This is a genomic window from Streptomyces sp. MCA2, assembly GCF_023544705.1.
Taxonomy (GTDB): Bacteria; Actinomycetota; Actinomycetes; order Streptomycetales; family Streptomycetaceae; genus Streptomyces; species Streptomyces decoyicus.
Genome location: NZ_JAMJFM010000061.1, coordinates 1 through 54,484 on the forward strand (window position 1 = coordinate 1; position 54,484 = coordinate 54,484).

Here is a 54,484-nt window from a genome sequence, read left to right on the forward strand (position 1 = left end):
GCCCCGGACCCGTCTCAAGCACCGGCATACGTCTGAACGCCCCGGCCCCGGGCTGGTCCATCGAGGCGGACGTCGTCGTCGTGGGCTCCGGGGTGGCCGGACTGACCGCCGCGCTGCGCTGCGCCGCGGCCGGCCGCCGCACCGTCGTCGTCACCAAGGCCCGCCTGGACGACGGCTCCACGCGCTGGGCGCAGGGCGGTATCGCGGCGGCTCTCGGCGACGGCGACACCCCCGAGCAGCATCTGGCCGACACCCTCGTGGCCGGCGCCGGACTGTGCGACGAGACGGCCGTACGGGCCCTGGTCACCGAAGGCCCGGCCGCCGTCCACCGGCTGATCAGCACCGGCGCCCGCTTCGACACCGCCCCGGGCAGCGACGAAATAGCGCTCACCCGTGAAGGCGGCCACCACCGCCGCCGTATCGCGCACGCAGGCGGCGACGCCACCGGGGCCGAGATCTCCCGCGCGCTCGTCGAGGCGGTCCGCGCGGCCGGGCTGCGCACCATCGAGAACGCCCTCGTCCTCGACCTGCTCACGGACGCCGACGGCCATACATCCGGCGTCACCCTGCACGTCATGGGGGAGGGCCAGCACGACGGCGTCGGGGCCGTACACGCCCCGGCCGTGGTGCTCGCCACCGGGGGCATGGGGCAGGTCTTCTCCGCGACCACCAACCCGGCGGTCTCCACCGGCGACGGGGTGGCCCTGGCACTCCGCGCCGGCGCGGAGGTCTCCGACCTGGAATTCGTCCAATTCCACCCCACCGTCCTGTATTTGGGCCCGGAAGCGGAGGGCCAGCAGCCGCTGATCTCCGAGGCCGTACGGGGCGAGGGCGCCCACCTCGTCGACGCCGACGGCACCCGCTTCATGGTCGGCCAGCATGAACTCGCCGAACTGGCGCCCCGTGACATCGTCGCCAAGGCGATCATGCGCCAGACCCACGAACAGGGCGTCGAGCACATGTATTTGGACGGCCGGCACTTCGGCGCCCAGATGTGGGAGACCCGTTTCCCGACCATCCTCGCCGCCTGCCGCAGCCACGGCATCGACCCGGTCACCGCGCCGATACCGGTCGCCCCCGCCGCGCACTACGCCTCCGGCGGCGTACGCACCGATCTGCGCGGGCGCACCACCGTCCCCGGCCTCTACGCCTGCGGCGAGGTCGCCTGCACCGGCGTCCACGGCGCCAACCGGCTCGCCTCCAACTCCCTCCTGGAAGGCCTGGTCTTCGCGGAGCGGATCGCGTCGGACATCGCCTCGGACATCGCGTCGGACATCGCCTCGGAAACCGCCGTGAGCGGCGCCGCGGCCCACCGCACCGGCCCGGCCCCGGCTTCCGAGCCGTCCACCCCGTCCGCCCCCCGCACCATCCTTCCGCTCCTCGCCCCCGAGGACCGGATCACCGTGCAGCGGATCATGACCGCCGGTGCCGGCGTGCTGCGCAGCGCCGAGAGCCTCGCCCGCGCCGCCGCCGAACTGGACCGCATCCACCGCGAGGCGGTCGGAAGGAACGGCACACCGGGCACCCGCGATCCCGCCGACGGGCCCCTCTCCGGGAGCACCGGGAGCACCACGAGCACCGGAAACGCCGCCGATGCCGCCGACGCCGCCCCCGCCGACCGCAAGGCCCCCGAGCCCGGTGTGGAAGCCTGGGAGGCGACCAACCTCCTGTGCGTCGCCCGGGTGCTGGTCGCCGCGGCGCAGCGCCGTGCGGAGACCCGCGGCTGCCATTGGCGCGAGGACCACCCGGACCGTGACGATGCCTCCTGGCGCCGGCACTTCCGCATCACCCTGGATGCGGACCGCGCGTTGACCCTCCATACGACGGCGACCGCCGATTTCCCGCCGACCACGGCCCCCTGACCACGGCCCCTGACCACAGCCCCACCCACCCCACCGGTCACGACCCTCGACCCACCGCCCGCCAAGACAGCCCACACCGCCTCTCTCCCCGAATACGGAGCCCAGCCCGTGAGCAGCACCCCCGACGACCTCCCCCTCCTCCAGATCGGCGGACCCACCGGCGGCGCCTCCGCCTGGGGGTCCCCCCAGACAGCGTCCGGGGGAGGCTGCGGCGACGCCTGCGGCTGCGGCGGCGACGAGGGCGCGTACGAGCTCGACCCGCTGACCTGCGGCCTCGACCCCGACCTGGCCGCGCTCCTGGTGGCCGCCGGGCTCGACCCCGTACAGGTCGAGGACATCGCCCACCTCGCCGTTGAAGAGGACCTCGACCAGGGTGTGGACGTCACGACCGTGGCGACCGTCCCCGAGGACGCGGTCGCCACCGGCGACTTCACGGCCCGTGAGGCCGGTACGGTCGCCGGGCTGCGGATCGCCGAGGCGGTGCTGTCCCTCGTGTGCACCGACGAGTTCGCGGTCGAGCGTCACGTCGAGGACGGCGACCGTGTCGAGGCCGGCACCACGCTGCTGAGCGTCACCACCCGCACCCGCGACCTGCTCACCGGCGAGCGCAGCGCACTGAACATCCTGTGCCGCCTGTCGGGCATCGCGACCGCGACCCGGGCCTGGGCGGATGTGCTCGAAGGGACGAAGGCCAAGGTCCGTGACACCCGTAAGACGACGCCGGGGCTGCGTGCCCTGGAGAAGTTCGCGGTGCGCTGCGGTGGCGGCGTCAACCACCGGATGTCGCTGTCGGACGCGGCCCTGATCAAGGACAACCACGTGGTCGCGGCGGGCGGCATCGCCGAGGCGTTCACGGCCGTACGGGCCGAGTTCCCCGGTGTGCCGATCGAGGTGGAGGTCGACCGGATCGACCAGATCCCGCCGATCCTCGCCGAGGGCGCCGATCTGATCCTGCTGGACAACTTCACCCCGGAGCAGACCCGGGAGGCGGTGGAACTGGTCGCCGGCCGCGCCATCCTGGAGTCGTCGGGCCGCCTCACTCTGGACAACGCCCGTGCCTACGCGGACACCGGTGTCGACTTCCTCGCGGTGGGCGCGCTCACGCACTCCTCCCCGATCCTCGACATCGGCCTCGACCTGCGCGAGGACGACGGGCAGGACCCCCAGGGCACGGACGACGCCGCGCGTGAGGACCGCTGACCGCCATGCTGCTGACCATCGACGTAGGCAACACCCACACGGTCCTCGGCCTCTTCGACGGCGAGGAGATCGTCGAGCACTGGCGGATCTCCACCGACGCCCGGCGCACCGCCGACGAGCTCGCCGTCCTCCTCCAGGGCCTGATGGGCATGCACCCGCTGCTCGGCGACGACCTGGGCGACGGCATCGAGGGCATCTCCATCTGCTCCACGGTGCCCTCCGTCCTGCACGAGCTGCGTGAGGTGACCCGCCGCTACTACGGCGATGTGCCCGCCGTCCTGGTGGAGCCGGGCGTCAAGACGGGCGTGCCGATCCTCATGGACAACCCGAAGGAGGTCGGCGCCGACCGGATCATCAACGCCCTGGCGGCCGTCGAGCTCTACGGCGGCCCCGCGGTGGTCGTCGACTTCGGTACGGCCACCACCTTCGACGCGGTCAGTGCGCGCGGCGAGTACGTCGGCGGCGTGATCGCACCGGGCATCGAGATCTCCGTGGACGCGCTGGGCGTCAAGGGCGCCCAGCTCCGCAAGATCGAACTGGCCCGGCCGCGCAGCGTCATCGGCAAGAACACCGTAGAGGCCATGCAGTCCGGCATCCTCTACGGCTTCACGGGCCAGGTCGACGGTGTGGTGCAGCGGATGGCGCGGGAGCTGGCCGAGGACCCGGACGAGGTGACCGTGATCGCCACCGGCGGGCTGGCGCCGATGGTGCTCGGCGAGTCGTCGGTGATCGACGCCCACGAGCCGTGGCTCACCCTCATCGGCCTGCGGCTGGTCTACGAGCGGAACATCGCCCGGTCGTAGAGAAGGACCCCGGCCGGTCGTGGGGAACACCGCCCCGGCCGGAGCGGGCCGAGCGTCCCGGAGCGGGCCGGAGTGCGCGGCGCCGCCCGGGGCAGGACGGAACACCGCCCTGCCCTCCGAGCCTTCCGCGCCGCGCCAGGGCACCGGTGGTGCGGCTCGCTGCCGCGCCACCGTTCACGAATTAAGCGGCTTTTGTCGGAAACGGTCGTAAAGTCGCCACATGCCAATGCCAAACGGAACCCGCGGCGGCATGGCGTTCAGCGCCGATGAGTTGCGTGTGCTCCGTCGCGCCCTCGCCCATGCCCTGCAAACGACGTCCCACCCCGCCCCGCTCGGCGTCCTCCGCCCCGAGTGGTCGCAGGACATCCAGGAATATCTCCGGCTGGCCGAGGCCGTGGACGAGGCGGTCCGCGAAGGCGGCCGGCTGCGCGCCTTCCTGCTCGCCGACCTCGCCCGATACCGCGAAGCCCTGCCCGGCTCGGCCACCGGCTACCTCGCGCAGCTGACCGAGGCGCTGGCGGCCGGCCATGTCCCCGGCCCCGACGATCTCGCCGCCCTGCGGTCCCTGGGCGAGCGGCCCGGCACAGCCGCCGAGCGCGAACGCCGCAGCGCCCTGCTGCGCCACTGCGAGCAGCTGGCCGAACAATCCGTACGAACCCGGCTCCGCGCGCTGCCAGGCGGCCGCTCAGCCGCCCGCAACGGGCGGGAACCGGAGCCCGCACAGGAGCCGAAACCGGAACGCAAACCGGAGCCCGCGCCGTCGCCGCGGCCGAAGACTCCGCAGCGGGACCGGCCGATCCCCACGCCGGGCGAGGTCTTCCCGCCCCGCCGCAAGCCCGCCCCGCCCCCCGAGAGCCGCACCGCCTGACCGCTGCGTACCCTGACTGCGTACTCTCGAAGGCTCAGCCCTATGAGGAGGCCACACGCCATGGATTACGTCGCAGCGCTGCTCCCGCCCGTAGTGATGGCCGTGGCCTTCACCGCTCTGATCGTGACGATCATCAAGAGCCAGGGCGGAGCGAACAAGGCCAAGGAGGACGCGGCCGTGGACGCCGCGCTGGCCCGCGCCGAATCCGCCGGCCAGGAGCCCGCGGCGCACCGCGTCTGAGCCGCCCGCCGCCCTTTCGGCGGCCCGCACGCACCGTACGGCCCGGGATTGAATCATCCCGGGCCGTACCTCCTTTTTCCGGCACAAACGCCACGAGATCAACGGGCATTCGCGACATCTCCCACTATTGTTCTTGTGTGCCGAGACGCTTGGGTGATCTGGAAGACGCGGTCATGACGCGGGTCTGGGAGTGGAACCGCCCGGTCACCGTTCGCGAAGTCCTGGAAGATCTTCAGAAGGAACGGTCGATCGCCTACACCACGGTCATGACCGTATTGGACAACCTCCATCAGAAGGGCTGGGTGCGCCGCGAAGCAGAAGGCCGCGCCTATCGATATGAGGCGGTCTCCACTCGCGCCGCCTACGCGGCCGCACTGATGAACGAAGCATGGTCCGCCAGCGACAACCCCGCGGCCGCTCTTGTGGCCTTCTTCGGCATGATGTCGCCGGAACAGCGGCACGCCCTGCGCGATGCCGTACGGATGGTGCAAGTCGATGAACCCGCGGAAGGCGCGGAACAACAGGCACCGGCGCCCGAAGAGGCCGCGCCCGCGGAAGTGGACGAAGCACAAGCGGCACCGGAAGGCGCCGGTGAAGCCGGATCGGCCGAAGGGGATGAACCCGGGGCGAGTGCCGCCGGCAACGGGCGATAGCGTCCCGGCATGCCTCCGCATTCAAAAGGGCTCACCGTCCGCCGTGCCAGGACCGCCGATGTGCCGGCCGTGCGCCGTCTCATCGACGCCTACTCACGCAACGGGATCCTGCTCGACAAAGCCACCGTCACGCTTTACGAGGACATCCAGGAGTTCTGGGTCGCCGAGCGGGACGAAGACGCCGAGGTCGTCGGCTGCGGAGCACTCCACGTCATGTGGGAAGACCTCGCCGAGGTCCGCACCCTGGCCGTGGATCCCCGGCTGAAGGGATCCGGCGTCGGCCACCAAGTCCTCGAGAAGCTGGTGCGCACTGCGAGCTGGCTCGGAGTACGGCGCATTTTCTGTCTCACCTTCGAAGTCGACTTCTTCACCAAGCACGGCTTCGTGGAGATCGGCGAAGCCCCGGTAGACGGTGATGTCTACAGTGAGCTGCTGCGTTCCTATGACGAGGGCGTTGCGGAGTTCCTGGGCCTCGAACGAGTGAAGCCCAACACCCTGGGTAACAGCCGGATGCTTCTGCACCTGTGATGAGTGTTCTATGTCCGAATCGCTCCCCTATCTCATGGCTACGGAAGCATGCGTTCCCCGGTCTGCGGGCAAGTGAACCCTACCCAAGGGTTTGTGTTTTTCCCGGAAAAGCGGTTTGCTTTCCGTCGTAATCCGCATTCGATGAAAGGGAAACCGGTGGCACAGAAGGTTCAGGTTCTTCTTGTCGACGACCTCAACGGTGGCGAGGCGGACGAGACGGTGACGTTCGCTCTCGACGGCAAGTCCTACGAGATCGACCTCTCCGACAGCAACGCGCAGAAGCTGCGCGACTCGCTTGCCGACTTCGTGAAGGCCGGCCGGCGTACCGGTGGCCGCGCTTCTTCGGGCCGCGGCAAGGCGCGTGCCGCTGCTTCTGGCGGCAGCCAGGACACCGCGAAGATCCGTGCCTGGGCGAAGGAGAACGGCTACAACGTCAATGACCGTGGCCGCGTCCCCGCCGACATTCGTGAGGCATTCGAGAAGGCCAACGGCTGATCGCCCCTCGCGCGGTCCGATTGGCTATTACGAGCACGCGACAACCGGGCACGGTGGCACTCCGTTGCTGCCGCGCTCACGAGCCGCACGAGGTCGGGGGCGCCTCCAACGTCCCCGAATCCTGCCCCGAACCCCGTGGTGGGCAGGGAATTCTCCGCCTCGTGCCCGGTCCGGGGAGGCCGCACCCACCCCGCGGCCTCCCGCGAGCCGAATCCGTATGACAGTGCTGTGCCGGCGGAGAACGCCGGCGCGGGCATCCGGTCTCCCGTCCCACGCGTCGTGAGATCCGCTGCGAGTGCGCCCCACTCCAGCCATTCCAGGATTCCCGGGAGTTCTTCGGCGCCGCCGGCCGCGATGAGCATGAGCAATTTCGGCCGATCACCCGCGTGTTTCCCGTCGCATCCGGCCCGAAGGAGCGCCACCGGGCCGGTGCGCGGCAGTCGCCGCAATACGGCGCTTCCCGCATCGGCCGGCATCTCCAGGACATCGAAGCGCAGCCCCGTCAGCAGCTCCACCGGCTCCGTTCCGGTGGTCGGCCAGCCCAGCTCCTCCTCGTACCAGCGGCGGACCGTGACGAGGGCGGGGGCGAGGGGACTGCGGGGGCGCGGAAGCACGCGGGCCATGCCCGGTGCAACTCCCGAAAACCCGGGAAGTTACGCTGGGTGGAGACATGGATACGCACCGTACCCACGCAAGAGGGCGTGCGGGGGTATCCGGTGGCGTGCGGATGTTCGCCCGTAGCGGATGGAAGGGCCCTGCGCCGCATGGAGTGTCAGTCCCTGCGGGTAAGACAGTCTCAGTGGGAAGAGACGGTGTGACCGGCGCCCGAGGCGCTTCTCCCCGGCTGACGGCCGGCGGCGGACGGCGTGTCGGTACAGGGCGCGTTCGCCACGGGCGTAGTGGCAGTGGGCGTATATGCCTGGCCTGCGGGAACATCGTCTCGCACCATCGAGTTGGAGCAGATGTCAGCTGTTCGGCAGTAAATTTCCCCGCCGGAGCGGGGGTGATCCGGACGGGTGTCGGCAGTTGGAATGAGCTGTCCCGCCCCGCGGGACTAGCATGCGGAAGGACAGGGAGGGGACCGACCCCTAACTGCCTGACCGCTCTGAGGAGCGATTAACGATGTTCGAGAGGTTCACCGACCGTGCGCGGCGGGTTGTCGTCCTGGCTCAGGAAGAAGCCCGGATGCTCAACCACAACTACATCGGCACCGAGCACATCCTCCTGGGCCTGATCCATGAGGGTGAGGGTGTCGCCGCTAAGGCCCTGGAGAGCCTCGGGATTTCGCTCGAGGCGGTCCGCCAGCAGGTGGAGGAGATCATCGGGCAGGGCCAGCAGGCTCCGTCCGGGCACATTCCCTTCACCCCCCGTGCCAAGAAGGTCCTGGAGCTCTCGCTCCGCGAGGCCCTCCAGCTCGGCCACAACTACATCGGTACGGAGCACATCCTGCTCGGCCTGATCCGCGAGGGCGAGGGCGTCGCCGCCCAGGTCCTGGTGAAGCTGGGCGCCGATCTGAACCGGGTGCGGCAGCAGGTCATCCAGCTGCTCTCCGGCTACCAGGGCAAGGAAGCCGCCACCGCCGGCGGCCCCGCCGAGGGCACGCCCTCGACGTCCCTCGTCCTGGACCAGTTCGGCCGCAACCTGACGCAGGCCGCTCGCGAGACCAAGCTCGACCCGGTCATCGGGCGCGAGAAGGAAATCGAGCGGGTCATGCAGGTGCTGTCCCGCCGTACCAAGAACAACCCGGTCCTCATCGGCGAGCCCGGCGTCGGCAAGACGGCGGTCGTCGAGGGCCTGGCGCAGGCCATCGTCAAGGGCGAGGTGCCCGAGACCCTCAAGGACAAGCACCTCTACACCCTCGACCTCGGTGCCCTGGTCGCCGGCTCCCGCTACCGCGGTGACTTCGAGGAGCGCCTGAAGAAGGTCCTCAAGGAGATCCGCACCCGCGGCGACATCATCCTGTTCATCGACGAGCTCCACACCCTGGTGGGTGCGGGCGCCGCCGAGGGCGCGATCGACGCCGCGAGCATCCTCAAGCCCATGCTGGCGCGAGGCGAGCTCCAGACCATCGGTGCCACCACGCTCGACGAGTACCGCAAGCACCTGGAGAAGGACGCGGCCCTCGAGCGCCGCTTCCAGCCGATCCAGGTCGCGGAGCCGTCGCTCCCGCACACCATCGAGATCCTCAAGGGCCTGCGGGACCGCTACGAAGCGCACCACCGCGTCTCCATCACGGACTCCGCGCTGGTCGCCGCGGCCACCCTCGCCGACCGCTACATCTCCGACCGCTTCCTGCCGGACAAGGCGATCGACCTGATCGACGAGGCCGGCTCCCGGATGCGGATCCGCCGCATGACCGCACCGCCGGACCTGCGCGAATTCGACGAGAAGATCGCCGATGTGCGCCGGGAGAAGGAGTCCGCGATCGACTCGCAGGACTTCGAGATGGCCGCGGGCCTGCGCGACAAGGAGAAGCAGCTCCTGGCCGCGAAGGCGAAGCGGGAGAAGGAGTGGAAGGCCGGCGACATGGACGTCGTCGCCGAGGTGGACGAGGAGCTGATCGCCGAGGTTCTGGCGACGGCCACCGGCATCCCGGTCTTCAAGCTCACCGAGGAGGAGTCCTCGCGGCTGCTGCGGATGGAAGACGAGCTGCACAAGCGCGTCATCGGCCAGAAGGACGCCATCAAGGCGCTCTCCCAGGCCATCCGCCGTACGCGTGCCGGCCTGAAGGACCCCAAGCGTCCCGGCGGCTCGTTCATCTTCGCCGGTCCGTCCGGTGTCGGTAAGACCGAGCTGTCCAAGACGCTGGCGGAGTTCCTGTTCGGCGACGAGGACGCGCTGATCTCCCTCGACATGTCGGAGTTCAGCGAGAAGCACACGGTCTCGCGGCTGTTCGGTTCGCCTCCCGGCTACGTCGGCTACGAAGAGGGCGGCCAGCTCACCGAGAAGGTGCGCCGCAAGCCGTTCTCCGTCGTGCTCTTCGACGAGGTCGAGAAGGCCCACCCGGACATCTTCAACTCGCTGCTCCAGATCCTGGAGGACGGTCGCCTGACCGACTCCCAGGGCCGGGTCGTGGACTTCAAGAACACGGTCATCATCATGACGACCAACCTCGGCACCCGGGACATCTCCAAGGGCTTCAACCTCGGCTTCGCGGCCCAGGGCGACACCAAGTCCAGCTACGAGCGGATGAAGAACAAGGTCAACGAAGAGCTCAAGCAGCACTTCCGCCCCGAGTTCCTCAACCGTGTCGACGACACGGTCGTCTTCCACCAGCTGACCGAGGAAGACATCATCCAGATCGTCGACCTCATGATCAACAAGGTGGACGAGCGGCTCAAGGACCGCGACATGGGCATCGAGCTCAGCAGCGAGGCCAAGTCGCTGCTGGCCAAGCGCGGGTACGACCCGGTGCTCGGCGCCCGTCCGCTGCGCCGCACGATCCAGCGCGAGATCGAGGACGCACTCTCGGAGAAGATCCTCTTCAGCGAGCTGCGTCCGGGCCACATCGTGGTCGTCGATGTCGAGGGTGAGGGTGAAACCGCCAAGTTCACCTTCCGCGGCGAGGAGAAGTCGGCACTGCCCGACGCCCCGCCGATCGAGTCCACGGCCGGCGGTTCGGGTCCGAACCTGAGCAAGGACGCCTGACCGGCACCGCGGATATCTCGCATACGGCACTGCCCCGGAATCGTTTCTCACGGTTCCGGGGCAGTTCTGTATGCGGCAGAGAAATACAGCGCCGTAATTGCTAGGTCATTTTCGGCCGTTTCTGGACAACGTTCCCGGCGCCCGTCCGCTACATCTGAACGACACCAATCCCTTCGGGAACACCCCGCACCGGCGGAATACGACGGCCGATGCGAAGCGTGTCCAGTTTCGGAAAGGCGGACAGCCACTCCATGGAAACGCCCAGATCGTAGGCGAGCCACAACCGGGTCAGGCCCTCGGCCGGAACAATGCCCTCGATGAGCTGGTCGGGCGTGAAAGGCCCGGCGATCCGCAGATGCGGGCGCCCGCCCAGCCGGCGCAGCGCATGCAGCTCCTCCAGGTCGGAGACCGGAAAGTACAGCTCGGCCGGTTCCAGGTGGGCGATGATCTCGCGGGCGTAGCGGGCGGTGTCATGGCGCCGCCAGGCCCCGGCGAGCTGCGCCCGTACCTCGTGATGGGCCCGGTCGCGCAGGCCCGTGAGGTAGTCGATCGCCATGTCGTCGGCGATCGAGGTGGCGGTGATCGCCAGGAGGTAGGCCTCGCGGTCGGAGACATGGGCGGGGTCCGGGAGCATCTCCAGCACGATCGGCCCTATCCAGCCCAGCGCGCGGGCCCCGGACGGTGTGCTGGGCCGCACCATGTCGCGGGTGAAGCGCTGCACCCGCGCCCGTACCGCCGGGTCCAGCTCGGTGGCGTGCTCCAGACAGGCCGCCGCGAGCAGCTTGCGGTGCCGGGCCTCGGCGGCGCGTGCGCCGGGGTGCGGGGCGAGCAGGCCGTCCAGGAGGGCCGCGCACTCATCGGGCCGGGCCAGGGCCACGGCCATCCGGATGACGTCCTCCCAGTTGTCGTGGTGGGCATGGTCGAGGAGCAGCTCGAAATCGTGCCGCTGCACCGTCGCCCGGGCGGCGAGATAGTCCTGGAAGGTGCGGTGCACGAAGTCGACGGTGCCGGGGGTGGGCTCGCGCAGCAGCCCGGTGCGGTTGAGCAGATGCCGGTAGACGTCCTCGGGGCCGCCCTGGCGGGCCGCGTCCGGGATCGCGGGCAGATGCCGGGCGAGGGTGTCGACCGCCGTCACCCGGTCCATCTCCGAGCGGCCGTTGACCAGCATCCAGTGGGCGAGCTTCTGGAGCAGCTGGATCTTGGGCTGCCGGGTCAGCTCGACGCCGTCGGTGGCCGCCATCGCCCGCTCCCGGTCCCGGCGCTCCAGCAGCATCGACAGCGCCGCGTCGTAGAGCTCCTTGCGGCCGTTGGGCAGATAGCCGCGGCGGTCGCGGTGCAGGGCGCACAGCAGCCCGCACATCAGCGGGTTGGTCGCCAGCCGCCCCAGATCGCGGGTGATCCGTACGGCATTGAGCAGGGTCCGCTCGTAATGGCCGAGCCGGTCGAGGTCGGCCGGGCTCTGCTGGGCCGCGGCACGGTGCCAGCGCTGGATGAACGCGGCGACGTCCTCGCGGCTCATCGGGGCCAGCGACACCTCGCAGAAGCCCTCGTCGGCGAGCCAGTTGCCGGGGACGGCGGACGGCCGGGACGTGACGATCCAGACGTTGCCCGGATAGCGCACGGTCCACTCGCCGAGCTTGCGGCGCACCTGCTCACGGTCGCTCTCGGGGGCCTCGTCGATCCCGTCGATCAGCAGCAGCGCGCGGCCCGCAGCCAGGACGCGCTCCGTCCAGCCGGCCGGTGCCTCCGCGGCCTCCCCGTAGCCGACGGCGCTCAGGAAGGTGGCGGGGGAGGGGAGGCCCTCGCGGGCGAAGCGGCGTACGGGCAGCAGGAACGGGACCCGGCCGCGCAGCCCCGCGAGCACCTCGGGCAGCTCGTCGCGGGCGGTGGCGACGGTCAGCCACTGGAGCAGCGTCGTCTTGCCCGACCCGGCCACCCCGCGGACCAGCACCTGCCCGCGGCCCGACAGCGCCTGCTCGGCGGGGAGCGGCGGGTCGTCCTGCCCGGCGGTGTCCGGCGCGGAAGCGGCGTCCTGCGGCGCGTCGGCGTCCGTGGGGCCGGGCTCGCACTGGAGTCCCAGGTAGGCGGCGTCGAGCGGCCAGCTGTCGGGGGAGTGCGCGAGATCGATACCGAAGATCGTGAGGTGGTTGTGGAGGGCGGCGGTGTCGTGGGCGTAGCGGGCCTCGAAGGCGGCGTCCCGGAGGGAGGGGTCGTGAACGGTGGTGTCGTGAACGGTGCTGTCGTGGGGGGAGGGGGCCTTTGGGGCGGTGTACGGGGCGGCGGTGTCCTCGCGGCCGGGGCTCACCGGGGCGGCGTACCGGGAGGCGGTGTCCTCGGCGGCCGGAAGCGGGAGCCGGAGCCCGGCCGCGCCCTGGCCGTCGACCAGTGTGGCGAGGGTCCGGGTCTGCTCGACGAGGGTGCGGGCCACGTACCCCGACCGCCGGGTGAAGAAGTACAGGATGTGCAGCGCGACGGCATCCAGCAGCAGGCTGTGCAGCCGGGCGCCGTCGGCGGTCAGCTGCCGGGTGACACCGGGCACCGTCTCGCACAGCCGACGGGCGAATTCGGCGGGCAGGAGCCGGGCGGCGTCGAGATCGTCCATCTCGATGTCGGCGAGGGCACGGAGGGTACGGGCCAGGGCGGTCGTGACGGCCCGGCCCTCGTTGCCGCACGTCCCGTCCAGCGCCTGCTCGACGAGGACCGCGGCGAGACCGTGCAGCTCCCGCTCCGTCAGGTCCGGCTTCTCACCGGTGAAGGAGAGCAGCGCGGAGATGCGTACGGGCCGGTCGACCGGCCCGGCGACCGGCCCCTCGGTGACGAAGAGCTTGCGGACCAGCGGATCGAGGGTGTGGGGGGTGAGGCGGGCGACGATGTTCGTGGGATCCATGGGTTCCCCGTAACTGCGGTACTGGGTAGGGGGGTTGAGGGGGTTGAGGACTTCTCTGGTGGCCAGCTTAGGTGCGGGGGCGGGGGTAGATGGTGAGCTTGGTGTGGGGAGGGAGGGTGGGGGCGGGCTCAGGGCGGAGGTAGGAGAGGTAGACCTCCTGGAGGGCCGGTGGGGCTACCAGGGGGGAGAGGTCGATGGGTGCGTCGAGCACGCCGTAAAGCTGGAGTTTCTGAAGACCGGGGAAGGCTGGGAGCGCGGCTCCCAGCAGGTGGCTCATGTCCGATGCGGGGCGGCGCGCCGGGTTGAGAATGCTGAGGGTCTTCACTTGGGGCAGTTGAAGACCGGGCGGAATCCGCAGGACGGACTGTTCCTCCGACAGCCCGAAGGCAAAGTGCTTCAGCTCGGGGAGGCGGGTGAGCGCACGCCATTGGTCCTCAGCGAAATCGTCTGTGATGCGGTGCAATTGGATGTGCCGTAGGTGGGGCCAGGATGCCACCCGGGCGAAGCTGGAGCCGACGGGCTGCCCGAGCGTCAGGCTGTTCAGCGGAGCTCCTGCCGGCAGGGTCGCCATTCCGTCGGACGGGAGGCCGGTGAGGACTGCCAAGGTACGCAGGTCACACAGGCTGTCGAGTCCGCGTGTGGGAACGACGCTGCCGTCCGGCCCGGAGAGGATCAGTGCGCGGATCGGCATGCCCTCCAGTGGAGCGAGGCTCTCGGCCGAGGGGCAGCCCTGGAGAATGAGCGACTCGAGCGCCGGGAATTCCCGGAGGAACTCCAGAGACCTGATCTCCGTGTTGTCGGCGAGCGAGAGATGTGTGATCTGGTGGGTGTGCAATCCGCCGAGAAGCTCACGGTCGGTGAAAGGGCCGCGTACCTCGATGCGCGGCCGACCGCCCAGGGCTTTCAGGGCACTCAGCTCAGCGACGCTGCTGACGGTGACAGATACCTCGGCGTCGAGTTGCCGGATGACCTCCTGCGCGTAGCGGTCGGTATCGAAAGAGTGCCAGCTATAGGCGAGTTGATAGTTGGCGCCGACCGAGGTGTGGCTCCGGAAGCGCTTCATCACCTCCAGCGCCGCGTCCGACCCGATCAGCGCGGCCGTCGCCACCACCTCCTGCGCCTCGTCGTCCTCCAGCCCCTCCGGGCCGGGCAGCAGTTCCAGGACGAAGGGGCCCACCTCGGCGAGCAGCTTGGACTCCTCGCGGGTGCGCGGCGGCAGGATCGCCCCCGCACGCTCATGCACCTCGTCCCGCACCCGCGGATCGAGCTCCGTCGCATGCTCCAGGCACGCCATGGCCAGCAGGTGGACGCGCAAACGGGCCCGGCGGTCCTCGATGCCGTCGCCGCGGGCGATCAGCCCCCGTAAGATCTCCGCGCGTTCGCGCGGTCGCGCATGTGCGACCGCCATCCGGATCACGTCCTCCCACTGGGAGTCCTCCGCGTGGGACACCAGCAGCCCGAAATCCCCGTCCTCCACGGCCGCCTTGGCGCCGAGGTAGTCCTGGAACGTCCGGTGGACGAAGTCGACCGAACCGGGGGCCGGTTCGCGGAGCAGCCCGCTGCGCAGCAGCAGATGGCGGAAAACAGCCGTCGCGGTGCCTTGTTCCGCGGCGGCGGGCACGGACGGCAGGGCCTCGCCGAGGATGCGCTCCGCCCGCTCGCGGTCGAGTTCCGTACGGCCGTTGCGGATGAGCCAGTAGGCGAGCCGCTGGAGGAGCTGGATCTGCGGCTCGTCGCTCAGCTCGATGCCCGTGGGGGCTGCCATGTCGCGTTCGCGGTCGCGGCGGGAGAGCAGCATGCCCAGGGCGGCGTCGTAGAGCTCCTTGCGGCCGGTGGGCAGATAGCCGCGGCGGTCCCGGTGCAGTGCGCAGATCAGGCCGCACATGAGGGGGTTGGTGGCGAGCCGGGCGAGGTCCTGTTTGGTGTGTACGGCGGCCAGCAGGGACTGCTCGTAGGCGTCGAGCCTGCCGGGGTCCTCGGCGTCGCAGCGGGCGGCGCCGTGCCAGCGGCCGATGAACGCGGCGACCTCGGTGCGGCTCATGGCGGAGAGCGTCAGCTCGCCGAAGCCGTCGGCGGCGAGCCAGTCGTCACGTACGGCGGAGGGGCGGGAGGTCACCATCCACAGGTTGTCCGGGAAGGCGTCGATCAGATCGCGCAGCCAGCGGCGGGTGAGCTCGCGCTCGCGCTCGGGGATCTCGTCCAGGCCGTCGACCAGGAGGAGCGCCCGTCCGGATGCCAGTACGCGGTCGGCCCAGCCGCCGGGCTGCGCGCCGGATACGGGGCAGCCGACGGCCGCGAGGAAGCGGTCGGGGGTGGGCAGCGGGGCGCCGTCCCGGGTGAGGGTGCGCAGCGGGAGGACGAAGGGGATCCGGCCGTAGAGGTGGGTCAGGGCCGTCTCTCCGGGGGCCTTGGTGCAGGAGACGGCGAGCCACTGGACGAGGGTGCTCTTGCCGGAGCCGGCGACACCGCGCAGCAGCACCCGGTCGCGGCCGGCCAGGGCCTGGTCGGCGGGGACGGGAGCGGGGGTGGGCGGTTCGGACCGGGGGGCGCCCTCCGCGGTGAAGGGGCTGATGCCGGGCAGCTCACAGCCGGCCGGGGCCGTCGCCTCCAGGCTCATATAGGCCGCATCCAGCGGCCACCGGTCCGGGGAGTGGGCGAGGTCGATGCCGTAGATGGTCAGCCGGCCGTGCTTGCGGGCGAGGTAGGCGAGGTAGCTGCGCTCGAAGGCGGCGTCGGCGGCCCGTGGGGACGGATGCCGCTCGATGAAGGCGTCGATGACGCCGATGAGGCTGTCCAGGGTGCGGCTCTGCTGGACGAGGGTGCGGGCCACGAAGGCCGAGCGCCGGGTGAAGAAGTGGACGATGTGCAGGCAGGCGGTGCCGAGCAGGGCGTCGTGCAGCAGCTCGGCGTCCCGGGAGAGGCCGCGGGTGGCGGGTGGGCGGGCCGCTTGCAGACGGGCGGCGAGGGCGGCGGCGCCCAGGTGGACGGCCTGGACGTCGTCCATGTCGAGCTCGCCGAGACCCCGCAGTGTGGCGCCCAGGGCGTCGGCCACGGCCGGCTCCTCGTCCGCGGGGAGCGGGCGCTCGCCGGGGCCGCAGGCCCGTACGGCCCGGTCCACCAGCTCCGTCGCGAGCTTGTGCAGGTCCTTGTCGGAGAGGGTCCGCTTCTCGCCCTTGAAGGTGACCAGGCCGGATAGCCGTACCGGCGCCGCTACCAGGCCGGCGCCCGGCCCCTCCTTGACGAAGAGCTTCCTGACCAGCGGTGCGACCACGCCGGAGGCGAGCCGGACACCCACTGCTGACGGGTCCATGGTGCGGTCCGCCCTCCCCCGTGGCCGGTGCTGTCGTCCGGCCAGGCTAGGGCGGCCGCGCGGGCGCCGGGCGGGGATCGGCCAGGTTCACGCGGAGGGTGGACGGCGCGGGGAGGGTGTGGTCCAGGCCACGGATATCGACCCCCCCATTCCCGGCGAATACGGACATTTGGCGGCCCTGAGTTACCGGGGTCACAAAGGACGGGTTACCGGCGTCACAAAGGCCGGGTAACCCGGGTCACAAATACCCGAGTAACCCCCGTCACAGCACTTCTGGGCCCCGAATCGGGCGTCCGAATGGCCGCCGAAAGGGATTGGATCTTGTTTATCGGTGACATGGCGCACAGCCGATTTGGGGCCTACTAAAGAATTTAGGGGTAGTGGGCTGCGGGGTCGCCCGGGATTTCGGGGGTGAGGGCGGGGGGCTCGGGGGGCGGAGGTTCGGGGGGATCGGGCTCCCAAGCGACATCTGAAGAAAGCGCCTGTTCAAGGGGTGCGTGGCGGATCCGCCAGGTGTTCTAGATGTCCGGATTTGGGGGTTTCGCGCAAGTCTCCGGAGAGGGCGCAAGGGCCCAGTTCACTCGGCTCCACGTACGGGCCGGGTTAGTAGAAAGGCGCCTTGGCGGGGCGGCGAATGCGGGTTACCAAGGAATGGCAATCCCGGACCGCAGCCGGGAAAACCAATCAAAGCTCTGGAGGAAACCCGCATGTCGAAGTTCGCCGCTCTCCGCAATTCGAAGAAGACCGCTCTGCGCAATCGCGTCGCCATAGTGGCCGCCGGTGTCGGCGTTACCGCCGCGCTCGGCGCCGGTGTCGCCACCGCCGCCGACGGTGGTCTGCCGAACCTCACCTCGGGTGTCGGTTCGACCGTCACCGCGCAGGCCGACGCACAGGCCAAGTCCGTCGCCGACGCCAAGGCCGCCGCGGCCAAGGCCAAGAAGGACGCGGCCAAGAAGGCCAACGCCTGGGTGACGCCGGTCGACAAGTACACCCTGGGCTCGACCTTCGGTCTGGCCGGCAACATGTGGTCGCACAGCCACAGTGGCCAGGACTTCGTCGTGCCCAGCGGCACCCACGTCAAGGCCGCGCACTCCGGCACCGTCGTCAAGGCCGGCCCCAACGGTGGCGGCGACGGCCCGGCCTACGGCAACGCCATCGTGATCAAGCACGCCCCCGGCGTGTACACCCAGTACGCGCACCTGTCATCGATCCAGGTCCAGGTCGGCCAGCAGGTCGGCACCGACCAGCAGATCGGCCTGTCCGGCAGCACCGGCAACTCCTCCGGTCCCCACCTGCACTTCGAGGTCCGCACCGGCCCCAACTACGGGTCGGGCATCGAGCCGACCGGATTCCTGCGGGCTCACGGCGACGCCGTCTGAGCTGAGTCCGGCCGGGCTGGCCGGCGGTGCGGCGGGTTTGCCGCCGTGACCAGTTCCGTGGCGACCTCGAGGATGGCCTTGCGCTTCTCCTCGGGGTCGCCCTCCACGTTCTGCATCGCGAACATGCCCGCATGCATGGAGAACAGCGCCGTGATGCAGCGCACCTGATCCGTCAGCTCCGATTCGGGCTCCTTGAGCAGGCCGAAGAGCGTCAGCATGCGTGACTTGAAGGTCTCGCCGATGCTCAGATCGCGCACCGCCGCCTGGTTCTCCTGCATGAAGCGGAAGAGGGGCTCGGCCGAGCGCAGCGACTCGCTGTAGCGGCGGATCAGCTCCTGCTTGGTCTCCAGGGTGCGCGGCTGCTCCTCGGCCCAGGCGATCAGCTCGTCGATGGGCCTGGCCAGGTCCTGGAACAGGCTGATGACGATGTCTTCCTTGGTCTTGAAGTGGTAGTAGAGGGCCGCCTTGGTGACCTCGAGCTGCTCGGCGATCTCGCGCAGCGAGGTCTTGTCATAGCCCTGCTCGGAGAACAGCTCCAGCGCTACGTCCTGGATGCGCTGCCGGGTGTTTCCCCTGCGCGCCTGTGCGCTCATGGCGTTCTCCTGCGTTGTCGGTACTGGTCAGAGAGCTGCCCAGCCGGGCACCAGAGAAACTTACTTGACGCCCGGCTAGTTGGCGCCTACCTTCATCACTGTACTGAACTAGCCGGGCGGCAAGTAAGTGGGAGTGAGCAATGGGGAAGTCGCAACACGCGACCCCGACGGGGGACGGACGGATACCGGCGACGAAGGGGAAACCGGGCGCGGCACAGGACCCGGGCTCGGCCAAGCAGCCGCCCGGTGTACGGGTGGTGCTCTTCGCGCTGATGATCGCGATGCTCCTCGCGATGCTGGACAACATGATCGTCGGTACCGCGATGCCGACGATCGTCGGTGAACTGGGCGGGATGGACCATCTGTCCTGGGTCGTCACGGCCTACACCCTCGCCACCGCAGCCTCGACGCCGATCTGGGGCAAGCTCGGCGACATGTACGGACGCAAGGGCGTCTTCCTGTCGTCCATCGTGCTCTTCCTGATCGGCTCCGCGCTGTCCGGCATGGCACAGGACATGGGACAGCTGATCGGCTTCCGCGCCGTACAGGGCCTCGGCGCGGGCGGTCTGATGGTCGGCGTCATGGCGATCATCGGCGATCTGATTCCGCCGCGGGAGCGCGGCAAGTATCAGGGCATGATGGCCGGTGTCATGGCCGTCGCCATGATCGGCGGACCGCTGGTCGGCGGCAGCATCACCGACCACCTCGGCTGGCGCTGGAGCTTCTACATCAACCTGCCGCTCGGCGCGATCGCGCTGGTCATGGTGACCGCAGTGCTCCACCTGCCGAAGAAGCGGTCGCAGACCCGGATCGACTACGTCGGCGCCGCGCTGCTCACCCTCGGCATCACCTCGCTGGTACTGATCACCACCTGGGGCGGCACCGAGTACGACTGGCTGTCCGGCCAGATCATCGGCCTCGGAATACTCGGCGTGGTCGCGCTCGTCCTCTTCGTGCTCGTGGAGCGCAAGGTCAGCGAGCCGGTGCTGCCGCTGCACATCTTCCGCAACGGCAACTTCTCGCTGGTCACGCTCATCGGCTTCCTGGTCGGCTTCGTGATGTTCGGGTCGATGACGTTCCTGCCGCTGTTCCAGCAGACCGTGCAGGGCGCCTCGGCCACCAACTCCGGCCTGCTGCTCCTGCCGATGCTGCTCGCGATGATGGCCGTGTCGCTGTTCGCCGGCCGGGTCACCACCCAGTCCGGCAAGTACAAGATCTTCGTCGTGGTCGGCGGCGGGCTGATCACCGCGGGCCTGGCGCTGCTGTCCCTGATGGACACCGACACCACACGCTTCACCTCGGGCGTCTACATGGCGGTGCTCGGCGCCGGTATGGGCTTCCTGATGCAGACCACGATGCTGATCGCGCAGAACAGCGTCGAGATGAAGGACATGGGCGTCGGCTCGTCCTCGGCCACCCTCTTCCGTACGATCGGCGGCTCCTTCGGCGTCGCGATCTTCGGTGCGATCTTCACCCACCAGGTGCAGTCCACGATGGCCGAGCGGATCGGCAAGGCCGGCGAGAAGATGACCAGCGGCGGGGCCCAGATGGACCCGAAGGGCCTGGCCAAGCTCCCGCCGATGATCAAGGATGCCTACGCGCACGCGGTCGCCACCGGCACCCACCACGTCTTCCTGTGGGGCGCCGCGATCAGCATCGTCGGCTTCGCCGCGGCCTGGTTCCTCAAGGAGGTGCCGCTGCGCGGCGGCCCGGCCAAGCCCGCCGAGAGCCCGGAGGCCGGAGACGCCCCGGCGGACCGGGTGGCGGTGCCGGAGGCCGTCTGACCGGCCCTCCGACCGGCCGTCTGACCGGCCCTCAGCTATCGGTCCCGTAGCGGCCCCCGGCTTCCCGCCGGGGGCCGCTCGCCGTGTACGGGGGACTGCTGTGTACGGGAGGACTGCTGTGTACGGGGCGACCCGGTCACCCGGCTACCCGCCCGGTCACCCGGGCCGGCCACCCGGGCCACCGGCTCAGCGGTCCGGAAGATGGAGAACCGGGAAGCTGCCCGTATTGGTCGGCGCGTTCTCCGGCAGCCAGAGGACCGAGACGGCCCCGGTCGAGCCGTCGGTGAGTTCATCCGCGTTGCGGAAGGTGAGGCGGGCACCCAGTACGCGGGCCTGGCCCGCCGCGATGGTCAGCCCCAGCCCGTGGCCACGGCCCGCCCGGTCGCTGCTGCCCGTACGGAAGCGGCTGGGGCCCTCGCGCAGCAGCGCCTCGGGGAAACCCGTGCCGTGGTCGCGGACCCGCAGGACCCGCCCCTCGACGGTGACCTCGATCGGCGGCTTGCCGTGCCGGGCGGCGTTGGCGATCAGATTGCCGAGGATCCGCTCCAGCCGGCGCGGGTCCGTGGTGACCTCGGCGTCCCGTACGACATCGATGGCGATGCCCGGGTCGAGGGCGCGCACCCGCCGGGTGACGAACTCGCCGAGCGCGACGTCCTGAAGCTCGGCGCGCTCCGCATGGCCGTCGAGCCGGGCCACTTCCAACACGTCCTCGACGAGGGTGCGCAGCGCCTGCGCACGGTCGCGTACGAGCTCCGAGGGGCGGCCGGGCGGCAGCAGTTCGGCGGCGGTCAGCAGACCGGTCACCGGGGTGCGCAGCTCGTGGGCGATATCGGCGGTGACCCGCCGCTCCGCCTCGATGCGCTCCTGGAGGGCGTCCGACATGGCGTCCACGGCAAAGGCCAGATCGTCGGTCTCGTCGCGTACCCGCCCGCTGCCGACCTCGTCGCGGATCCGCACCGCGGTGTCGCCGTCGGCCAGCTTGCCGGCGGCCGCGGCCGCCTTGCGCAGCCGCTTGGACAGCCGCCCGCCGACCAGCACCCCCAGCGCGCAGCCGCCGACCACCACCGCGGTCGAGCCGATGACCAGCGCCTGGTCGAGATCGTCGAGGACGGCGAAGCGGTCGGGGAAACGGTCGTGGACGGACAGCACCCGGCCGTTGCTGAGCGGCGAGGCCGCCCACACGTCGGGCGCGGTCTGCCCGGTGTCCTGGAGGTAGGTGGCGCGCTTGTTCTTGGCCACCTCGTCACGCAGCGCCTCCGGCAGCGCCGGGTCGTCGATCTTCGCGCCGAACTGGAGCCGGTTGGTGGAAACGAAGATCTTCTGCGTGAAGGTGAGCCGCTCGATCTGCACATCCCGGCTGTTGTCGAGCATGGAGTGCCGGGCGGCGTTGTGCACGACAAGGCTCAGCGCGATCGCGACCAGCGCTCCGACGAGTGCGATCGCGGCACTGAGCTTCCATCTCAGCCCCGTCCGCAGGGCCAGCCTGACCACCAGAGGTGTCAGCCTCTCAACTTGTATCCGAAGCCGCGGACCGTCTCGATCCGGTCCTGGCCGATCTTGCCGCGCAACCGCTGGACATGGACGTCCACCACCCGGGTGTCACCACCCCAGCCGTAGTCCCAGACCCGCTCCAGCAGCCGGTCGCGCGAGAGGACCGTACCCGGCGCGTTGGAGAACTCCAGCAGCAACCGCATCTCGGTAGGCGTCAGCGCGACGTTCTCGCCGCCCTTGCGCACCTCCATGCCCTCGGTGTCGACCTCCAGATCGCCGAAGCGCAGCACCGCCTCGGCGGCATCGGCCGGATCCGCCGCGGCGGCACCGGCCCGGTCCGGGCCACTGGCGTGGCCGAAGCGGCGCAGCACGGCGCGGATCCGGGCGACCAGCACCGCGCCGTCGAACGGCTTGGTGACATAGTCGTCCGCGCCGGCCTCCAGGCCGAGCACCACATCGATCGAGTCGGCACGCGCCGACAGCATGATCACGGGAACCGTCGACTCGTCACGGATCCGCCGGCACAGGCTGACACCGTCGAGTCCCGGCACCATCACATCGAGCAGCGCGATGTCGGGGCGGTCGGCACGGAACGCCTCCAGGCCCGCGAGCCCGTCGGGCATCGCGGTGACCGTGAATCCGTCACGTTCCAGGGCGAGCTGGGTGGCCTCGCGGATGACGTCGTCGTCCTCGACGAAGAGCACATGGGTCTCGGCCATGCGGTTGTCTCAACCCTCCGTTCCCGTGCCGTCGTCCGGCGGGCTGCCGTCGGCGGTGGTCTTGCTGTAGTCGGTGTGATACGGGCGGCCGTGCTCCTTGAAGCGGCCGTCCGCCCAGCGGTAGCTCATCACGTCCTCGCCGGAGGGGCAGCACACCTTGTCGCCCGTGGCATAGGTCTGCTTGGAGACCTCCAGGTCACCCTTGTTGACCCCGGCGTAGACCGACGGCTGTTCGTTGACGTACACGGTGTCATACCCGTCCGGGGCGCCCTCGTGCCTGCGGAAGACATACGCGCCGATGCCGACGGAGTCCGCGCAGGTCATGACGTTCACGATGACATCGGGGGCCTTGGCGCCGGTCAGCGACGCATACGTCACCTCGACCGGGTACTCGTCCGCGGCGCACGGCTTGGCCAGCGACCTCTTCACATCCGGGCCGACCTTCGGCGCGTCCTTGAGCAGCTTGACGGCATCGACCTTCTTGTAGCGGGCGGTCGCGGCCGGGCTGGGGGTGTGCACCGCGCCCTTGGGCGCGGGGGTGGTGCCGGCCGTCCCCTCGCTGCGCACGCCCTCGCCCCCCGGATTGCACCCGGCCAGCAAAAGGCCGACGGCGGCCACACCTGCCGTGGCCGCGCCGCCTTTGGTCAACCCGCTCCTGGTCAACCTGTTCCTGGTCAATCCGCTCCTGCTCACCGTGCTGCTCGCACAGCCGCCGAACCCGCTGCTGTTCCTGAGGTGATTGTCGCGCGTCGAGCTGTGAGCCGTAAGGCGCCTGGCGTTGTGTCCGTTTTCATCGGCAAAGACGCGTTTCGTGTGATGCGTGGTGGGGTGTCGGTTGTGGTGCTGCCTGGCGTGCTGCCGCGCGCCGTGCGCCGCGGGTCAGGCCGCGCACCGCTCCCGGCCCTGCTCGCCACGCTCCAGCATCCGCGCATCGATGTCCCGCATCTGAAGCTCCTGCCGCAGCCGGGCCAGCGCACGGTGCAGCGTGCTCTTGACCGTTCCCGTGGACATGCCCAGCGCCGCCGCGGTCTCCTCCGTGCTCATCTGCTCCCAGTGTCGCAGCACCACGACGCTGCGCTGCTTGGGAGCCAGCACCCCGAGGATGTCCATCAGCAGGGCGCGGTCGGCACGCTGCTCGGTGCCGTCGTCCACGCTCGCGTCCGGGAGCTGCTCGGTGGGCACCTCTTCGAGCTTGCGCGCCCGCCACCACTCCGTCCGCGTGTTGATCATGACGCGGCGGAGGTAGGCGTCGGCCAGCGACTTGTCCGCGATGCCGTCCCAGCGCCCGTAGGTGCGCACCAGCGCCGTCTGGAGCAGATCCTGCGCGTCGACCGGATCGGGCACCAGGCGCCGGGCGCTCCGCAGCAGGGCCTCCTGCCGCGTACGAACGTACTCTTCGAAGTCCAGTACCTTGCCGCCGCTGGTCGCCATTCCGACGCCTCCGATCCGCTTACGTTTCCCCACGTTGACCGTGCTGGCGGTCATCTCCAGCACGAGGAAGACGCTACGGAGGGGGTGTTGCGGCGTAATGTGCGTCGGCCCCACAGCGAGTGCACGGAAAACCCTCGGTTGTGTAACAGCCCGCCAGGGGTCATACCTCGGACGGACGGCGGCCCCGTTCGGGTCATCCTCCGGGGGGAGAAGCACCCCCGCCGGAAGGCCTATCGGCTGTGACGCGGCGGCCATCGCACAGGCGGAAGGTCTTCTTCCGGTCGTATCCGGTGCACTTTCCGGTCAAGTGACGCGAAAGGTGACACGGAGTCAGGCAACGGCGGAGGACGCCGAAGGGCGCGGCCGCCGAAGTGACCGCGCCCTCTTCCGCTCCTACAGGCCTACAGGTAATTCCCTGCGGCTGACGGCCGCACTACGTGAGCGGCAACCGATAGCGGCCACCGCCCAGCGGCTCCACCAAACCGTCCGAGACCAGCCCGTCCAGCGCCCGGGCCCGCTGCACCGGCTCGTCCCACACCGCGTCCAGCGCCTGCTGCGGCACCGGCGACACCGCCTCACGCAGAACGGCGAGCAGCTTGCCGCGCACCTGCCGGTCGGTACCGGCATACGTCTGGGTACGGCGCGGCGGACCGTCGTGCGCCGGCGACCCGGCCTGCCGCCAGGCGCACTGCGCGGCGATCGGGCAGCGCCCGCACTCCGGTGCACGCGCCGTGCACAGCAGCGCACCCAGCTCCATCGTGGCCGCCGCCCAGCGCGCCGCCAGCTCCTCGTCCTCGGGCAGCAACTGGCGGGCGAGTTTGCGCTCCGCCGCGGTGGTGGCGTTCGGCGGGAACTGACGGCCGGCCACCGCGCGGGCGAACACCCGGCGCACATTGGTGTCCAGCACCGCGTGCCGCTGCCCGTACGCGAAGGACGCGACCGCGGCGGCGGTGTACTCGCCGACGCCGGGCAGCGCCAGCAACTGGCCGTGCTCGCGCGGTACGTCGCCGCCGTGCCGCTCCTGTATGGCGGAGGCGGCGGCATGCAGCCGCAGGGCGCGGCGCGGATAGCCGAGCCGGCCCCAGGCCCGTACCGCCTCGCCCGGCGCCTCGGCGGCCAGGTCGGCGGGGCGCGGCCAGCGGGCCAGCCACTGCTCGTAGACCGGCAGCACTCTGCTGACCGGGGTCTGCTGCAACATGAACTCGCTCACCATCACACCCCAGGCGCCCGCCTCGGGGCGGCGCCAGGGCAGATCGCGGGCGTGCTCGTCGAACCAGTCGGTGACCGGGCGGTGCAGCGCGGTCCCGTCGGCGGCTCCCGCGGCCGCGTCGGCGGCAGAAGCGGTCTCGGCGGCGGCGGTCGTGGCAGTGGTGGTGACAGGCGTCGAAGTCATGGCACTGCCGATCCTGGCACGTCCAAGGTCGCCCAGGAAACGTACTGGGCCCGCCCCGCCGCGCGCCCACCCGCACGCAGGACGGCCGGTTGCGCACGGTTGGCGGCTACCGGCGGTACGCGGCGGCCGGGTGCCGGCTTCGGACGAGCGGTACGCGGCGGCCGGGCGGCAACCCGGGACAAGCGGCGCGCGGCGGCCGGGCGGCAACCCTGAGCAAGCGGCAAGCGGCAAGCGGCAAGCGGCGGCCGGGCACTCCGACACGATCCGGCGGGAACTGATTACTCTCCGTAATCGTTGCTGGAATAATGGAGGCGCCGCAAGCGAGGATGCGGGCATGGCGGAGATGAACGGTGCGGAGGGTACGGACGGCGGCGCGGCGGGGCCGGGTGGTGCGGCGGGGCTGGACGGCGGGCCGGGGCCGGACGGTGCGCCCTGCCCGGAGGCGATCCGGGGGGCGCTGGCCGCCCATACGACGATGACGCTGGCGTACGCAGACGAGGACGGGCCGCAGGCGTGCGCGGTGCTGTACGCGACCGACGCGAGTGTCGTGGCCGGCGCGACTTACATGACTGAATCGGCGGGCACGGCGGGCACGGCGGGCGCGGTGGGCGGCGAGGCGGCGGGCGATGGGCCCGCGCTGTACTTCGTCACGGCGACCACGACGCGGCACGGCCGGGCCCTCGCGGAGCCCGGCGCACGGGTCGCGTTCACGGCGCAGCGGGATGGTCAGGAGTGGAGCGCCCTGACCGGGCTTCAGGGCCGGGGCCGCTGCCGCGTCCTGGCCGGTGCCGAGCGGGCGGCCGGCTGGCGGATCTATCTGGAGCGCTTCCCCTTCGTGGCGGCGAGCGACCGGCTGCGCGCCGCCCTGGAGCGGACCGAGCTGTGGGAGCTGCGCCCCGACTGGCTGCGGCTGATCGACAACGGGCAGGGCTTCGGCCACAAGGAAGAGTGGTCGAGCTCGTGAGGCTGTGAGCCCGTGGGGCCGTCGGGCCGGGGTGGCTGAGGTCGTGAGGTGGGGGTGGCGGGGTCCGTGAGGTGGGTGCCTGGCGTCGTGGGGCCGGTGTTGTGAGGCGTGAGTGTCGGGTTCTGTGAGGGTGGAGCGTCCCGTAGGGGCTCGCGCTTCTTCTTCGCTTTGTTGGGCGCCAAGTGTGGTGTATCTGGTGAAAGTGAGGCCGGAGTGGAGCAGAAGGTGACGTAAGGGGGTATCAGGCCCGTTAGGGCCGGAAACGCGGCTGGGGAGCCGTTGCCGGGCCGATCATGGGAAAAGTTGCAGCCGGATGCGGCGGGTACTGGCCGGTGCTGGTGCCGATCTCTCGTAGAGTTTCCGCGTGGGATCACTGCGCAATCCGATCGGGCCGCTTCCCTCCTCCATCTACTGGCGGCGGAGGGCCGTTGCGCTGGCCATCGTCGTGCTGCTCGCCCTTCTGGTGGTGTGGGCCCTCAACTTGGGCGCCAGCGGCGGAAAGAGCGGCGACGAGGACAAGGGGTCGCAGGGTGACGGGCCCGCGACGTCCATCACGCCGGGGCCCTCCGCCAGTGGTCCGGTGAACGACCAGAAGCCGGGCGGGCGCGATGAGTCGGGCGGCGGGGGCTCGGACTCCGGGGCGGGTTCCGGTGGCGGCTCGGGTGCCGCGGGCGGCGACAGTGACGGTTCCGGTGGTGGCTCGGGCAGTTCGGGTTCCGTTCCCGGTGGGCCGATCGGCCAGGGCTCGGGCAAGAATGCCGTCCATGCCGCATCCTCGCTCCCCAACTGCGTATCCGGTAAGGCGGAGTTGGTGCTGCGCAGCGTCAAGGATTCCTATGAGCCGGACGCCAAGCCGAAGTTCGAGCTGACGATCAAGAATGCGGCCGGTGCCGCCTGCAAGGTGGACCTCGGGCAGAAGGCCACGGTGCTCACCATCACCGACACCGCGGGCGACGACCGGGTGTGGGCCTCGAACGACTGCCCGTCGGGCACCGCGCCAGCGCTGCTGAAGGTGCCGGCCGAGAGTTCCGTGAAGCGCACCATCGTGTGGGACCGCCGGGCCAGCGGCCCGCAGTGCGCCACTCCGAGCTCGGCCACGGTGCCGGCCGGCAAGTATCTGATCGAGGCGAAGGTGCCGGGGCTGGAAGCGGCCGATACGTCGTTCGTCCTCGCCAAGGGCTGAGGCCGGGGGCGGGCGCAACGGCCGGGGGAAGTCAGCTGGGGGAAACCAGCCGGGGTGCACCTACCTCCCGCGCACCATCAGGCACCATCAGACGCACCCACCCGCCAGGCACCATCAGACGCACCCACCCGCCAGGCACCGTCAGGCGCACGCACTCTCCGCGCGCCGTCGTGCGTACGTACGTACCTTCTGGGCCCGGCCCGGCCGGCCTACGCACCTTCCGGCCCAAGCCCGCCGCAAGCACTCCGACCCCGGAGCCCGGCACACGCCCTCCGGCCAGGACGCCGCACGCACCCTCCTGGGCCCAGGACGCCGCACGCACCCCCGGCCCGGCGCCAGCGCACGTACCTCCCGGCCCGGCCCCAGCGCACATACCTCCGCCCCGGCCCCCGGCACGCACACCCCCCGTCCCACCTACACGTACCGCTCCAGGATCGACGACTCCGCGAGGCGGGACAGGCCCTCGCGGACCGAGCGGGCGCGGGCCTCGCCGACGCCGTCGACCGTCTGGAGGTCGTCGACGCTGGCGGCGAGCAGCTTCTGGAGGCCGCCGAAGTGGTCGACGAGGCGGTCGATGACCGTGCCGGGCAGCCGGGGGACCTTCGCCAGCAGGCGGAAGCCGCGCGGGGAGACCGCGGAGTCCAGCGTCTCGGGGGCGCCGGTGTAGCCCAACGCGCGGGCCACGATGGGGAGTTCGAGGAGTTCGGTGTGGCTGAGCGCGTCGAGTTCGGCGAGCGCCTCGACGACTGTGCGGGAGCGCTTGGCGGTCGGCTCGGGGACGTAGTCGCGGACGACCAGTTCGCGTTCCGGCTCGACGCCGGCGATCAGTTCCTCCAGCTGGAGGGTGAGCAGCCGGCCGTCCGTGCCGAGCTCGACGACGTACTCGGCGATTTCCGTGGCGATCCGGCGGACCATCTCCAGGCGCTGGGCGACCGCGGTGACATCGCGGACCGTCACCAAGTCCTCGATCTCCAGGGCGGAGAGGGTGCCGGCGACCTCGTCCAGGCGGAGCTTGTAGCGCTCCAGGGTCGCCAGCGCCTGGTTGGCGCGGGAGAGGATCGCGGCCGACTCCTCCAGGACGCGGCGCTCGCCGTCCACATAGAGGGCGATCAGACGCATCGACTGGCTGACGGAGACGACCGGGAAGCCGGCCTGGATCGAGACGCGCTGGGCGGTGCGGTGGCGGGTGCCGGTCTCCTCCGTGGGGATGGAGGCGTCCGGGACCAGCTGGACGCCGGCCCGCATGATTTTGGTGATGTCCTTGTCGAGGACCAGCGCACCGTCGAGCTTGCACAGTTCGCGCAGCCGGGTCGCGGTGAACTCGACGTCGAGGACAAAACCGCCGGTACACATGGATTCGACGGTCTTGTCGAAGCCCAGCACGATCAGCCCGCCCGTATTGCCGCGGAGGATGCGCTCCAGGCCGTCGCGCAGGGCCGTACCGGGCGCGACGGCGCTCAGCGTGGCGCGCATCAGGCTCTCGGTGCCGGAACTGCCGCCGGACCTGCCGGGAGTCGATGCCCGGTCGTTGGCTGCCACTGCACTCCTCCGTCGGAAGGTCTGTCGGTCCGCAGGCCGCCCGGCCCATGCCGTGTTGACGTACAGCGGAGCGTACGTGGCCGACAGGCAATTCTGCGGTGACGGGCGAGACCAGGGCAAAGTCTACCGGCGTGCGCCCTCTTCCTGTGGGGCCTCCCGGCGTACCCGCTTGGGCAGGACGCTCAGGGCCTGTCCGATGTCGGCGACCTCCAGCACCCGCATCCCGTCGGGGATCTTTCCGGGGTCGGACGGGACCAGGGCGTGGGTGAAGCCGAGGCGGGCCGCTTCGGACAGCCGGCGCTGGACGCCGGTGACCCGTCTGACCTCGCCGGCGAGGCCCACTTCGCCGATGGCGACCAGGTTTTTGGGGAGGGGGGTGTCGCTGGCGGCGCTGGCGAGGGCGAGCGCCACCGCGAGGTCGGCGGCGGGTTCGGTGAGCTTCACTCCGCCGACCGTCGCGCTGTAGATGTCGCGTTTGCCCAGGGCGCTGATCCGGCCGCGCTGTTCCAGGACGGCGAGCATCATCGAGACCCGGGAGGTCTCCAGGCCGGAGGTCGTGCGCCGGGGGGAGGGGATCTGGGAGTCGACGGTCAGCGCCTGGACCTCGGCGACCAGGGGGCGGCGGCCCTCCAGGGTCACCGTCAGGCACGTACCGGGCACGGGCTCGGCGCGGCGGGTCAGGAACAGGCCCGAGGGGTCGGTGAGGCCGGTGATGCCTTCGTCGTGCAGCTCGAAGCAGCCGACCTCGTCGGTGGTGCCGTAGCGGTTCTTGACGCCGCGGACGAGGCGGAGCCGGGCGTGCCGGTCGCCTTCGAAGTGCAGGACGACATCGACGAGATGCTCCAGGAGGCGCGGTCCGGCGATGGCGCCGTCCTTGGTGACATGGCCGACCAGGAGGGTGGACATGCCGCGGTCCTTGGAGGCCCGGATCAGTGCGCCGGCCACCTCGCGGACCTGGGCCATGCCGCCGGGGGCGCCCTCGATCTCGGGGGAGGCGACGGTCTGCACCGAGTCCAGGATCAGGAGGGAGGGCTTGACCGTGTCCAGGTGGCCGAGGACGGCGGAGAGGTCGGTTTCGGCGGCCAGATACAGATGGTCGTCGAGGGCGCCGATGCGGTCGGCGCGCAGCCGTACCTGGCTGGCGGACTCCTCGCCGGTCACATACAGGGTGCGGTGGGCGTCGGAGGCGGCCTTGGCGGCGACGTCCAGCAGCAGGGTGGACTTGCCGACGCCGGGCTCGCCGGCCAGCAGCGCGACCGCGCCGGGGACCAGCCCGCCGCCCAGGACGCGGTCCAGTTCGGGCACGCCCGTCGAGCGGGCGGTGGCCTGCTTGCCGTCGACCTCGCCGATGGGCAGGGCCGCGGTGGTGACCCGGCCGGGCGCGGTCGTGCGCACCGCGGGGGCGCCGCCGAACTCCTCGACCGTGCCCCACGCCTGGCACTCGGGGCAGCGCCCGAGCCACTTTGCGGTGGTCCAGCCGCATTCCGTACAGCGGTAGGAGGGGCGCTCCTTGCCCGAGGATTTACGCGTTGCCATGGGGTCACCGTAGCGGTGGGGTCTGACATCGCTCCCGCAGGCTCGTCAGGAGCAGGGCCCCGTCCGGACTTCTCGGGGCGGGGGCGGGCCGTGCTCGCCGGCGGTTGCACCGACCGAGTGGCGCACACGGAGCGCACCCGCGGTGTAAAGGGCCATTCGTGTCCTCTTTTGAGGGAGATGGTCACCCGTAAGGGTTAAAAGTGTCCAACGCGAGCAAGACCGGCTGCATCATCCGCCTACCGTCGCCGGGGTGATGAGCAGCAGGCCCGAGCACCCCACGCACTCCACCGGCGCACACCGGTCGCGCGGCAACGGCCGGCGCCGGAGCCGGCCGCAGCCCTCCGAGCGGCCCGGCCCGGATGCCACGCGCCCCCCGGAGAAGCGCCCCGACGGCTACGAGCCTTACCTGGACGGGCTGTTCACCTACTGCCTGTCGGTGCTGTGCGAACACGACGCGGCGACCGCGGTGCTCGGTGAGATGCTCGCGCTCGCCGAGCGGCACCACGGCCGGCGCCCCGCCGACCGGGCGCGCTACCGCTCGTGGCTCTACGCCCTGGCCCGCTGGGCCTGTCTGCGCCGGCTCGCCGAGCGCACCGGCCCGCCCGCCAAGGGCCCGGACGCCAAGAGCCCGGACGCCGCAGCCACCGCCGCGGCCGCTGCCACAGCCACCGCCGACGCCGAGCGCCGGCAGCGTGAACTCGCCGCGCTGGCCTGGCCGGAGGCCGCCGGCACCACCCCCCAGCAGCGCGAGGCGCTGGAGCTCTCGGTGCGCCACCACCTCTCGGCCGACGAGGTCGCCGCGGTGCTCGGCGCCGACCCGATCGCCACCCGTGCGCTGCTGGCCACCGCGTCCTGCGAGGTGGAGCGGACCCGGGCGGCGCTGGCCGTCGTCGAGTCCGGCCGCTGCCGCGAGGTCGCGCAGCTGGCGGGGGACACCCAGATGCTGCTGGGCGCGGCGCTGAGCCGGGAGCTGGTGCGCCATGTCGACGACTGTGCCGAGTGCCGGCGGACCGCCGAGCGGGCCACCGCCCCGGGGACCTGGCCGGGTACGGCGCCGGTGGTCCGGGGCACGCTGCCGCTGGTCGCCGCGCCGCGCGAGGCCGTGTCGGGTGCGCTGGCGGCGGCCCGGCGCACCAAGTCGGGCCGTGCGGAAGGCGTGGCCGGTGCGGGAGGCGGCGGCCGGACGGGTGGGGCAAACGGTTCTCCTCGCTATGACCGCAATGGATTTCCCGTCGGCCCCCCTACGGACCGGGTGGCCCGCCGGCGCAGGCGGCGCGGCCGGGCGCTGACCACCACCGTGGTCGCCACGGTGATCGCGGCGCCGGTGCTGGCCCTGTGGGCGGCGTACCAGGGCGGCCCCGCCACGGACGAGGCGGCGGACGGCACGCCCTCGGTGACGGCCAGCGACACGGAGGCCGGGGAGCGGCTGGGCGGCCGCCCGTACGAGAACGCGGGCAACGCCAGGACGTCGCCCGAGCCCGGTATCCGGACCGGCGACGGGACGCCCGATGTGTCCGTCGAGGTGATCAGCGCGGACGGCACCCCGCAGCGGCCGGGCGGGCCGGACAGCCGCAAGGCGTCGGGCCCCGGTCTGCTGACGGTCGCCGCGCAGCCCAGGGGCCGGACCACGGTCCTCACGCTCAGCGCCTCGGGCGGCGCTCCGGTGCGCTGGCGCGCGTCGGCGGGCGCGGCCTGGCTTCAGATGAGTCATACGGCGGGGACGCTGCGGCCGGGCGAATCCACCACGATCACGGTCTATATCGACCATGACCGGGAGCCCGCGGGCCACTGGCGGGCCAGGATCGCCATCGAGCCCGGCGGCACCGCCGTCACGTTGAAGGGCCACGGCACGACCGGCCCCGCCCCGGGCCCGCAGCGCCCGACGCCGCCCCCCAAGCCGAAGCCGACACCGCGCCCCTCGCACCCGGCGCCGACACCCACCCCGACCCCGACGACCCCGACGCCCACCCCCACGTCTCCGACGCCGAGCCCGAAGCCGACCGGCCCCGGCCCGTCCTCGACACCGTCGAACACGACGCATCCCGCCCGCTGAGCGCACCGGGGGCACGTCACGCGGCGCACCGGAGTCACGCCGCCCCGGACGTGCCCCCTGCTTCCGCCTTCGCTGCTTCCGCTACTGCTACTACGTCCGCTACTTCTGCTTCCCGGGCTTCTCGGGCTTCTTCGGGGGCGCCGGGTCCGCCGGGTGCGGGGCCATCGGCAGTGTCGCCGCCAGCCGCTCCTCGCACAGCTCGGCGAGCTTGGCGTAGCCCTTCTTGCCCATCAGCTCGGTCAGCTCCGGCTTGTAGGAGACGTAGACCGGGTCGCCCGCACCGTGCGCCGAGGTCGCCGAGGTGCACCACCAGTGCAGGTCGTGGCCGCCGGGGCCCCAGCCGCGCCGGTCGTACTCGGCGATCGTCACCTGAAGGATCTGGGTGTCGTCCGGCCGGTCGATCCAGTCGTAGGTGCGCCGGACCGGCAGCTGCCAGCAGACGTCCGGCTTGGTCTCCAGGGGCTCGCGGCCCTCGCGGAGCGCGAGGAGGTGCAGGGAGCAGCCCGCGCCGGCCGGGAAGCCGGGGCGGTTCTGGAAGATGCAGGAGCCCTCCCAGCGCCGGGTCTGCCGCTCGCCGTCCTCGTCCTCCTGGACCCAGCCCGACTCGGTGCCGACGTCGTGGTGCTGCCACACGTCGGGCGTGAGCCGTGCCACGTGTTCGGCGACCCGCTTCTCGTCGTCGTCGTCCGAGAAGTGCGCGCCGAGCGTGCAGCAGCCGTCGTCCGCCCGGCCGGCCTGGATGCCCTGGCAGCCGCTGCCGAAGATGCAGGTCCAGCGGGAGGTCAGCCAGGTCAGGTCGCAGCGGAAGATTTGTTCGTCGTCGGCCGGGTCGGGGAAGGTGACCCAGGCGCGGGCGAAGTCGAGGCCGACCTCGTCGGCCGGGGCCTTCTTCGGGGACCGCGCCCCCTCAGTCGCCTGAGAGCGCCGCTTTTCTTCCTTCATGAGCGCTTTTTCGTGCTTCGCCTTTTTCGTCTTTGCCACGCCTCCAGCCTAAGGCGCGTCGCGGGGGGCACCGCGACGACAGGAGTGCGTGGCGGTCGCAGTAGGTTTCCCCGTATGAGACTCGGTGTCCTCGATGTGGGTTCGAATACGGTCCATCTCCTGGTGGTGGACGCACACCCGGGCGCGCGCCCGCTGCCCGCCTATTCGCACAAGGCGGAGCTGCGCCTTGCCGAACTCCTCGACGAGGCCGGGGCGATAAGCGATCCGGGCGTGGAGCGCCTGGTGGCGACCGTCCACGAGGCGCTCCAGGTGGCGGAGGACAAGGGCGTCGAGAGCGTGCTGCCGTTCGCGACCTCGGCGATCCGCGAGGCCACCAACGGCGAGGACGTGCTGCGCCGGGTCGGCGTGGAGACCGGCGTCGAGCTGCGGGTGCTCTCCGGTGAGGACGAGGCGCGGCTCACCTTTCTCGCCGCCCGCCGGTGGCTGGGCTGGTCGGCCGGCCGGCTGCTGGTGCTCGACATCGGCGGCGGTTCGCTGGAGATCGCCTACGGCCTGGACGAGGACCCGGACGTGGCGGTGTCGCTGCCGCTGGGCGCCGGGCGGCTGACCGCGGGCGATCTGCCCGGTGACCCGCCGGAGGCCGATGACGTCCGGAGGCTGCGCCGCCGGGTGCGCGCCGAGATCGCCAAGGTGGTGAGCGAATTCAGCCGCTACGGCACTCCCGACCGGGTCGTCGGCACGTCCAAGACCTTCCGGCAGCTGGCCCGGATCGCGGGCGCCGCGCGCTCGGGGGAGGGGCTCTACGTCCAGCGGGAGCTGACCCGCAAGAAGCTGGAGGAGTGGGTTCCGCGGCTGGCCGGGATGCCCGCGGACGAGCGGAGCAGGCTGCCCGGTGTGTCCGAGGGGCGTTCGCGGCAGCTGCTCGCCGGGGCGCTGGTCGCCGAGGCGGCGATGGATCTGTTCGGGGTCGAGACGCTGGAGATCTGCCCGTGGGCGCTGCGCGAGGGCGTCATTCTGCGACGGCTGGACCATCTGCCCTAGGGGGTGCCCGCAAAGCCCCGGTGCACGTGAGACTCGTCACGCCCCGGCCGGCCCCGCCACACCCCTTGCCCCCTGTCCGACCTCCCCCGCTCGCCGCCGACAGGGGGCCGCGGCCGCCGGACCTCCTGCCCTGCGCCCGGTCCTGGCCCGTACGCTGTCCTTCGTGACAGAGCCAGTGGTGCGCATCCCGGATGCGAAGGTCGCGCTGTCCACGGCCTCGGTGTATCCGGAGTCGACGGCGACGGCCTTCGAGATCGCCGCGCGCCTCGGCTACGACGGCGTCGAGGTCATGGTGTGGACCGACCCGGTCAGCCAGGACATCGAGGCGCTGCGCCGGCTCTCGGACCACCACGGTGTGCCGGTGCTGGCCATCCACGCCCCGTGTCTGCTGATCACCCAGCGGGTCTGGTCCACCGACCCCTGGGTCAAGCTCCAGCGCGCCCGCACCGCCGCGGAGAAGCTGGGCGCCTCGACGGTGGTCGTGCACCCGCCGTTCCGCTGGCAGCGCAGCTACGCCCGGGAGTTCGTCCGCGGGGTGTGGCGGATGGAGCACGAGACGGACGTGAAGTTCGCCGTCGAGAACATGTACCCGTGGCGTTACCGGGACCGCGAGATGCTCGCGTACGCCCCGGACTGGGACCCCACCAACGACGACTACCGGCACTTCACGGTCGATCTGTCGCACACCGCCACCGCCCGCAATGACGCCCTGGAGATGGTGGGGCGGATGGGCGACCGCCTCGCGCATGTCCATCTCGCCGACGGCAACGGCTCCGCCAAGGACGAGCACCTGGTCCCGGGGCGCGGCAGCCAGCCCTGCGCGCAGATGCTGGAGCAGCTGGCGGCCACCGGTTTTGAGGGCCATGTGGTCGTCGAGGTCAATACCCGCCGGGCGATGTCCGCCGCCGAACGCGAGGCCGACCTGGCCGAGGCGCTGGCCTTCACCCGGCTGCATCTCGCCTCGCCGACCTGGGTCCCGGGTTCGTGAGCGGTCGCGGGGACGGGCCCGAGGACGCGTCCCCGGGGCCCGGTACGCCGCCCGCACCACCGGCCCGCCGCCGGGGCCGCCCGGCCCGCGCCGCCGCCGAGGCCGGCCCCGGCGCCCGTGAGCGGATCCTCGCCGCGGCCCGTACGGAGTTCGCCGCGCGCGGCTACGACAAGACCTCGGTCCGGGGTATCGCCAAGGCGGCCGGGGTGGACGCGGCGCTGGTGCATCACTACTTCGGCACCAAGGAGCAGGTCTTCGAGGCCGCCATCGAGCTGACCTTCGCGCCCGCGCTGACCATGCCGGAGGCGATCGCGGGCGGCGGTGAAGGGGTGGGCGAGCGGATGGCCCGCTTCATGTTCGGCGTCTGGGAGAACCCGGTCACCCGGCAGCCGCTGCTGGCGATCATGCGCTCGGCGCTGACCAACGACACCGCTGCGGCGGTGCTGCGCGGCCTCATCGAGCGCCGCATGCTGCAACGGGTGGCGGGCGAACTGCACGTCCCCGACCCGGAGTTCCGGGTGCAGCTGGCCGCCGGGCACCTCATCGGGATCGCCATGCTGCGCTACGTGATCAAAATGGACCCGGTCGCCTCGGCGGACCCGGAGGAGATCATCGCGATGGTCGCGCCGACTCTCCAGCGGTATCTGACACAGCCCTGACAACCGGCTTCCACGGCGCCCCAGGAGCCTGATCACCGCCCCGACCTGCACGAACGACGCCCTCCCCGGTGTCCGCAGTCCGGGCAGCCGTCTCACATGCCGGAGAGGCTGTCCAGATCTTGGATCAGAGGCGTAATCTCGACGGGAGCTGATATATGACGCCGCCCGGTGCGTGGCAGGGCCAGGCAACCGGCGCCGGCGGTCATACGGACGAACATCCCGAGGGAGTGACCATCGTGCCCGAGCTGAGGTCCCGCACCGTTACCCATGGCCGCAACATGGCCGGCGCCCGAGCCCTTATGCAGGCCTCCGGCGTAGCGCGGGAGGACTTCGGCAAGCCGATCATCGCCGTCGCCAACAGCTTCACCGAGTTCGTGCCCGGCCATACCCACCTCCAGCCGGTCGGCCGGATCGTCTCCGAGGCGATCCATGAGGCCGGCGGCATCGCCCGCGAGTTCAACACCATCGCGGTCGACGACGGGATCGCCATGGGCCACGGCGGCATGCTCTACAGCCTGCCCTCCCGCGACCTGATCGCCGACTCCGTCGAGTACATGGTCGAGGCGCACTGCGCCGACGCGCTGATCTGCATCTCCAACTGCGACAAGATCACCCCGGGCATGCTGATGGCCGCGATGCGGCTCAACATCCCGACGGTCTTCGTCTCCGGCGGCCCGATGGAGTCCGGCAAGACGACCCTCGTCGACGGCACGGTCCGCACCCTCGACCTGGTCGACGCGATCTCGGACGCCGTCAACGACAAGATCTCCGACGAGGACATCCTCCGCATCGAGGAGAACGCCTGTCCGACCTGCGGATCCTGTTCCGGCATGTTCACCGCCAACTCCATGAACTGCCTGACCGAGGCGCTCGGCCTCTCGCTGCCCGGCAACGGCTCGACGCTGGCCACCCACACCGCCCGCAAGGCGCTGTACGAGAACGCCGGCCGCACGGTCGTCGAGATCACCAAGCGGCACTACGACGAGGACGACCACACGGTCCTGCCGCGCAACATCGGCACCCGTGCCTCCTTCGAGAACGCCATGGCCCTGGACATCGCCATGGGCGGCTCGACGAACACGATCCTGCATCTGCTGGCCGCCGCCCAGGAGGCCGGCCTCAGCTTCGACCTGGACGACATCAACGCGGTATCGCGCCGGGTGCCGTGCCTGGCCAAGGTCGCGCCGAACGTCGCGCCGGGCGGCACGTACTACATGGAGGACGTGCACCGGGCCGGCGGCATCCCCGCCATCCTCGGCGAGCTCTACCGCGCCGGCCTGCTCAACGAGGACGTGCACACGGTGCACAGCGCCTCGATCGAGGAGTGGCTCAAGACCTGGGACGTGCGCGGCGGTTCACCGTCCGACGTGGCCGTCGAACTGTGGCACGCGGCCCCCGGCTGCAAGCGTTCGGCGACCGCCTTCTCCCAGTCCGAGCGCTGGGACAGCCTCGATGTGGACGCCGAGGGCGGCTGCATCCGCGACCTGGCGCACGCCTACTCCGTCGACGGCGGCCTGGCGGTCCTCAAGGGCAACCTCGCCGAGGACGGCTGCGTCGTGAAGACCGCCGGCGTCGACGAGTCCATCTGGACCTTCGAGGGCCCGGCCGTGGTCTGCGAATCGCAGGAAGAGGCCGTCGACAAGATCCTCAAGAAGCAGATCAAGGAAGGCGACGTCGTCGTCATCCGCTACGAGGGCCCCAAGGGCGGCCCCGGCATGCAGGAGATGCTCTACCCGACGTCCTTCCTCAAGGGCCGCGGTCTGGGCAAGGCCTGCGCCCTGGTCACCGACGGCCGCTTCTCCGGCGGCACGTCCGGCCTGTCCATCGGCCACGCCTCGCCGGAGGCGGCGGCCGGCGGCACCATCGCCCTCGTCGAGGACGGCGACCGCATCCGCATCGACATCCCGAACCGCACGATCGAACTCCTCGTCGGCGACGTGGAGCTGGAGTCCCGCAGGCTGGCCCTGGAAGGCGTCTACGCCCCCAAGAACCGCGAGCGCAAGGTCTCGCAGGCCCTGCGCGCGTACGCAGCCATGGCGACCAGCGCGGACAAGGGCGCGGTGCGCGATGTGAGCAAGCTGGGCTGAGGCGGGGGCGTCCGGCGCCCTGGCGCGCACAGCACGGCACAGCAAGGCAGAGCAAGACGCAGCAGGACACCGCACGGTGCCGGCGGTCGTGGAATACGACCGCCGGCACCGTGCTTCGCTTTGCTTTTTCGGCGGCCCGCCGCTGACTGGCCATCTCCCCATGGCTGGTTGATGAGAGGCGAGGGACGGCGAGGCGGTGGCGTCGGGGGCACGATGCGGTGCGCACATTCCCGCCATAAAGAGCGCATCCTGCCCAATGGGCCGTACCGGCATCAGGCAGCGATGACCGCACATCTGCATTCATGCAGCCCCTTCGGTTTCATTGGCCTCCCAACCACCGTGACACGCCCACGAATTGGGGTTGAAAGGTGCGTGCCCTTTGATGTTCCAATGGCTCCACGGAACGGTGGACCTGGCACTCCTCCGCTTGTTCCATCGACCACTGAGAGTGCCGCGACAACGTCCAGGGGGACTGCATGACGTTTGCTCGTAAGACGATAGGAATCGCTCTTGCCGCGACAGTTCTGATGCCTCTCTCCGCCCATGCGGCGACAGCGGAGAAGGGGCCGTCCAAAGCCGTCGTTCTCTCCAACGCCGAGTTCGCTCGCCTGTACGGGGCGAAGGCGCTGACGAAGCCGATCGGAGCAGCGGTCGGCCCACTGCGGAGCCGGACGGCGACCACGTCGGAATCCGTCACGGCCCACGCATGGCACACCAACAAATTCAACAGCCGTGACGTCCACGGGCGAGAGATCCCGACTCGATGGGGAAACAGCAAGCTCGGCTGGAATCACTTCTCCGGCCCTCACAACATCCACAACGAGAAAGTCGTCAAGGCGGCATACAACGAGCACCCCGAGGCCGGCAAGGGCTACCGTAAGGAGTTCGGTGCCGTGGTACTCAACAACGGGCACACGGTTGCCAAGATCAGGGTGATTTCCTGGTGGCACTGGCAGACCAAGGACGGCCGTTACAAGCTGCCGGGACACAAGGGCAAGATCGGTACGATCACCGCTTTCTGCCAGGGCGTCAACCGTTGCCCTGACGTCGTGAACACCGTCTGACGCGCACTCCCAGGGAGAATCGAGCACCGTGGTTGAGGACGACCCCACCGCCGGCCGCACCCCGCGCGACGTTCTCCTGGAAGGCCTGTTGGGGAGGCTGCGAGAATTCGTGGCCTCCCCTTTGACGCCCGGTTCGCATCTGCTGCGGGGGCTGCTCCCACCGACAGAAGTGGATCGCGGTGCGAGAGTCGTCCTGTGGGACGGCCAAGACCTCGGCTCCACCTACGCCCTGGAGATCCCGCTGCTGGACGATGACGGCGAGGAAATCCCCCACGATCACTTCGTCGCCGCACTACGCGCGTGCATCGCCCAGCGCGAGGCTCTGGGTCCGCCCTTCTCTGACGAAGCATTCGCGGTACCTGTACGCGACGCCCGGCGTCACTTCCTCCATACCGTCGATGCCCCGCCCCTCACCTTGGCGGATGCGGTGTACCTACCGCTGCTTTCCCTCGGTTCGGCGAATGACCCGGCGCCCCTTTCCGAAGACGCGGAAGAGGAAGCAGGCGAGGGGGAGTGGCGCCTCCTCGGCTTCATGCTCGTCGACGAGCGGTACGTCCGGTACTACGTCAGGTGGACGGAGACCGGCGAGGTCTGGGGGCTCGACTTCTGTATGCGCGACGAGGCAGGAAAGGTCGACTCACGCGGTGGGACCGCCGACATGATCTTCCCGGCACTGGCATCGTCACACGACCTCGAACGTTTCCGGCGACCGGTCTCCGATATCCGCTGCCGGGCCGTATACGACCTCACGACCTGGTGCTGACTCCGGTCGGCGGCTGCCGACGCCCGGCGCTACGGCGACGGCCCCCGTCGCGGGCGAGCGACGGGGGCCGGTATGGGGGCCCGTTCTTGGAACCGGGGGGGCACCTCAGGCGCCGGGCAGCGCCCCGTCCTTCACGGCGGTGACGAAGGACGACCAGGCGGTGGCGTCGAAGAGCAGCGCCGGACGGTGGGGGTCCTTGCTGTCGCGTACGGGGACGAGGGCGGGGAAGTCGTCGGAGACCTCGATGCAGGCCCCGCCGTCCTGGTTGCTGTAGCTGGACTTGCGCCAGGTGGCGGTGGTCAGGAGATCGTCGGAGACTTCGATGCAGGCCCCGCCGTCCGGGTTGCTGTACGTGCTCTTGCGCCAGGTCACGGTGCTCAGGTCGATGGCTCGCACGGCACTTCCTCCAACATCCGCATGACGAACTTCCGCGATTCGGCCGGGCTCAACGCCAGGTCACGCACCGCATCGTACGCGCGTTGCAGACGCTCAACAGAACTGGTTTCTTCGATGAGTTCACCTCGATGGACGTTCTCCGTGTAGGCGACGGTGCGGCCGTCCGGTAGCCGCAGGAACATCACATCGGTGCTTACCAAGCCGTGCGGCCCAGCCCCATGAGGGAGTACATGGAGGGTGAGGTTCGGGCGCTCGGCCGCCCCGGACAGGTACTCAAGCTGCTTTCGCCACTGCCCAGGATCTTCCAGCGGCGTGCGCAGCACAGCCTCGGAGAGGACGGTGCGGAAGGGGGGCGCGTCATCACCCGTCAGCAACTCACGGCGTCCTGTGCGCGCATCGACCTGTCGCGTCAGATCGTCGCCTTTGAGGCCGCCCACCGCGAGCACGGCATATGCGTACTCGTCCGTCTGTAGAAGTCCGTGAATGGTGCTGACTCCGAAGTGCCACAGGCTCACCGCTTCGGCTTCCAAGGTCATATAGCGCCGATACCGCTCCTTGAACTGCTTTGGGTCACTCGCCGCCAACTCCCACAGCGTAAGCAGCAGACCAGGCGTCCCGTAGTGCTGATCCAGCGCCTGCGCCACCTCCGGGCCGCCCAGCGTCTGGCCGCCTTCCATCTTGCCGAACAGCGACCAGTCCCAGCCCAGCACCTCGCCCAGCTGCCGCAGGCTGTCGCCCTTCTGGGCGCGCAGTAATCGCAGCTCTTCCACGAATCGCTGGCGCGGCTCCTGGCTTCGACCGGTGACCGCTCGCCTCGGCGGCATGGCGACCTCCTCCGTGGAAGGTGTGGAACTAACGGTGCGTGGTCGCGAAATACGGCGCGCAAGCGGCATTCGCGGCCTTTTCCGGGCCCATTCTCGTAAGGGCCGGAACACACACGGTAGTTGCGCTCCGGTCCTCCAGGCAGGGAAAACGACAGACAGGAGCGGTGCTGATGACAGAGGAACGACGGGCGGCGGCCGACAAGAGGGCAGAGGCCGAGGCGGCCTGCGCCGAGCTGGCGGCCGCGCTCAAGCGGACGGGCATCGTCCTGCCGTCACTCGGTGTGGACCCCGTCTCGTACGGCTACGCGCAGCCGCGTCCGCTCATCGAGCTGGGGCGCTGCAACCTGGAGACGACGCACCGGCTCATCGCCGCGCTCGACCGGGCGGCCCGGTGACCGCGCGCGTCCCGTACGTCTCCCCGGCGTGCCATGTCGGCACGCACACGCGGTGCACCAAGGGCAGCGCCGGGCCCGAGGCCACCGCCGTCCCCGGAGTCCGGCGGGAAGCCTGTGCCTGTCGCTGCCACGCCCCGGGCGGTGCGCGGCCCGGCGGTCACCAGGCGGCGGGGTTCCTCGTCGCGGCGGCGAAGACCGTGCCGTCCGGCGCCGCCGCGTAGATCCGGCCGCGTGACGCGTCCACCCGGGGCGCGGGCAGCATCTGGAGGTAGCCGTTGTGGCGGCGGCCGTCCAGCCGCGGCGGGGTCTGGCCGAGCAGCCCGCCGGAGTGGGTGTCGACGGCCAGCAGCCGTCCGTCCGCCGCGGTGAAATACAGCGTGCCGCCGCTGACCACCGGTGCCGAGCCCCGGCTGACCGAGGTTTCGGTGTCCCATTTCCGCACCCCGACGGCCTGCAACGCACCGCCCTCGGCCAGCAGATACACCGACTCGCCGTGCACCACGGCGGCCACCTGTTCGAGCGGCGCGGTCAGCGGGAGGCGCCGGGTGTGGCCGGTGGCCGGGTCGTAGCGGACGACGGCGGTGGTGCGGTAGGTGAACTTCGCGTCGGTGACGGTCAGATAGAGCGCCCCGGACGTACCGGTCCCGGCCGGGGCGAGCGTCCCGGGCAGCCGTCGCGACCAGCGGACCTTTCCGCCGGCCGGGTCGATGGCGGTGACCTGGGTGCCGGTCCCGTCGGGGGTGCCCTCGGCCGCGTAGGCGGTGTGCGGGTCGCCGAACGAGGAGAAGAGCGGCAGTTGGTGGCCCGGGAAGCGTTTGTGCCAGCGCTGCCGGTGGGTGGTGCTGTCGAGCGCGGTGACCGTGCCGTCCGCGGCCGTCAGCAGGATGCGGTTGCCGACGATCCTGGTCTCGCCCTCGTATCCGGAGAGGTCCTTGGTCCAGCGGGTGGCGCCCTTGCCGCCGGCCGACGGGTCGAGGGCGCTCAGCTTCTTGCCGTCGCCGGAGAAGACGTACAGCAGCCCGCCGGAGAGCACCGGCGGGGTCGGCGACGCGGCGTACTTCGCGGCGTTCTTGCCCTGGGAGCGGTGGTCCGTACGCCGCCACGACGGGCGGCCGGTGTCCGGATCGAGCCGGGCGGCCGGGACACCGGACTGGCCGCAGAAGACGGCGCCGGATCCGGCGGTGCAGAAGGGCATTTCGGCGTCATGGCCCGTGGGGCGCTCGACGAGCGTGGTCCGCCACGGGTGGAAGGCGGCGCCGCCGAGGTGCGACGGGCGGGTCTGGAGGGCGGGGTCCTGCCCGGTCCCGCCCGGGGCCAGCGCCCGGACGCCCGCGAAGGCCCCGGCGCCGGTCACGACCAGGGCGAGCGCGGCCCAGAGCGGCCAGCGGCGGGTACGGGTACGGGAGCGGGCGGGGCGGCGGGGCTCGGATGGGAAGCCGGAGGCGGGGGAGGCGGGGGAGTCGGTGGGGTCTTCGGGGGCGGCCGCGGGCCCGGCGCCGGCGGGGCTCCCGGCGGGACTCCAGACGGTGCCCTCGGCGGGGCTCTCGACGGGCGCGGGGACGCGGACGTGCGTCGTCTCGGCACGTGGCGGGGTGGCCTCGGCACGTACCGGCGGGACCTGTTCGGGCGCGGGCTGTTCCGGCTGCCGCTGCTCCCGCTGCCGCTGTTCCGGTATCCGAACTGCCGCCGCACCGCCCGCTGACGCACTGCCCGCCGACGTGTCCGGCGACGAACCGCCCGGTGGCACCCCGTCCGGCAGCATGCTCACCGGCAGCGCGGCGCCCAGGGGTGCCCCCGGCGGTGCCCCGTGCGGCGCATCCGTCCGCAGCAGCTCCATCAGCGCGCCCGGCGTCGGCCGGTCCGCCGGGTCCTTCGCCAGACAGCTCTCGACCAGCGGCACCAACTCCGCCGGTACGCCCGCCAGATCGGCGTCGTCGTGCACCACCTGGTACGCGACGATGTAGGGGCTCTCCGAGTCGAACGGGCCGCTTCCGGTGGCGGCATGCACCAGGACCGAACCCAGCGCGAAGACATCCGCGGCCGGTCCCACCTCGCGCGGCCGCTGGAACTGTTCGGGCGCCATGAAGGGCGGCGTACCGATCAACTTGCCGGTCTCGGTGCGCATTTCGCTGTCCGACGGCCGGGAGATGCCGAAGTCGATGACTTTCGGCCCATCGGCGGCCAGCAGCACGTTTCCCGGCTTGAGATCGCGGTGCACCACCCCCGCGCGATGGATGTCGCGCAGCGCCTCGGCGAGCCCCGCGGCCAGCCGCCGCACCTCCGCGACCGCCAGCGGGCCGTTCCGCTTCACATGGTCGGAGAGGGTCGGGCCGGGAATGTGGAGGGTCGCCATCCACGGGCGTCCGGCGTCCGGGTCGGCGTCCACGACGGGTGCCGTGAAGGCCCCGCTGACCCGTCGCGCGGCGGCCACCTCCTGCCGGAACCGCCCGCGGAACTCCGGGTCCTGGGCGAATTCGGCATGGATGACCTTGACCGCGAGCTGGAGTCCGGAGGACGAGCGCGCAAGGTGGACCACGCCCATACCGCCGGAGCCGAGCCGCGCCTCCAGGCGGTACTGGCCGGCGTATTCCGGATGCTCCGCTTCCGGGCCGACCCCGGAATTGCGCAGCGATGGCATGGTTCCCACCCCCGTGTTGTTCCCTTGCCATTCGGTCGCAGGTGCGACGCGCGGAGCCTAGTCGATGGCGCGTACGAGATGAGTGAGGCTTGCTAGCGTGCCGTGGCAGAACCGCGCCGCATTGGGTCGCGGACATCATCACGAGCGCCTTCACGCGCTTCGTCAACGGGGGAGAACAGCATGACGACTCAGGACGATCTCGGCTCCGTGGAACCGGCCGGCGAGCAGGTGCTCGCCGCCGCGGCCGGCGGGCTCACCTATCCCGTCGCACCCGGCTACCGCGTCAAGGTCCGCCAGGGACCCGGCACCAGCTACCCGGCCGTCCGCACGCTGGCGGAGGGGGCCCGTATCCAGATCCGCTGCCAGCGCCACGGCCAGTCGGTCAGCGGCCCGTACGGCACCTCGGACATCTGGGACTGCATCGGGTCCGGCCAGTACGTCTCCGATGCGTACGTCCGGACGGGCAGCAGCGGCATGGTCGCGCCGCGCTGCGCCAACTGAGGCGCGGCGCCCACGCACCTGCGGACACCGGGCCCGGCCGGGGATAATCGCCGTCATGAGCGATGAGCAGACGTCCTCGCCGGGCCCGGAGCCCGGGGGCCCCGGGCGGGGTGGCCCCGGGCACGGCGGTCCCGGGCACGGCGGTCCCGAGCCGGAGGAGATCCGTTTCTTCGGCACCACCTGGGTCCACCACGACGGCGGCTACGGCCTGCGCCGGGCCGGTGCCGCGGTGGGCTCGCTCGCGCTCGCCGCGGCCGGTGCGGTCGTGCTGCGCTTTGCGTTCCAGGGCCTGGAGATCGCCGCCGTCGGCCCGTTCGTCGGCATCCTCGTCGTCGCCGGCTTCGCCGTCTGTAGCGCCCTGGCCTTCCGCCGCACCTGGGACGGCTTCGTACGCCGCCCCGATCCGGGCGCCCGGGGCGCGGCCGACACGTCCGCCCAGGGCCTGATGCTGATCGGCTTCATCGGCTCGCTGCTCGCCTACTTCTGCCGCAGCCTCGTGGAGGCCCCGGGGGAGAAGCGGTACCGCGCCGAGTACGCCGCGGCCCGTGAGCGCCACGAGCGCCGCCGCGGCGCCCGTACCGGCAATCCGGCCGCCAAGAAGCCCCGGTCCAAGAAGGGCCGCTGAACCGGCCGGCGGTCGGTCGTTCGCGTACCGGGCCGTCGTCGTGGGGCCCCCTGCCCGGGAACACCTCCCCGCTTGGGGACACCTCCCCGCCTGGGAAAACCTCCCAAGCCCCTCCGCACACCCGCGTCCTCGGCCAGGATGAGCCGTATGCCGCACGGAACCCCGCAGGAGCAACTGCCCTTACCGGCCGGGCCGCCACCGCCCGCCGAGCCCTCCCGGACCCCGGCCCAGGCCACCCTCGCCCGGTCCTTCGACGCGGTGGCCGCCCAGTACGCCGCCGCCCGCCCCGGCTATCCGCCGGCCCTCTTCGACGCGATCGAGGAGCTGGCCGGGCAGTCGCTGACGGGGGCGCGGGTGCTGGACGTCGGTGCCGGGACCGGCATCGCGACCGGGCTGCTCACCGGGCGCGGGGCGCGGGTCACCGCCGTGGAGCCGGGCTCCGCCATGGCCGCCGAGCTGCGTGCCGCCCACCCCGCCAGCCCGCTCGTCCGTGCCCTCGGAGAGGCGCTGCCCTTCCCCGACGACGCGGGCTTCGACCTCGTCGGGTACGCGCAGGCCTGGCACTGGACGGACCCGGCCCGCTCCGTCCCGGAGGCGATGAGGGTGCTGCGGCCGGGCGGTGCGCTCGCGCTGTGGTGGAACATCCCCGATCCGGACGTCGGCTGGGCCGCCGAACAGGAGGCCCGGATCGCCCGGCGGCTGCCCGAGTACCACGACCACGGCGTCTCGCAGGAGACTCCCGACCTGATCCGCGGGCTCGGCCTCGGCCTGCGCCCCGCCTCCCGTGTCCTGCGCTGGACCCGGCGGGTCCCCCTCGACACCCACCTCGCGATGCTCGGCAGCCGCTCGTACTTCTCCGCCATCGGCCCGGCGGCCGCGGCCCCCGTCCTGGCGGACGAGCGGTCCGCCCTGCTGGACGTCTTCCCGGACGCCATCGTCGAGGAGGCCTACGCGCTCGACCTGACGGTCACCCTGCGGCCCGCCGTCCCGTCGTCGACGACGTAACGGCGGAATGGCCCGTCAGTACACCTGCTCCGGTCTCAGTACACCTTCTTCGGCTTCCCCTTGCCGTACAGCCACTCATCGAACAGCTCGGTCAGGTCCACGTCCGTGCGCGCCTGGCAGAAGGCGATGAATTCCTTCGAGTCGGCATTGGAGTAGCGGTACTTGGCGGGCCACTCCTTGAGGATCTTGAAGAAGGTCTTGTCGCCGACGGCGTTCCGCAGCTGCTGGAGCAGCATCGCGCCCCGCTCGTAGACGGGCGGCGCGGTCACATTCTCCGGTGTGCCCGGATCGCCCGGCGGGAAGTCCCAGCGCCTGGCGTCCGTCTTGTCCTCGTAGAGCGCGTCGAACTGCTGCTGCGGGGTCTTGCCGCCCTCGCGCTCCTCCCACAGCCACTCGGCGTAGGTCGCGAAGCCCTCGTTGAGCCAGGTGTCCTTCCAGGTCTTCGGCGTCACCGAGTCGCCGAACCACTGATGGGCCATCTCGTGCACCACGGTCGAGGTGTCCGGCGCCCCGGCGTAGACCGGCTTGGTCTGGGACTCCAGCGCGATCCAGGTGATCCGGGCCGGTGTGCGATCGACGATCGCGCCGGCGGAGGAGAAGGGATAGGGGCCGAACAGCCCGCTCTCCCACTTCACGATCTCCGGCAGCCGCTCCAGCGGCTTCCTGCTCGCCTTGGCCTCCGCCGGATCCACCGCGACATACAGCGGCAGCCCGTCGGGCGTACGGGACCTGCTGACATCGAACCTGCCGATGCCGGCGGTGGCGAGGTAACTGGCCATGGGCTGCCCGTTGTGCCACTCGAAGGTGGTGCGGCCCTTGGCCGTCCTCTCCGACCGCAACTCCCCGTTGGCGACGGCGGTATAGCCCTTCGGCACGGTGATCTCGAAGTCGTAGGTCGCCTTGTCGGCGGGGTGGTTGTTGCCGGGGAACCACGTCATGGACCCGGCGGGCTCACCCGACACGAAGGCCCCGTCGGCGGTCTTGACCCAGCCCTCCCGGGATCCGTCCGGGTCCTTCAACTCCTGTGGTGTGCCGCCGTAGTTGACACGCGTACGGAAGTCCGCGCCCTTGCGGAGACCGGTGGCCGGCCGGACGATCAGCTTGTGCCCCTTACGGGAGAACGCGGCGTCCTTGCCGTCGACCCGCACGTCCGACACCCGCAGCCCTTGCAGATCGAGCTGGAAGGACCGCAGGTCCTTCGTGGCCTCGGCGGTGATCTCGGCGGTCGCGTCCAGGTGCTTCTTCTTCACGTCGTAGGCGAGATCGAGCCCGTAGTGGCGCACCTGGTAGCCGCCGTTGCCGAGCGCCGGGAAGAGCGGGTCGCCCGCCGAGCCGCCGCCCGCCGCCCCCCGGACGCCCATGGCGTCGCCGGCGCACGAGGAGAGCAGCAGGGCGACGGACAGGGCGGCGGTCGCACCGCAGGAGCGGAAGGGCCGGCGGTTCACAGCACTCCAAGGGTCGGCGGGCGCAGGCCCCCCGACCCTACGGTCATTTCTGCCGCAACGCCGGTCCCTTCCGCTTAGGTTGTCTTACGAGGCGATGGACGAGGTTTTCTGCCGGTTGGTCCCGTCAGGTCCGCGGCGCTGCTCCTCCCAGCTGCCGAGCGCGGCCGCACACGCATGGTCGAGATGCCGCAGCCCGGACAGATCCAGCTCGATCTCCCGGTCCGCGGGCAGCGCCTCCAACTGGTCGAGCAGCTTCGGCAGCCGCAGGAACGTGGCGTGGCCGAGGGCCCGTACGAGGATGGGGCGCCGGGGCCCCGAGACGACCGGCCCGTGTCCTGCCGTGCTCTTGCCGGTGGCGGGTGCCGCCGGCTCGTCCAGCCCGGTGATCTCCAGGTGCACGTGCGAGGTCTCCCAGGCCGACTTGGCAATGGCCATCAGCAGCCCCAGCAGCACCCCCTCGAACATGTTGGTGGCCACGATCGCCACCGCCGTCGCGGCCAGCACCACGGCCTCACCCCGGTGCTCCCGCCACAGCGGAAGCCACTGCTTCACCGGGATCAACTTGCTGCCCGCATGCACCAGTACGCCGGCCAGCGACGCGAGCGGCACCACCCCCAGCGCCGCCGGCACCGCCGCCGCGAAGACCAGCAGCCACACCCCGTGCAGCACCCGCGAGGCCTTCGTCCGCGCCCCGGCGTGCACATTCGCGGCGCTGCGGACGATCACCGCGGTCATCGGCAGCGCGCCCAGCAGCCCGCAGACGGTGTTGCCCGCGCCCTGCGCCATCAGCTCCTTGTCGTACGCGGTCTTCGGCCCGTCGTGCAGCCGGTCCACCGCGGCCGCGCTGAACAGCGACTCCGCCGACGCGATCAGGGTGAACGCCAGCACGGTGCCCAGCGCACCGGCCACCGCCCCCGCCTCCACCAGCCGCAGGAAGTCCGCGCCGCCCGGCGGCTGGACGACGTGCAGCAGGCCCGCCACCTCGACCCGGGCCACCGGCAGATCCAGCACGAACACCACGGCCGTCGCCAGCGCCACCGCCACCAGCGGCGCCGGCACCACCCGCGCCGCCCGCCGCCACTTCGGCCACAGCACCAGCACCGCGATGGTGCCCACGCCCACCGCCAGCGCGGCCGGCGCGGTGCCGGACACGGCGGTGTCCACCGCGAGTTTCGGCAGCCCGCCCAGATTCGCGGGCCCGCTGCCGGGCGCCTTGGCATCCGCCAGGGCGTACAACTGCCCGGCGATCAGCACCAGTCCGATCCCCGCCAGCATCCCCTGGACGACCGACACGGAAATGGCCCGGAACCAGCGCCCCAGGCGCAGCGCCCCCATGGCCAGCTGAAGCACCCCGGCGATCAGCACCAGCGCGCCCAGCGTGCCGAGCCCGTACTCCTGCACGGCCTCGTAGACCAGCACGGTCAGCCCCGCGGCCGGGCCGCTGACCTGGAGGCTGCTGCCGGGGAGTAACCCGGTGAGCAGCCCGCCGACGATCCCGGTGACCAGCCCGAGTTCGGCCGGCACCCCGGACGCGACGGCCACCCCGACACACAACGGGACGGCGACGAGAAAGACGACGAGCGACGCGGTGACATCGGCGCGCCAGAGCGACAGTGACTGCCGTGACGGTATGGACGGCCGGAACGCGCGAAGTCGGACAACACGGAACCTACGCATGAGGATGCCTCCAGCGAGTGCGAGATGCGGTGGCGCGCACGGGTACGCACGGGACGCACGGATACGCACGAGCGGACGCGGAGCGGCGCGGGCAGCCGGCCGGTGACCGGCGCTCTGCCGCCGGCGCTCACCTGCTGCCGCGCGGCGCCACGAGGCGCGCGCCATGAAGGGGGTTGACGGCTGGATCCGTCGGATGCGCGGGCCGGGGGAGGCCCTTGGGGGCAGCTCTCAGCTCTCAGCAGCGGAAAACGAGGTGATGGACCGGCAGTTCGCCGGATCTCGACAGGGGGACGGCCTGCCGGCCGGTCAGCGGGACGGTCACCCGCAGCCCGCCGTCGGTCCGTTCCCGGCCGGCGGTCGACACGGTCGTGAGCGGCGGGGGAGGTGCGGACACCGTGGCCGTGGAACGCCCGCCGCGGCGCGGCTGACAGCGGTCACTGCCGGATTCCGGGTGCTCCGAGGTGTCCGAATCCGTGGTCGTGGTGCCCGCGGAACCGGCACGGGTGGCGCCGTTCGCGGCCGGGGCGGCCGCCGGGCTCTGTCCGTAGGCGCCCTCGGCGAGGGCCGGCAGGGCCAGTACGACGGCCACGACGATCAACAGGAACCGGCCGAGAGCGCCGACCCGGATCTTCGCCATCGTCGCCCCTTCCGGTGCGGCTGGACAGGTCACCCCATTGTGTCCAAGCGGACACGCAGGACCGCAACTCGGTATGTAACCACCCTGTAAACGCGGAGTTATCGACCAGGAACGGCCGGTTCCCTTCGCTCCAGGCGCCCGCCGGTGCCCATACGGCTCCCCGGTGCGCCCCCTCCGCACCCCCTTCCGCCGCCTTGTCACCGCAATGGCCCATCGGACCCACGCGGCCCACCCTCCCCGCCCGCCCGATGCCGCCTCGTCACTCACTTCTCCCCGACCCGTCCCGTCCGGACGGTTGACGCCCCACCCCGCCCGGAGCACTATTCATCGCATGATGAATTATGGCCGTGATCCCGATGATCCCGCCGTCCACGCCCACGACCTCACCGTCGCCCGAGGCGGCCGCACCGTCCTCGACGCCCTCGCCTTCGACGTGCCCCGCGGCCGCATCACCGGCCTCCTCGGCCCCTCCGGCTGCGGCAAATCCACCCTGATGCGCGCCATCGTCGGCACCCAGGCCAAGGTCACCGGCACCCTCGACGTCCTCGGCCGGCCCGCGGGCGACCCCCGGCTGCGCCCCCGCATCGGCTATGTCACCCAGGACCCGTCCGTCTACGACGACCTCACCGTCCGCCAGAACCTCGACTACTTCGCCGCCGTCCTGCACCCCGGCCGGGCCGCCCGCGCCCGCCGCCGCGAGAGCGTCACCCGCGTCATCGAGGACGTCGACCTCACCGCCCGCGCCGACGCCCTCGCCGGCAACCTCTCCGGCGGCCAGCGCAGCCGGGTCTCCCTCGCGGTGGCCCTGCTCGGCGCCCCGGAACTCCTCGTCCTCGACGAACCCACCGTCGGCCTGGACCCCGTCCTCCGCCGCGACCTGTGGCAGCTCTTCCACACCCTCGCCACCGACCGCGGCACCACCCTCCTCGTCTCCTCGCACGTCATGGACGAGGCCGAGCGCTGCCACCGGCTGCTCCTGATGCGCGAGGGCCGCATCCTCGCCGACGGCGCACCCGACGCGCTCCGTGACCGGACGGGCTCCCCCACCGTCGAGGCCGCCTTCCTCCATCTGGTCGACGAGGCCGGGGCCGCGGGCCGCCCGGCGGAGCCGGCCGCCGCCCGCACCACCCCCAAGGAGTCAGCGCGATGACCACCGCCCCTCTCCCCGGCACCGCCCCGCCCGCCGCCGGCGCACCGCACTCCACCGCCGCCCCGCTGTCCCCGTCCCGCACCCTGGCCACCGCCGCCCGGGTCCTGCGCCAGCTGCGCCACGATCCGCGCACCATCGCGCTGATGCTCGTCGTCCCGTGCGTGATGATCGCCCTGCTGCGCTACGTCTTCGACGCCCGCCCCGAGACCTTCAACAGCATCGGCGCCTCGCTCCTCGGCATCTTCCCGATGATCACGATGTTCCTGGTCACCTCCATCGCCACCCTCCGCGAGCGGACCTCGGGCACCCTGGAACGCCTGCTCGCCATGCCCCTCGGCAAGGCCGACCTGATCAGCGGCTACGCCCTGGCCTTCGGCCTGCTGGCGATCGTCCAGTCGGCCCTCGCCACGGCCCTCTCCGTCTGGGTCCTCGGCCTCGACATCACCGGCTCCCCCTGGCTGCTGCTGCTCGTCGCCGTCCTGGACGCCCTCCTCGGCACCGCCCTCGGCCTGTTCGTCTCGGCCTTCGCCGCCTCCGAATTCCAGGCCGTCCAGTTCATGCCCGCCGTCCTGATGCCCCAGCTCCTGCTCTGCGGCCTGTTCACCCCGCGCGACACCATGCAGCCGGCCCTGGAGGCACTCTCCGACGTCCTCCCGATGTCCTACGCCGTCGACGGCATGAACGAGGTCCTCGAACACCCCGACATCACCGGCGACTTCGTCCGCGACACCGTCATCGTCACCGGCTGCGCCCTCCTGGTCCTCGCCCTCGGTGCCGCCACCCTCCGCCGCCGTACGACGTGACACCGTCCCGGCCCTCGATACGCCCCGGCGCCCCGCGTCCCCAAGTGCGAGGATGACGGGAGAACCGACCAGGCACGCACCACGGCGAGGTGAACCGCAGCATGACCCAGAAGGTCGCCGTACTCGGCACCGGAAAAATCGGCGAAGCCCTGCTCAGCGGAATGATCCGAGGCGGCTGGGCACCCTCCGACCTCCTGGTCACCGCCCGCCGCCCGGAACGCGCGGAGCAGCTGCACGACCGCTACGGCGTCGAAGCGGTCAGCAACGCCGAGGCCGCGAAGTCCGCCGACACCCTCATCCTCACCGTCAAACCCCAGGACATGGGCGCCCTGCTCACCGAGCTGGCCCCGCACGTCCCCGCCGACCGCCTGGTCATCAGCGGCGCCGCCGGCATCCCCACCTCCTACTTCGAGGAACGCCTGGCCGCCGGCACCCCCGTCGTACGGGTCATGACGAACACCCCCGCCCTCGTCGACGAGGCGATGTCCGTCATCTCCGCCGGCACCCACGCCACCGGCGCGCACCTCACCCGCGCCGAGGAGATCTTCTCCGGCGTCGGCAAGTCCCTCCGCGTCCCGGAGTCCCAGCAGGACGCCTGCACCGCGCTCTCCGGCTCCGGCCCGGCGTACTTCTACTTCCTCGTCGAGGCCATGACCGACGCCGGCATCCTCCTCGGCCTGCCCCGCGACAAGGCCCACGACCTCATCGTCCAGGCCGCCATCGGCGCCGCCGTGATGCTCCGCGACAGCGGCGAACACCCCGTCAAGCTCCGCGAGAACGTCACGTCCCCGGCCGGCACCACCATCAACGCCATCCGGGAACTCGAAAACCACGGCGTACGCGCCGCCCTCATCGCCGCCCTGGAAGCCGCCCGCGACCGCAGCCGCGAACTGGCCTCCGGCAACGGCTGACCGAAGACCCGCCCCGGGGGCGCGCCGCACACCGCGCCCCCGGACCGGACCACCGGCCTTCATCCCGCGGGCAGCAGCCCCACCGCCTCGAACGCCGCATCCACCCGCGGCCTGGCCAGCGAGCGCGCCCGCTCCGCACCCCGCCGCAGCACCGCATCCACATACGACGGCTCGGCGGCCAGCTCCGCATGCCGCTCCCGCACCGGCCGCAACGTCTCCACCACGGCCTCCGCCACGTCCTTCTTCAACGCGCCGTACGAGTCGTACTCCCCGGCCAGCCGCTGAGGATCACCGCCCGTACAGGTGGCCAGCACCTCCAGCAGATTCGCCACCCCGGGACGCTGCTCCGGCTCATACGTGACGTCCTGCCCCGAATCCGTCACCGCCCGCATCACCTTCTTCCGCACCACCTCGGGCTCATCCAGTACGTAGACGATCCCCGCGGTCCGGGCGTGCGACTTCCCCATCTTCGACGCCGGATCCTGCAAATCCATCACCCGAGCCGCCACCGCCGGATACGTGGCCTTCGGCACCACGAACGTCGCCCCGTACCGCTGGTTGAACCGCACCGCCAGATCCCGCGTCAGCTCCACGTGCTGCACCTGGTCCTCCCCCACCGGCACCTCATGCGTCCCGTACGCCAGGATGTCCGCCGCCATCAGCGCCGGATACGTCAGCAGCGACAGCCGCACACTCCCGCCCCGCGCCTGCTCCACCGCGGCCTTCTCCTTGTACTGGATCATGCGCCGCATCTCCCCGTCGGAGGCCGTGCACTCCATCAGATACGACAGCCGCAGATGCTCGTCCACGTGACTCTGCACAAACACCGTGCAGACCTCCGGATCCAGCCCCGTGGCCAGCAGCAGCGTCGCGGCCTGCCGACTGAGCCGCCGCACCCGCGCCGGATCGTGCTCCACGGTCAGCGCATGCAGATCCACCACACAGAACAGCGCCTGCGCGCGATGCTGGTCCTCCTCGGCCCACCGCCGCAGCGCCCCGAGGTAGTTCCCCAGCGTCAGATGCCCCGTCGGCTTCACCCCACTGAAGATCCGCGTACGCGCCCCGGCCACCGTCGCCATCTCGTTCATCCGTCTCTCCCGAACTCCTGCACTCGCGCTGAGTGCGTGTCGAGACCGCCGACCTCGCCGGCCGGCTACGGGAGGGAGATACGCAAACGGCCGCCGAAGCGGCGGCCGTGGTCATGCATGCGCTGCTGGTCGGCCGCCGTCAGGCGAGCCACCACTGCTGTACGAGCGCATGCGTAGTCATGCACTCAAAGTACCCGGTAAACCCCTGCCAGGCACGGGTTTGAACAACCCCAACCCCTCGTGTAGTGTCCTCCGAGTTGCCACGGAGCCGACAGGGTCCGGGCAG

Annotated in this window: 46 protein-coding genes; 27 read left to right on the forward strand and 19 right to left on the reverse strand. The window is 71.2% G+C overall.

Going from position 1 to position 54,484, the window contains the following annotated elements; all coding sequences use genetic code 11:
• The 8 genes from M8I34_RS34980 to M8I34_RS35015 form a co-directional block, all read left to right on the forward strand.
• Positions 1-1,862: L-aspartate oxidase (locus tag M8I34_RS34980; protein ID WP_250056694.1), on the forward strand; the 1,862-nt coding region annotated here is incomplete at its 5' end.
• A gap of 108 nt (positions 1,863-1,970) precedes the next feature.
• A complete protein-coding gene (nadC, locus tag M8I34_RS34985) occupies positions 1,971-3,062 on the forward strand; it encodes a carboxylating nicotinate-nucleotide diphosphorylase (protein WP_374211028.1) in 1,092 nt (363 codons plus the stop codon).
• A gap of 5 nt (positions 3,063-3,067) precedes the next feature.
• Positions 3,068-3,865 carry a type III pantothenate kinase gene (locus M8I34_RS34990; RefSeq protein ID WP_030081646.1) on the forward strand — a complete coding sequence of 266 codons (798 nt, stop codon included), beginning with the start codon at positions 3,068-3,070 and terminating at the stop codon, positions 3,863-3,865.
• Between the two features lie 250 nt (positions 3,866-4,115).
• Positions 4,116-4,733 carry a hypothetical protein gene (locus tag M8I34_RS34995; RefSeq protein ID WP_250056748.1) on the forward strand — a complete coding sequence of 206 codons (618 nt, stop codon included), beginning with the start codon at positions 4,116-4,118 and terminating at the stop codon, positions 4,731-4,733.
• A 60-nt stretch (positions 4,734-4,793) separates the two neighbouring features.
• A complete protein-coding gene (locus M8I34_RS35000; RefSeq protein WP_030081642.1) occupies positions 4,794-4,973 on the forward strand; it encodes a hypothetical protein in 180 nt (59 codons plus the stop codon).
• A gap of 173 nt (positions 4,974-5,146) precedes the next feature.
• A complete protein-coding gene (locus M8I34_RS35005) occupies positions 5,147-5,626 on the forward strand; it encodes a BlaI/MecI/CopY family transcriptional regulator (RefSeq protein WP_250056750.1) in 480 nt (159 codons plus the stop codon).
• A 9-nt stretch (positions 5,627-5,635) separates the two neighbouring features.
• Positions 5,636-6,154 carry an amino-acid N-acetyltransferase gene (locus tag M8I34_RS35010; protein ID WP_030081638.1) on the forward strand — a complete coding sequence of 173 codons (519 nt, stop codon included), beginning with the start codon at positions 5,636-5,638 and terminating at the stop codon, positions 6,152-6,154.
• 156 nt (positions 6,155-6,310) lie between these two features.
• A complete protein-coding gene (locus M8I34_RS35015) occupies positions 6,311-6,649 on the forward strand; it encodes an Lsr2 family protein (RefSeq protein WP_244419484.1) in 339 nt (112 codons plus the stop codon).
• Here M8I34_RS35015 and M8I34_RS35020 read toward each other — a convergent pair.
• Positions 6,580-7,272, reverse strand: a complete 693-nt coding sequence (locus M8I34_RS35020; RefSeq protein WP_250056696.1) for an SCO3374 family protein — start codon at positions 7,270-7,272, stop codon at positions 6,580-6,582. The genes M8I34_RS35015 and M8I34_RS35020 overlap by 70 nt on opposite strands.
• Before the next feature lie 499 nt (positions 7,273-7,771).
• Here M8I34_RS35020 and M8I34_RS35025 point away from each other — a divergent pair, with 499 nt between their 5' ends.
• A complete protein-coding gene (locus M8I34_RS35025; RefSeq protein WP_030081634.1) occupies positions 7,772-10,297 on the forward strand; it encodes an ATP-dependent Clp protease ATP-binding subunit in 2,526 nt (841 codons plus the stop codon).
• Between the two features lie 148 nt (positions 10,298-10,445).
• On the opposite strand, the gene M8I34_RS35030 is transcribed toward M8I34_RS35025, so the two are convergent.
• Positions 10,446-13,184: an NACHT domain-containing NTPase gene (locus M8I34_RS35030; protein WP_250056698.1), complete on the reverse strand. Its 2,739-nt coding sequence runs from the start codon at positions 13,182-13,184 to the stop codon at positions 10,446-10,448.
• Positions 13,185-13,251: 67 nt separating this feature from the next.
• Entirely contained in the window at positions 13,252-16,494 is a 3,243-nt protein-coding gene (locus tag M8I34_RS35035; RefSeq protein WP_250056700.1) for an NACHT domain-containing NTPase, read from the reverse strand.
• A gap of 707 nt (positions 16,495-17,201) precedes the next feature.
• On the opposite strand from M8I34_RS35035, the gene M8I34_RS35040 reads away from it, so the two are divergent.
• Positions 17,202-17,873 carry a M23 family metallopeptidase gene (locus M8I34_RS35040; RefSeq protein ID WP_250056703.1) on the forward strand — a complete coding sequence of 224 codons (672 nt, stop codon included), beginning with the start codon at positions 17,202-17,204 and terminating at the stop codon, positions 17,871-17,873.
• Here the strand turns inward: M8I34_RS35040 and M8I34_RS35045 are convergent.
• Entirely contained in the window at positions 17,855-18,466 is a 612-nt protein-coding gene (locus M8I34_RS35045) for a TetR/AcrR family transcriptional regulator (RefSeq protein WP_250056705.1), read from the reverse strand. The two genes, M8I34_RS35040 and M8I34_RS35045, sit on opposite strands and share 19 nt — an antisense overlap.
• A 140-nt stretch (positions 18,467-18,606) precedes the next feature.
• Here M8I34_RS35045 and M8I34_RS35050 point away from each other — a divergent pair, with 140 nt between their 5' ends.
• Positions 18,607-20,250 (forward strand): MDR family MFS transporter, encoded by a 1,644-nt coding sequence (locus M8I34_RS35050; RefSeq protein ID WP_284051154.1) that lies wholly within the window; start codon positions 18,607-18,609, stop codon positions 20,248-20,250.
• Between the two features lie 186 nt (positions 20,251-20,436).
• Here M8I34_RS35050 and cseC read toward each other — a convergent pair whose 3' ends face one another.
• From cseC to M8I34_RS35075, 5 genes are all read right to left on the reverse strand, one after another.
• On the reverse strand, positions 20,437-21,741 hold the full coding sequence (cseC, locus tag M8I34_RS35055; RefSeq protein ID WP_250056706.1) for a two-component system sensor histidine kinase CseC: 1,305 nt from the start codon (positions 21,739-21,741) through the stop codon (positions 20,437-20,439).
• Positions 21,742-21,749: 8 nt separating this feature from the next.
• Positions 21,750-22,460, reverse strand: coding sequence for a two-component system response regulator CseB (cseB, locus tag M8I34_RS35060; RefSeq protein WP_030992451.1), 711 nt, complete (start codon positions 22,458-22,460; stop codon positions 21,750-21,752).
• A gap of 9 nt (positions 22,461-22,469) precedes the next feature.
• A complete protein-coding gene (locus tag M8I34_RS35065; protein ID WP_250056707.1) occupies positions 22,470-23,108 on the reverse strand; it encodes a hypothetical protein in 639 nt (212 codons plus the stop codon).
• 231 nt (positions 23,109-23,339) lie between these two features.
• Complete coding sequence (locus tag M8I34_RS35070; RefSeq protein WP_078889799.1) at positions 23,340-23,945, reverse strand: SigE family RNA polymerase sigma factor; 606 nt, start codon at positions 23,943-23,945, stop codon at positions 23,340-23,342.
• A gap of 379 nt (positions 23,946-24,324) precedes the next feature.
• A complete protein-coding gene (locus M8I34_RS35075) occupies positions 24,325-25,284 on the reverse strand; it encodes an A/G-specific adenine glycosylase (protein ID WP_250056708.1) in 960 nt (319 codons plus the stop codon).
• A gap of 334 nt (positions 25,285-25,618) precedes the next feature.
• On the opposite strand from M8I34_RS35075, the gene M8I34_RS35080 reads away from it, so the two are divergent.
• Both M8I34_RS35080 and M8I34_RS35085 read left to right on the forward strand, forming a co-directional pair.
• On the forward strand, positions 25,619-26,248 hold the full coding sequence (locus M8I34_RS35080; RefSeq protein ID WP_250056709.1) for a pyridoxamine 5'-phosphate oxidase: 630 nt from the start codon (positions 25,619-25,621) through the stop codon (positions 26,246-26,248).
• A gap of 364 nt (positions 26,249-26,612) precedes the next feature.
• Positions 26,613-27,431, forward strand: coding sequence for a hypothetical protein (locus M8I34_RS35085; protein ID WP_250056710.1), 819 nt, complete (start codon positions 26,613-26,615; stop codon positions 27,429-27,431).
• A 414-nt stretch (positions 27,432-27,845) separates the two neighbouring features.
• Here M8I34_RS35085 and disA read toward each other — a convergent pair whose 3' ends face one another.
• Positions 27,846-28,970, reverse strand: a complete 1,125-nt coding sequence (gene disA, locus M8I34_RS35090) for a DNA integrity scanning diadenylate cyclase DisA (RefSeq protein WP_053210307.1) — start codon at positions 28,968-28,970, stop codon at positions 27,846-27,848.
• Positions 28,971-29,093: 123 nt separating this feature from the next.
• Positions 29,094-30,506 (reverse strand): DNA repair protein RadA, encoded by a 1,413-nt coding sequence (radA, locus tag M8I34_RS35095; protein ID WP_030992462.1) that lies wholly within the window; start codon positions 30,504-30,506, stop codon positions 29,094-29,096.
• Positions 30,507-30,759: 253 nt separating this feature from the next.
• Here radA and M8I34_RS35100 point away from each other — a divergent pair, with 253 nt between their 5' ends.
• On the forward strand, positions 30,760-32,559 hold the full coding sequence (locus M8I34_RS35100) for a sigma-70 family RNA polymerase sigma factor (RefSeq protein ID WP_250056711.1): 1,800 nt from the start codon (positions 30,760-30,762) through the stop codon (positions 32,557-32,559).
• 99 nt (positions 32,560-32,658) lie between these two features.
• Here the strand turns inward: M8I34_RS35100 and M8I34_RS35105 are convergent, their stop codons facing one another.
• On the reverse strand, positions 32,659-33,540 hold the full coding sequence (locus M8I34_RS35105) for a hypothetical protein (RefSeq protein ID WP_250056712.1): 882 nt from the start codon (positions 33,538-33,540) through the stop codon (positions 32,659-32,661).
• A gap of 75 nt (positions 33,541-33,615) precedes the next feature.
• On the opposite strand from M8I34_RS35105, the gene M8I34_RS35110 reads away from it, so the two are divergent.
• The 6 genes from M8I34_RS35110 (at position 33,616) to M8I34_RS35135 (ending at position 40,103) form a co-directional block, all read left to right on the forward strand.
• Positions 33,616-34,542 carry a Ppx/GppA phosphatase family protein gene (locus M8I34_RS35110; RefSeq protein ID WP_250056713.1) on the forward strand — a complete coding sequence of 309 codons (927 nt, stop codon included), beginning with the start codon at positions 33,616-33,618 and terminating at the stop codon, positions 34,540-34,542.
• Between the two features lie 163 nt (positions 34,543-34,705).
• Positions 34,706-35,530, forward strand: a complete 825-nt coding sequence (locus tag M8I34_RS35115) for a sugar phosphate isomerase/epimerase (protein WP_250056715.1) — start codon at positions 34,706-34,708, stop codon at positions 35,528-35,530.
• A complete protein-coding gene (locus tag M8I34_RS35120; protein WP_250056717.1) occupies positions 35,527-36,189 on the forward strand; it encodes a TetR family transcriptional regulator in 663 nt (220 codons plus the stop codon). The genes M8I34_RS35115 and M8I34_RS35120 overlap by 4 nt, the downstream gene beginning before the upstream one ends.
• 236 nt (positions 36,190-36,425) lie before the next feature.
• Complete coding sequence (gene ilvD / locus M8I34_RS35125) at positions 36,426-38,276, forward strand: dihydroxy-acid dehydratase (protein WP_250056719.1); 1,851 nt, start codon at positions 36,426-36,428, stop codon at positions 38,274-38,276.
• A 476-nt stretch (positions 38,277-38,752) separates the two neighbouring features.
• Positions 38,753-39,340 (forward strand): hypothetical protein, encoded by a 588-nt coding sequence (locus M8I34_RS35130; RefSeq protein ID WP_250056721.1) that lies wholly within the window; start codon positions 38,753-38,755, stop codon positions 39,338-39,340.
• A gap of 28 nt (positions 39,341-39,368) precedes the next feature.
• Positions 39,369-40,103 (forward strand): hypothetical protein, encoded by a 735-nt coding sequence (locus M8I34_RS35135; protein WP_250056722.1) that lies wholly within the window; start codon positions 39,369-39,371, stop codon positions 40,101-40,103.
• 105 nt (positions 40,104-40,208) lie between these two features.
• Here M8I34_RS35135 and M8I34_RS35140 read toward each other — a convergent pair whose 3' ends face one another.
• Both M8I34_RS35140 and M8I34_RS35145 read right to left on the reverse strand, forming a co-directional pair.
• Positions 40,209-40,499, reverse strand: coding sequence for a DUF397 domain-containing protein (locus M8I34_RS35140; protein WP_250056723.1), 291 nt, complete (start codon positions 40,497-40,499; stop codon positions 40,209-40,211).
• Positions 40,481-41,323: a helix-turn-helix transcriptional regulator gene (locus tag M8I34_RS35145; RefSeq protein WP_250056724.1), complete on the reverse strand. Its 843-nt coding sequence runs from the start codon at positions 41,321-41,323 to the stop codon at positions 40,481-40,483. Before M8I34_RS35145 ends, M8I34_RS35140 begins: the two co-directional genes overlap by 19 nt.
• A 170-nt stretch (positions 41,324-41,493) precedes the next feature.
• Between M8I34_RS35145 and M8I34_RS35150 the strand changes: the two genes are divergently transcribed.
• Entirely contained in the window at positions 41,494-41,718 is a 225-nt protein-coding gene (locus M8I34_RS35150) for a hypothetical protein (RefSeq protein ID WP_250056725.1), read from the forward strand.
• 157 nt (positions 41,719-41,875) lie between these two features.
• Here the strand turns inward: M8I34_RS35150 and M8I34_RS35155 are convergent, their stop codons facing one another.
• A complete protein-coding gene (locus tag M8I34_RS35155) occupies positions 41,876-44,356 on the reverse strand; it encodes a serine/threonine-protein kinase (RefSeq protein ID WP_250056726.1) in 2,481 nt (826 codons plus the stop codon).
• Between the two features lie 180 nt (positions 44,357-44,536).
• On the opposite strand from M8I34_RS35155, the gene M8I34_RS35160 reads away from it, so the two are divergent.
• From M8I34_RS35160 to M8I34_RS35170, 3 genes are all read left to right on the forward strand, one after another.
• Complete coding sequence (locus M8I34_RS35160; protein ID WP_250056727.1) at positions 44,537-44,857, forward strand: peptidase; 321 nt, start codon at positions 44,537-44,539, stop codon at positions 44,855-44,857.
• 55 nt (positions 44,858-44,912) lie between these two features.
• Positions 44,913-45,482, forward strand: coding sequence for a hypothetical protein (locus M8I34_RS35165; protein ID WP_250056728.1), 570 nt, complete (start codon positions 44,913-44,915; stop codon positions 45,480-45,482).
• A 147-nt stretch (positions 45,483-45,629) separates the two neighbouring features.
• Positions 45,630-46,487, forward strand: a complete 858-nt coding sequence (locus M8I34_RS35170; protein WP_250056730.1) for a class I SAM-dependent methyltransferase — start codon at positions 45,630-45,632, stop codon at positions 46,485-46,487.
• Between the two features lie 35 nt (positions 46,488-46,522).
• On the opposite strand, the gene M8I34_RS35175 is transcribed toward M8I34_RS35170, so the two are convergent.
• From M8I34_RS35175 to M8I34_RS35185, 3 genes are all read right to left on the reverse strand, one after another.
• Positions 46,523-47,932 (reverse strand): M1 family metallopeptidase, encoded by a 1,410-nt coding sequence (locus M8I34_RS35175; RefSeq protein WP_250056731.1) that lies wholly within the window; start codon positions 47,930-47,932, stop codon positions 46,523-46,525.
• Positions 47,933-48,016: 84 nt separating this feature from the next.
• Positions 48,017-49,609: a SulP family inorganic anion transporter gene (locus tag M8I34_RS35180; RefSeq protein ID WP_250056733.1), complete on the reverse strand. Its 1,593-nt coding sequence runs from the start codon at positions 49,607-49,609 to the stop codon at positions 48,017-48,019.
• 235 nt (positions 49,610-49,844) lie between these two features.
• A complete protein-coding gene (locus M8I34_RS35185) occupies positions 49,845-50,246 on the reverse strand; it encodes a hypothetical protein (RefSeq protein ID WP_250056735.1) in 402 nt (133 codons plus the stop codon).
• Positions 50,247-50,577: 331 nt separating this feature from the next.
• Here M8I34_RS35185 and M8I34_RS35190 point away from each other — a divergent pair, with 331 nt between their 5' ends.
• The 3 genes from M8I34_RS35190 to proC all read left to right on the forward strand — a co-directional run bounded on the left by M8I34_RS35190 (position 50,578) and on the right by proC (position 53,110).
• Entirely contained in the window at positions 50,578-51,396 is an 819-nt protein-coding gene (locus M8I34_RS35190) for an ABC transporter ATP-binding protein (protein ID WP_250056737.1), read from the forward strand.
• Positions 51,393-52,199, forward strand: a complete 807-nt coding sequence (locus M8I34_RS35195) for an ABC transporter permease (protein ID WP_250056740.1) — start codon at positions 51,393-51,395, stop codon at positions 52,197-52,199. The genes M8I34_RS35190 and M8I34_RS35195 overlap by 4 nt, the downstream gene beginning before the upstream one ends.
• 101 nt (positions 52,200-52,300) lie before the next feature.
• Positions 52,301-53,110, forward strand: a complete 810-nt coding sequence (proC, locus tag M8I34_RS35200) for a pyrroline-5-carboxylate reductase (RefSeq protein WP_030992491.1) — start codon at positions 52,301-52,303, stop codon at positions 53,108-53,110.
• Positions 53,111-53,169: 59 nt separating this feature from the next.
• On the opposite strand, the gene trpS is transcribed toward proC, so the two are convergent.
• Positions 53,170-54,198 carry a tryptophan--tRNA ligase gene (gene trpS, locus M8I34_RS35205; RefSeq protein ID WP_250056744.1) on the reverse strand — a complete coding sequence of 343 codons (1,029 nt, stop codon included), beginning with the start codon at positions 54,196-54,198 and terminating at the stop codon, positions 53,170-53,172.
• Between the last annotated feature and the right edge of the window lie 286 nt (positions 54,199-54,484).

Excerpts from the sequence above, each read along its gene's own strand:
- cseB (WP_030992451.1), bottom strand. The coding sequence starts at position 22,460 with ATGGCCGAGACCCATGTGCTCTTCGTCGAGGACGACGACGTCATCCGC.
- M8I34_RS34990 (WP_030081646.1), top strand. The coding sequence starts at position 3,068 with ATGCTGCTGACCATCGACGTAGGCAACACCCACACGGTCCTCGGCCTC.
- M8I34_RS35005 (WP_250056750.1), top strand. The coding sequence starts at position 5,147 with ATGACGCGGGTCTGGGAGTGGAACCGCCCGGTCACCGTTCGCGAAGTC.
- M8I34_RS35165 (WP_250056728.1), top strand. The coding sequence starts at position 44,913 with ATGAGCGATGAGCAGACGTCCTCGCCGGGCCCGGAGCCCGGGGGCCCC.
- M8I34_RS35010 (WP_030081638.1), top strand. The coding sequence starts at position 5,636 with ATGCCTCCGCATTCAAAAGGGCTCACCGTCCGCCGTGCCAGGACCGCC.
- M8I34_RS35025 (WP_030081634.1), top strand. The coding sequence starts at position 7,772 with ATGTTCGAGAGGTTCACCGACCGTGCGCGGCGGGTTGTCGTCCTGGCT.
- M8I34_RS35190 (WP_250056737.1), top strand. The coding sequence starts at position 50,578 with ATGATGAATTATGGCCGTGATCCCGATGATCCCGCCGTCCACGCCCAC.
- M8I34_RS35000 (WP_030081642.1), top strand. The coding sequence starts at position 4,794 with ATGGATTACGTCGCAGCGCTGCTCCCGCCCGTAGTGATGGCCGTGGCC.
- M8I34_RS35110 (WP_250056713.1), top strand. The coding sequence starts at position 33,616 with ATGAGACTCGGTGTCCTCGATGTGGGTTCGAATACGGTCCATCTCCTG.
- M8I34_RS35160 (WP_250056727.1), top strand. The coding sequence starts at position 44,537 with ATGACGACTCAGGACGATCTCGGCTCCGTGGAACCGGCCGGCGAGCAG.
- M8I34_RS35170 (WP_250056730.1), top strand. The coding sequence starts at position 45,630 with ATGCCGCACGGAACCCCGCAGGAGCAACTGCCCTTACCGGCCGGGCCG.
- M8I34_RS35080 (WP_250056709.1), top strand. The coding sequence starts at position 25,619 with ATGGCGGAGATGAACGGTGCGGAGGGTACGGACGGCGGCGCGGCGGGG.
- M8I34_RS35150 (WP_250056725.1), top strand. The coding sequence starts at position 41,494 with ATGACAGAGGAACGACGGGCGGCGGCCGACAAGAGGGCAGAGGCCGAG.
- M8I34_RS35185 (WP_250056735.1), bottom strand. The coding sequence starts at position 50,246 with ATGGCGAAGATCCGGGTCGGCGCTCTCGGCCGGTTCCTGTTGATCGTC.
- M8I34_RS35040 (WP_250056703.1), top strand. The coding sequence starts at position 17,202 with ATGTCGAAGTTCGCCGCTCTCCGCAATTCGAAGAAGACCGCTCTGCGC.
- M8I34_RS35195 (WP_250056740.1), top strand. The coding sequence starts at position 51,393 with ATGACCACCGCCCCTCTCCCCGGCACCGCCCCGCCCGCCGCCGGCGCA.
- M8I34_RS35155 (WP_250056726.1), bottom strand. The coding sequence starts at position 44,356 with ATGCCATCGCTGCGCAATTCCGGGGTCGGCCCGGAAGCGGAGCATCCG.
- M8I34_RS35070 (WP_078889799.1), bottom strand. The coding sequence starts at position 23,945 with ATGACCGCCAGCACGGTCAACGTGGGGAAACGTAAGCGGATCGGAGGC.
- M8I34_RS35180 (WP_250056733.1), bottom strand. The coding sequence starts at position 49,609 with ATGCGTAGGTTCCGTGTTGTCCGACTTCGCGCGTTCCGGCCGTCCATA.
- M8I34_RS35145 (WP_250056724.1), bottom strand. The coding sequence starts at position 41,323 with ATGCCGCCGAGGCGAGCGGTCACCGGTCGAAGCCAGGAGCCGCGCCAG.
- M8I34_RS34995 (WP_250056748.1), top strand. The coding sequence starts at position 4,116 with ATGGCGTTCAGCGCCGATGAGTTGCGTGTGCTCCGTCGCGCCCTCGCC.
- M8I34_RS35075 (WP_250056708.1), bottom strand. The coding sequence starts at position 25,284 with ATGACTTCGACGCCTGTCACCACCACTGCCACGACCGCCGCCGCCGAG.
- radA (WP_030992462.1), bottom strand. The coding sequence starts at position 30,506 with ATGGCAACGCGTAAATCCTCGGGCAAGGAGCGCCCCTCCTACCGCTGT.
- M8I34_RS35030 (WP_250056698.1), bottom strand. The coding sequence starts at position 13,184 with ATGGATCCCACGAACATCGTCGCCCGCCTCACCCCCCACACCCTCGAT.
- proC (WP_030992491.1), top strand. The coding sequence starts at position 52,301 with ATGACCCAGAAGGTCGCCGTACTCGGCACCGGAAAAATCGGCGAAGCC.
- M8I34_RS35050 (WP_284051154.1), top strand. The coding sequence starts at position 18,607 with ATGGGGAAGTCGCAACACGCGACCCCGACGGGGGACGGACGGATACCG.
- M8I34_RS35045 (WP_250056705.1), bottom strand. The coding sequence starts at position 18,466 with ATGAGCGCACAGGCGCGCAGGGGAAACACCCGGCAGCGCATCCAGGAC.
- M8I34_RS35020 (WP_250056696.1), bottom strand. The coding sequence starts at position 7,272 with ATGGCCCGCGTGCTTCCGCGCCCCCGCAGTCCCCTCGCCCCCGCCCTC.
- trpS (WP_250056744.1), bottom strand. The coding sequence starts at position 54,198 with ATGAACGAGATGGCGACGGTGGCCGGGGCGCGTACGCGGATCTTCAGT.
- M8I34_RS35130 (WP_250056721.1), top strand. The coding sequence starts at position 38,753 with ATGACGTTTGCTCGTAAGACGATAGGAATCGCTCTTGCCGCGACAGTT.
- M8I34_RS35035 (WP_250056700.1), bottom strand. The coding sequence starts at position 16,494 with ATGGACCCGTCAGCAGTGGGTGTCCGGCTCGCCTCCGGCGTGGTCGCA.
- M8I34_RS35100 (WP_250056711.1), top strand. The coding sequence starts at position 30,760 with ATGAGCAGCAGGCCCGAGCACCCCACGCACTCCACCGGCGCACACCGG.